General features: G+C 52.1%; 57 protein-coding genes and 2 tRNA genes (2 of these 59 cut by a window edge). 7 read left to right on the forward strand and 52 right to left on the reverse strand.

Annotated elements, in window-relative coordinates:
- The 18 genes from KNP64_RS05065 to KNP64_RS05150 all read right to left on the reverse strand — a co-directional run.
- A protein-coding gene (locus KNP64_RS05065) for a rhomboid family intramembrane serine protease (protein ID WP_138859253.1) crosses the window boundary here: on the reverse strand, positions 1–534 show its 5' portion. It extends 519 nt beyond the left edge of the window; the window shows 534 of its 1,053 coding nt (coding positions 1–534); it begins with the start codon at positions 532–534; its stop codon lies beyond the left edge, outside the window.
- Between the two features lie 152 nt (positions 535–686).
- Entirely contained in the window at positions 687–1,643 is a 957-nt protein-coding gene (locus tag KNP64_RS05070) for an L-lactate dehydrogenase (RefSeq protein WP_034778040.1), read from the reverse strand.
- 169 nt (positions 1,644–1,812) lie between these two features.
- A complete protein-coding gene (locus KNP64_RS05075) occupies positions 1,813–2,583 on the reverse strand; it encodes a DUF92 domain-containing protein (RefSeq protein ID WP_034778042.1) in 771 nt (256 codons plus the stop codon).
- Positions 2,562–3,116, reverse strand: a complete 555-nt coding sequence (locus KNP64_RS05080; RefSeq protein ID WP_167491780.1) for a 5-formyltetrahydrofolate cyclo-ligase — start codon at positions 3,114–3,116, stop codon at positions 2,562–2,564. The genes KNP64_RS05075 and KNP64_RS05080 overlap by 22 nt, the downstream gene beginning before the upstream one ends.
- 54 nt (positions 3,117–3,170) lie before the next feature.
- Positions 3,171–3,335 carry a 50S ribosomal protein L33 gene (rpmG, locus tag KNP64_RS05085; RefSeq protein WP_255313299.1) on the reverse strand — a complete coding sequence of 55 codons (165 nt, stop codon included), beginning with the start codon at positions 3,333–3,335 and terminating at the stop codon, positions 3,171–3,173.
- An 84-nt stretch (positions 3,336–3,419) separates the two neighbouring features.
- Complete coding sequence (locus KNP64_RS05090) at positions 3,420–5,621, reverse strand: 1,4-alpha-glucan branching protein domain-containing protein (protein ID WP_214791884.1); 2,202 nt, start codon at positions 5,619–5,621, stop codon at positions 3,420–3,422.
- Between the two features lie 14 nt (positions 5,622–5,635).
- Positions 5,636–6,403: a DUF4912 domain-containing protein gene (locus KNP64_RS05095; protein WP_214791882.1), complete on the reverse strand. Its 768-nt coding sequence runs from the start codon at positions 6,401–6,403 to the stop codon at positions 5,636–5,638.
- Positions 6,404–6,521: 118 nt separating this feature from the next.
- Positions 6,522–7,184: a phosphate signaling complex protein PhoU gene (phoU, locus tag KNP64_RS05100; protein WP_214791880.1), complete on the reverse strand. Its 663-nt coding sequence runs from the start codon at positions 7,182–7,184 to the stop codon at positions 6,522–6,524.
- A gap of 15 nt (positions 7,185–7,199) precedes the next feature.
- Complete coding sequence (pstB, locus tag KNP64_RS05105; RefSeq protein ID WP_052090224.1) at positions 7,200–7,961, reverse strand: phosphate ABC transporter ATP-binding protein PstB; 762 nt, start codon at positions 7,959–7,961, stop codon at positions 7,200–7,202.
- Between the two features lie 103 nt (positions 7,962–8,064).
- Positions 8,065–8,976, reverse strand: a complete 912-nt coding sequence (pstA, locus tag KNP64_RS05110; RefSeq protein WP_034778052.1) for a phosphate ABC transporter permease PstA — start codon at positions 8,974–8,976, stop codon at positions 8,065–8,067.
- 1 nt (position 8,977) lies between these two features.
- A complete protein-coding gene (pstC, locus tag KNP64_RS05115; RefSeq protein WP_138859246.1) occupies positions 8,978–9,922 on the reverse strand; it encodes a phosphate ABC transporter permease subunit PstC in 945 nt (314 codons plus the stop codon).
- Between the two features lie 83 nt (positions 9,923–10,005).
- Positions 10,006–10,944 (reverse strand): PstS family phosphate ABC transporter substrate-binding protein, encoded by a 939-nt coding sequence (locus tag KNP64_RS05120; RefSeq protein WP_214791878.1) that lies wholly within the window; start codon positions 10,942–10,944, stop codon positions 10,006–10,008.
- A 152-nt stretch (positions 10,945–11,096) separates the two neighbouring features.
- Complete coding sequence (locus KNP64_RS05125) at positions 11,097–13,154, reverse strand: peptidoglycan D,D-transpeptidase FtsI family protein (RefSeq protein WP_205729359.1); 2,058 nt, start codon at positions 13,152–13,154, stop codon at positions 11,097–11,099.
- A gap of 165 nt (positions 13,155–13,319) precedes the next feature.
- Positions 13,320–13,928, reverse strand: coding sequence for a superoxide dismutase (locus KNP64_RS05130; RefSeq protein ID WP_214711426.1), 609 nt, complete (start codon positions 13,926–13,928; stop codon positions 13,320–13,322).
- A gap of 84 nt (positions 13,929–14,012) precedes the next feature.
- Positions 14,013–15,482 carry an alpha-amylase gene (locus KNP64_RS05135; protein ID WP_138859243.1) on the reverse strand — a complete coding sequence of 490 codons (1,470 nt, stop codon included), beginning with the start codon at positions 15,480–15,482 and terminating at the stop codon, positions 14,013–14,015.
- Between the two features lie 125 nt (positions 15,483–15,607).
- Positions 15,608–15,681: transfer RNA gene (locus KNP64_RS05140), tRNA-Ile, on the reverse strand.
- A gap of 4 nt (positions 15,682–15,685) precedes the next feature.
- Positions 15,686–15,762 (reverse strand) — tRNA-Met (locus tag KNP64_RS05145).
- 111 nt (positions 15,763–15,873) lie between these two features.
- Positions 15,874–17,520: a Na/Pi cotransporter family protein gene (locus tag KNP64_RS05150; RefSeq protein WP_214788442.1), complete on the reverse strand. Its 1,647-nt coding sequence runs from the start codon at positions 17,518–17,520 to the stop codon at positions 15,874–15,876.
- 181 nt (positions 17,521–17,701) lie between these two features.
- On the opposite strand from KNP64_RS05150, the gene KNP64_RS05155 reads away from it, so the two are divergent.
- Entirely contained in the window at positions 17,702–18,178 is a 477-nt protein-coding gene (locus tag KNP64_RS05155; protein ID WP_251126299.1) for a hypothetical protein, read from the forward strand.
- A gap of 15 nt (positions 18,179–18,193) precedes the next feature.
- Here the strand turns inward: KNP64_RS05155 and KNP64_RS05160 are convergent, their stop codons facing one another.
- The gene (locus KNP64_RS05160) at positions 18,194–19,513 is read right to left on the reverse strand and encodes a methyl-accepting chemotaxis protein (protein ID WP_214791876.1); all 1,320 of its coding nucleotides are present in this window, start codon (positions 19,511–19,513) and stop codon (positions 18,194–18,196) included.
- Positions 19,514–19,730: 217 nt separating this feature from the next.
- On the opposite strand from KNP64_RS05160, the gene ispG reads away from it, so the two are divergent.
- On the forward strand, positions 19,731–20,852 hold the full coding sequence (ispG, locus tag KNP64_RS05165) for a flavodoxin-dependent (E)-4-hydroxy-3-methylbut-2-enyl-diphosphate synthase (RefSeq protein ID WP_021065716.1): 1,122 nt from the start codon (positions 19,731–19,733) through the stop codon (positions 20,850–20,852).
- A gap of 71 nt (positions 20,853–20,923) precedes the next feature.
- The gene (locus KNP64_RS05170; RefSeq protein WP_233004382.1) at positions 20,924–21,505 is read left to right on the forward strand and encodes a hypothetical protein; all 582 of its coding nucleotides are present in this window, start codon (positions 20,924–20,926) and stop codon (positions 21,503–21,505) included.
- A gap of 36 nt (positions 21,506–21,541) precedes the next feature.
- Here KNP64_RS05170 and KNP64_RS05175 read toward each other — a convergent pair whose 3' ends face one another.
- The 4 genes from KNP64_RS05175 to KNP64_RS05190 are packed head-to-tail and all read right to left on the reverse strand — an operon-like array spanning position 21,542 to position 25,014.
- Positions 21,542–22,939, reverse strand: a complete 1,398-nt coding sequence (locus tag KNP64_RS05175; RefSeq protein WP_214763229.1) for an NAD(P)H-hydrate dehydratase — start codon at positions 22,937–22,939, stop codon at positions 21,542–21,544.
- 59 nt (positions 22,940–22,998) lie between these two features.
- Positions 22,999–23,409, reverse strand: a complete 411-nt coding sequence (locus tag KNP64_RS05180; protein WP_034778069.1) for a Fur family transcriptional regulator — start codon at positions 23,407–23,409, stop codon at positions 22,999–23,001.
- Positions 23,396–24,259: a metal ABC transporter permease gene (locus KNP64_RS05185; protein ID WP_034778071.1), complete on the reverse strand. Its 864-nt coding sequence runs from the start codon at positions 24,257–24,259 to the stop codon at positions 23,396–23,398. The genes KNP64_RS05180 and KNP64_RS05185 overlap by 14 nt, the downstream gene beginning before the upstream one ends.
- Positions 24,256–25,014: a metal ABC transporter ATP-binding protein gene (locus tag KNP64_RS05190; protein ID WP_138859236.1), complete on the reverse strand. Its 759-nt coding sequence runs from the start codon at positions 25,012–25,014 to the stop codon at positions 24,256–24,258. The genes KNP64_RS05185 and KNP64_RS05190 overlap by 4 nt, the downstream gene beginning before the upstream one ends.
- 189 nt (positions 25,015–25,203) lie before the next feature.
- Here KNP64_RS05190 and KNP64_RS05195 point away from each other — a divergent pair, with 189 nt between their 5' ends.
- The 3 genes from KNP64_RS05195 to KNP64_RS05205 all read left to right on the forward strand — a co-directional run bounded on the left by KNP64_RS05195 (position 25,204) and on the right by KNP64_RS05205 (position 29,161).
- Complete coding sequence (locus KNP64_RS05195; RefSeq protein ID WP_214791874.1) at positions 25,204–26,736, forward strand: Ppx/GppA phosphatase family protein; 1,533 nt, start codon at positions 25,204–25,206, stop codon at positions 26,734–26,736.
- Entirely contained in the window at positions 26,733–28,898 is a 2,166-nt protein-coding gene (locus KNP64_RS05200; protein WP_034778078.1) for an RNA degradosome polyphosphate kinase, read from the forward strand. The genes KNP64_RS05195 and KNP64_RS05200 overlap by 4 nt, the downstream gene beginning before the upstream one ends.
- A 92-nt stretch (positions 28,899–28,990) precedes the next feature.
- Positions 28,991–29,161, forward strand: coding sequence for a DUF1427 family protein (locus KNP64_RS05205; protein WP_021065708.1), 171 nt, complete (start codon positions 28,991–28,993; stop codon positions 29,159–29,161).
- A gap of 33 nt (positions 29,162–29,194) precedes the next feature.
- Here KNP64_RS05205 and KNP64_RS05210 read toward each other — a convergent pair whose 3' ends face one another.
- The 5 genes from KNP64_RS05210 to KNP64_RS05230 form a co-directional block, all read right to left on the reverse strand.
- The gene (locus tag KNP64_RS05210; RefSeq protein WP_240731316.1) at positions 29,195–29,800 is read right to left on the reverse strand and encodes a hypothetical protein; all 606 of its coding nucleotides are present in this window, start codon (positions 29,798–29,800) and stop codon (positions 29,195–29,197) included.
- A complete protein-coding gene (locus KNP64_RS05215) occupies positions 29,760–30,662 on the reverse strand; it encodes a deoxyribonuclease IV (RefSeq protein ID WP_034778080.1) in 903 nt (300 codons plus the stop codon). Before KNP64_RS05215 ends, KNP64_RS05210 begins: the two co-directional genes overlap by 41 nt.
- A gap of 81 nt (positions 30,663–30,743) precedes the next feature.
- Positions 30,744–32,096, reverse strand: coding sequence for a DEAD/DEAH box helicase (locus tag KNP64_RS05220; RefSeq protein ID WP_353047329.1), 1,353 nt, complete (start codon positions 32,094–32,096; stop codon positions 30,744–30,746).
- Positions 32,097–32,148: 52 nt separating this feature from the next.
- Positions 32,149–33,087, reverse strand: coding sequence for a sugar ABC transporter substrate-binding protein (locus tag KNP64_RS05225; RefSeq protein WP_214791873.1), 939 nt, complete (start codon positions 33,085–33,087; stop codon positions 32,149–32,151).
- The gene (locus tag KNP64_RS05230) at positions 33,084–34,847 is read right to left on the reverse strand and encodes a sensor histidine kinase (protein WP_138859231.1); all 1,764 of its coding nucleotides are present in this window, start codon (positions 34,845–34,847) and stop codon (positions 33,084–33,086) included. The genes KNP64_RS05225 and KNP64_RS05230 overlap by 4 nt, the downstream gene beginning before the upstream one ends.
- 120 nt (positions 34,848–34,967) lie before the next feature.
- Here KNP64_RS05230 and KNP64_RS05235 point away from each other — a divergent pair, with 120 nt between their 5' ends.
- Positions 34,968–35,921, forward strand: coding sequence for a 4-hydroxy-3-methylbut-2-enyl diphosphate reductase (locus KNP64_RS05235; RefSeq protein ID WP_214711415.1), 954 nt, complete (start codon positions 34,968–34,970; stop codon positions 35,919–35,921).
- A 48-nt stretch (positions 35,922–35,969) separates the two neighbouring features.
- On the opposite strand, the gene KNP64_RS05240 is transcribed toward KNP64_RS05235, so the two are convergent.
- The 24 genes from KNP64_RS05240 to KNP64_RS05355 all read right to left on the reverse strand — a co-directional run.
- Positions 35,970–37,082 carry a Nif3-like dinuclear metal center hexameric protein gene (locus tag KNP64_RS05240; protein ID WP_214791871.1) on the reverse strand — a complete coding sequence of 371 codons (1,113 nt, stop codon included), beginning with the start codon at positions 37,080–37,082 and terminating at the stop codon, positions 35,970–35,972.
- Positions 37,082–37,798 carry a tRNA (adenine(22)-N(1))-methyltransferase gene (locus KNP64_RS05245; RefSeq protein ID WP_034778092.1) on the reverse strand — a complete coding sequence of 239 codons (717 nt, stop codon included), beginning with the start codon at positions 37,796–37,798 and terminating at the stop codon, positions 37,082–37,084. Before KNP64_RS05245 ends, KNP64_RS05240 begins: the two co-directional genes overlap by 1 nt.
- A gap of 96 nt (positions 37,799–37,894) precedes the next feature.
- Positions 37,895–38,233 (reverse strand): cytochrome c550, encoded by a 339-nt coding sequence (gene cccA, locus KNP64_RS05250; RefSeq protein ID WP_021065699.1) that lies wholly within the window; start codon positions 38,231–38,233, stop codon positions 37,895–37,897.
- Positions 38,234–38,365: 132 nt separating this feature from the next.
- The gene (gene rpoD, locus KNP64_RS05255; protein WP_034778096.1) at positions 38,366–39,460 is read right to left on the reverse strand and encodes an RNA polymerase sigma factor RpoD; all 1,095 of its coding nucleotides are present in this window, start codon (positions 39,458–39,460) and stop codon (positions 38,366–38,368) included.
- Between the two features lie 35 nt (positions 39,461–39,495).
- Positions 39,496–41,316, reverse strand: coding sequence for a DNA primase (dnaG, locus tag KNP64_RS05260; protein WP_233004389.1), 1,821 nt, complete (start codon positions 41,314–41,316; stop codon positions 39,496–39,498).
- A gap of 107 nt (positions 41,317–41,423) precedes the next feature.
- On the reverse strand, positions 41,424–42,272 hold the full coding sequence (locus KNP64_RS05265) for a pyruvate, water dikinase regulatory protein (RefSeq protein ID WP_052090136.1): 849 nt from the start codon (positions 42,270–42,272) through the stop codon (positions 41,424–41,426).
- Positions 42,259–42,888: a transcriptional regulator CcpN gene (ccpN, locus tag KNP64_RS05270; RefSeq protein WP_034778102.1), complete on the reverse strand. Its 630-nt coding sequence runs from the start codon at positions 42,886–42,888 to the stop codon at positions 42,259–42,261. Before ccpN ends, KNP64_RS05265 begins: the two co-directional genes overlap by 14 nt.
- Before the next feature lie 21 nt (positions 42,889–42,909).
- A complete protein-coding gene (gene glyS / locus KNP64_RS05275) occupies positions 42,910–44,964 on the reverse strand; it encodes a glycine--tRNA ligase subunit beta (RefSeq protein ID WP_214763232.1) in 2,055 nt (684 codons plus the stop codon).
- The gene (gene glyQ, locus KNP64_RS05280) at positions 44,957–45,850 is read right to left on the reverse strand and encodes a glycine--tRNA ligase subunit alpha (protein WP_371743415.1); all 894 of its coding nucleotides are present in this window, start codon (positions 45,848–45,850) and stop codon (positions 44,957–44,959) included. The genes glyS and glyQ overlap by 8 nt, the downstream gene beginning before the upstream one ends.
- A gap of 287 nt (positions 45,851–46,137) precedes the next feature.
- Entirely contained in the window at positions 46,138–46,887 is a 750-nt protein-coding gene (gene recO, locus KNP64_RS05285; RefSeq protein ID WP_034778111.1) for a DNA repair protein RecO, read from the reverse strand.
- 3 nt (positions 46,888–46,890) lie between these two features.
- Positions 46,891–47,799: a GTPase Era gene (gene era, locus KNP64_RS05290; RefSeq protein WP_029595225.1), complete on the reverse strand. Its 909-nt coding sequence runs from the start codon at positions 47,797–47,799 to the stop codon at positions 46,891–46,893.
- Positions 47,800–47,834: 35 nt separating this feature from the next.
- A complete protein-coding gene (locus tag KNP64_RS05295) occupies positions 47,835–48,185 on the reverse strand; it encodes a diacylglycerol kinase family protein (protein WP_034778113.1) in 351 nt (116 codons plus the stop codon).
- Complete coding sequence (gene ybeY, locus KNP64_RS05300) at positions 48,182–48,658, reverse strand: rRNA maturation RNase YbeY (RefSeq protein WP_034778115.1); 477 nt, start codon at positions 48,656–48,658, stop codon at positions 48,182–48,184. Before ybeY ends, KNP64_RS05295 begins: the two co-directional genes overlap by 4 nt.
- On the reverse strand, positions 48,636–50,717 hold the full coding sequence (locus KNP64_RS05305; protein WP_214791869.1) for an HD family phosphohydrolase: 2,082 nt from the start codon (positions 50,715–50,717) through the stop codon (positions 48,636–48,638). The genes ybeY and KNP64_RS05305 overlap by 23 nt, the downstream gene beginning before the upstream one ends.
- 18 nt (positions 50,718–50,735) lie before the next feature.
- The gene (locus KNP64_RS05310; RefSeq protein ID WP_034779973.1) at positions 50,736–51,692 is read right to left on the reverse strand and encodes a PhoH family protein; all 957 of its coding nucleotides are present in this window, start codon (positions 51,690–51,692) and stop codon (positions 50,736–50,738) included.
- Positions 51,693–51,826: 134 nt separating this feature from the next.
- The gene (locus tag KNP64_RS05315; RefSeq protein ID WP_214791868.1) at positions 51,827–52,267 is read right to left on the reverse strand and encodes a hypothetical protein; all 441 of its coding nucleotides are present in this window, start codon (positions 52,265–52,267) and stop codon (positions 51,827–51,829) included.
- Between the two features lie 5 nt (positions 52,268–52,272).
- Positions 52,273–53,253: a flotillin-like protein FloA gene (floA, locus tag KNP64_RS05320; protein ID WP_214711409.1), complete on the reverse strand. Its 981-nt coding sequence runs from the start codon at positions 53,251–53,253 to the stop codon at positions 52,273–52,275.
- The gene (locus KNP64_RS05325; RefSeq protein ID WP_034778122.1) at positions 53,250–53,762 is read right to left on the reverse strand and encodes an NfeD family protein; all 513 of its coding nucleotides are present in this window, start codon (positions 53,760–53,762) and stop codon (positions 53,250–53,252) included. Before KNP64_RS05325 ends, floA begins: the two co-directional genes overlap by 4 nt.
- A 136-nt stretch (positions 53,763–53,898) precedes the next feature.
- Positions 53,899–54,348: a GatB/YqeY domain-containing protein gene (locus KNP64_RS05330; RefSeq protein ID WP_021065683.1), complete on the reverse strand. Its 450-nt coding sequence runs from the start codon at positions 54,346–54,348 to the stop codon at positions 53,899–53,901.
- Positions 54,349–54,381: 33 nt separating this feature from the next.
- On the reverse strand, positions 54,382–54,576 hold the full coding sequence (gene rpsU / locus KNP64_RS05335; RefSeq protein WP_029334745.1) for a 30S ribosomal protein S21: 195 nt from the start codon (positions 54,574–54,576) through the stop codon (positions 54,382–54,384).
- Between the two features lie 77 nt (positions 54,577–54,653).
- Positions 54,654–55,319 carry a deoxyribose-phosphate aldolase gene (gene deoC, locus KNP64_RS05340; RefSeq protein ID WP_214791866.1) on the reverse strand — a complete coding sequence of 222 codons (666 nt, stop codon included), beginning with the start codon at positions 55,317–55,319 and terminating at the stop codon, positions 54,654–54,656.
- A 91-nt stretch (positions 55,320–55,410) separates the two neighbouring features.
- On the reverse strand, positions 55,411–56,289 hold the full coding sequence (rarD, locus tag KNP64_RS05345; RefSeq protein ID WP_233004393.1) for an EamA family transporter RarD: 879 nt from the start codon (positions 56,287–56,289) through the stop codon (positions 55,411–55,413).
- Between the two features lie 131 nt (positions 56,290–56,420).
- On the reverse strand, positions 56,421–57,578 hold the full coding sequence (locus KNP64_RS05350) for a bifunctional cystathionine gamma-lyase/homocysteine desulfhydrase (RefSeq protein ID WP_214753081.1): 1,158 nt from the start codon (positions 57,576–57,578) through the stop codon (positions 56,421–56,423).
- Positions 57,544–57,671: the end of a PLP-dependent cysteine synthase family protein gene (locus KNP64_RS05355; RefSeq protein ID WP_034778128.1), read on the reverse strand. 811 nt of this gene lie beyond the right edge of the window; the window shows 128 of its 939 coding nt (coding positions 812–939); its start codon lies beyond the right edge, outside the window — the gene reads right to left on this strand; it ends in the stop codon at positions 57,544–57,546. Before KNP64_RS05355 ends, KNP64_RS05350 begins: the two co-directional genes overlap by 35 nt.

Below are 57,671 nucleotides of genomic sequence, written 5' to 3' on the forward strand. Positions count from 1 at the left end.
ATTCACTTTCGCTCCGAAGCGGATGAGCGTATTCGGGTCGAGCGTCGACCCGATCGATTCGGCGAACCACATGACAAGAAACGTCACGAACATGAGTCCATAGACGAATTGTGGTTTCCCGAAGGAGAACCGTTGCTTTAGTTCGTTCTTCCGTTGTTGATCGAGCGCGACGGCCCGTGGTCGGTACGACTCTTCTGTTTGCCCACACGGTCTCATGCCGAGCTTCACTTTCGCCGCGATCGGGAACGTGAGGGACGATAGGCGCTCCTCATCGACAAGCGGATCGCCGTAAATGTGGACGTGTAACTTCTCACGACCGATGCGGGCCAATCGAAACGAGTTCATGACCGCCTCGACGTCCATGCCAACATGGTTCGCCCAGGCTTTGTCCGTCCGTATGTAGAGGTGATAGACGTCCCCCGCTTTCGTGTCGAACAATAAAAGTGCCCGCGACGGCTCTAAGATGCCCTCGATGCGCCCTCCCGATTCGACCGCACGATATACGTCTTCCCAAAAACAAGCTGGCTCTGACATCGATGGTCACCTCCTTCTATACTTTTATTTTAAAGGAAATTATAGCTGGCGACAAAAGAGAGCCTCTATGCAACGTGTCGAGAAGAGCAGATGACAAAAAAAACCGTAGCGGCGTTAGCCGGCTACGGTGATGAGCGAAGGATTGCTCGGTTTTACAAGACAGGTTGCATCGTTTTCAAGAGCACTTCTGCCGAATGATGCATCTTTTGTTTTTCTTCTTCTGATAACTCGATTTCCACGACTTGACGGACACCTTGACGGTTGATGATCGCTGGTACACCGATGTGGATGTCGTTCAAACCGTACTCACCGTCCAAGTGCGCACCGACCGTCAATAACGTGTTCTCGTTGCGAAGCACGGCTTTGACAAGACGAAGGAGACCAAGACCGATGGCGTAGTACGTCGCCCCTTTACGTTCGATGATATGGTAGGCTGCGTCACGAACGTTGACATAGATATCTTCTAGGTCTTCCCATGTGTACTCGTCATTCTCTTCAAGCAACTGTTCGACCGATTTTCCGTAAATACGGGCGTTGCTCCATGCCGCGAACTCTGTGTCGCCATGCTCGCCCATAATGTAAGCGTGGCAGTTACGTGGATCGACGTTGAAGTAATCACCGAGCATGTAGCGAAGACGTGACGTATCGAGTACCGTTCCTGAACCGAACACCCGATGCTTCGGTAATCCTGAATATTTCCAAGCCAAGTGGGTCATGATGTCGACCGGGTTCGAGGCGATGATGATGATGCCATCAAAACCAGATGCCATGATGTCCCCAATCATCGACTTCATGATTTTGGCGTTCTTTTCGACGAGGTCGAGACGTGTTTCACCTGGTTTTTGCGGTGCGCCGGCAGTGATGACGACGATATCTGCTGCACCACAGTCTGTGTAGTCTCCTGCCCAGACGCGCATCGGTGAAGAGGCAAACGAGACACCGTGATTCAAGTCCATTGCTTCCCCTTCAGCTTTCGATTTGTTGATATCGATGATCACAAGTTCCTCACAGAGACTAGCTGTCGTCAATTGGTAAGCAAAGCTGGCACCGACCGCTCCGGCCCCGACGAGCGCGACGCGTGTTACTTTAGCATGATTTAATGTTTCCATATTGATTCTCCACCCTTCGAACAATCTGTTTCATGTTTTTGTTTTGTCTGTTACATAAAGATTGTAACATCATTCACAAACACTCACTACAAGGGAAACCGTTTTCAGTTTGGCAATATTGTGACAATATTCACATTCATTTGAAACATCTTCACTGACTGTACTACCCTCATCGCAGCAAGAGGAAACTAATCGCCGCCGCCGAGGCGATCGCCAAAAAGTTGACGGCGTCATTGCCGAGAAAGCGCCAGCCTGAAACGTAAGTCGTCGGCTCGTGATGATGGACTTTCTTCTCGGTCAGCTTACCGCATACACGACAGCGAAACTTGCGTTGAACCGTCGCCCCAAGGAGAGTGTCGACAACGCTTCCGGTCAACCCGAGAGCAATCAACAAGCCGGCGAACCGTAAGCTGATATCGATAAATGGCAACGAAGCGACGATAATGACCGTGGCCCCCGCGACCGACATGAACGTCCCGAACGGAGACACCCCGCCACTCGTTCCCGGCTCCACTTCGCGGAACGTCAAAATGGAGCGCGGTTTTTGTTTGGCGAGCACCCCGAACTCGGAGCCCCATGTGTCGCTCGTCGCCGCCGCAATCGAAGCGATGTACGCGAATAACCAGGCATCGTTCGGTGTAAGCAACATACCGAGCGCCGTCGCCATCCCGATACCACCATTGGCGAGCACTTGAACGAAGTCACGAGGTCCCGATTTCTCAACGATCTCATCGACAGGCTCTTTGTCGCGGGAACGGTATTTCGAGGCGAGCGATGACGTCGAAAAGAAGACACCGAGCAAATAGAGCCCGAACCAACCGAATCCGTACCCAATGACTGTACCCGTCACGACCGTCAAGACAGCCCCAGAACGGGTCAGTGAGCGCAGACGATAGCCGGCGAAGGCTACCAGACAAGTTACGAGAAAGATGGCGAGCATAGAATCGTTTCCCTTTCCGTCACGATAAATTCGACAGGAATGTCGTGTGGCTCGACCGGGATGTCATCAAGCAGTTGGACGTCATAGGCCAACGAGATGGTGACACCTTCATACGTCGCTAAAAAACGGTCGTAATACCCCCCACCCCAACCAATCCGATACCCGGATCGGTCAAAGACACGTCCCGGCACGATACAGACGTCAATCGTCCGCGTCGTCGCGACCGTCGTCGGCTCTAAAATACCCATGACGCCCGGCTCAAGGTCTTCGAACGAATGAATTTCATGGAACGTAAGTCCCTGTTTTGTAACTTTCGGCACGAACACCGATTTTCCTGCCTGCCAAGCTAAGCGAATGAGTGGCAACGTATCAATCTCTAAATCGAGGGCGAGCGTGACGGCCACCGTATCCGCCTCTCGCCACGCCTTCAGTTCGGTCAATGTATGTATGATGACGCGGTCCCGGTCCGGTCGGTCGTCGAGTTCACGGATTTGACGATGTACATTTTGCCGGAGTAGTTTCTTTTCAATCACTTCAATTCCCCCTTGTTCAAAAAAAGGCCGCCACATGAGTGACGGCCAGTCTCATTATTTCACTTCGCGGTAAAGCGTGTGACGACGGAGACGTGGGTTGTATTTGCGCAATTCGAGGCGCTCTGGGTTGTTACGTTTGTTTTTCTTCGTGATGTACGTGCGATCGCCTGTTTCTGTGCAAGCTAGTGTGATTTTAACGCGCATTTCTTTCACTCCCATCTTACTGATGTTGTATCAAGTGCTTTTGCTTTACAGTCTAAGCATACTCAATTATCCTACCAAGTTTTATTTGAAAAAGCAAGGTTATTTCGTGTTCTTTTTCAAACGTTTCTGCCCGTATGGCGAAGCATCGAGCGGCAGGCAGGTTTTTACGTTATCGCCAATCGGATAGCGCATTCCGAGTTCCTCGGTCGACAGTTGTTCGCAAATAAAGACCGTATCGGCTTCAGCGAGGATGCTGCTCTCGATTCGATGGATTGCGTCGAACAGTCCGCCGTGTCCATGCGGATTGCGAGTCGTTTCAAATGACAACATAGTTGAGTATAACGGAACTTGTAGTGCTTTCGCAAGTGAACGTGCCGCTGTAATCGTCATCCAATCGAATTGATGAATCGCTTTGAAGGTGACTTTCGAGACAAGCTCATGTGCAAGTTTGACGTAGGCCACGTTTTGAGCCGCAACTTGGTTCATCACATGCTCCAAGAACGGGCTCGTCAGGCGAACGCGGTACACGTGAACACGGTTGTGGCGTTCATATTCCGGCAACCCTTCTTTGAACGGTGTCAAGACGTACACTGTCTCCCCGTCCGCTGCTCGTGCCTCGACCTCGTCGATGACGCGACGACCGAGGTCCCCGACGACGTTGCCTGTATATTCAGGCGTCAAGACGAGGATTGCCTCGTCCTCTTGGCCACGCTCCGTAGTCACATAATAGTCGTGTGGCGACAAGAACGTGTCGATGTCGATGTCCACATCGTCAAGGAACGGATACGCGCGATAATGTTCAGCGAGCAACTCGTCCGATAGCTTGTCTTGATAAAGTGCCGTCTCGAGCTCGGCGAACAATCGCGTATGCTCGCGGAACCGTTCTGCCGCATATTGGGCCGTAGTCTGCCCGTCGAGGATAAACGCCCAGTCACTCGACACAGCGAGTACGTAATGGCGAATGAGTTGGATCAGTGTCCGGTCGACGAGTGGCGACTTGTGACGATAGTCGGCCACGTCTTTGACGAGTTGCGTCTCCATCATGTGTAAGTGACGTAGCATCCATTCGTTGCGTTCGTTGATCCAGACGTCGCCGTACCCTTTACGTCCCCACGTGTTCATCGATACGTGGACCGTCTCGAGGTCTTGGAAGTGACGCTCGAGGAACAAGGCTGGCGTGATTGTCTCGATGCCAAACTCTTCGAGCCGCTCGGCGACCTTGCCGAGGAATTCAGGTCCTTCAAACCACCAGTGTCCGAACAGCTCAGCATCGAACGGTGCCGTCACGAGGAACGGCGGGAACATCTGTCCACCGTGGGCCTCGAGATGCCCTTCGAGCGTCTGTGCGAAATCAAGGGCGTGGTTGTCGATTTGATGTTCGGCCCAGGCACGGACATAATAGTCCTTCTCATCCGTGTCGCCCGTGATGCGGTGCATCTTCAAGCCCGTATCGAAACGAATGCCTTCCGGATGCATGAACTTTTCGATATACGCCCAGTCGCGATCATAGGCGAGGTCACGATAAAACTCGCGATAGTCAGGATGGCCCGGATACCCGATCATCGAGCTCCAGATTTTCCCGGAGATGATTTGGTCACGCGGGAACAAGGCGACGCCATGTGGCGAGTAGACCGGAGCGCCAATGCCTTTGTCCGGCGTCGGATCGGCATCGAGCAAGGCGTGCTCATCGACGAACGTATAACGAATCCCTTCTTCGTAAAGGATACGGTCGACCCCTGGTGTGTAGGCGCATTCCGGTAACCAAATTCCTGTCGGACGGAACCCGTAATGACGCTCGAAACAGTTCAAGCCGGTACGGATTTCCGCGCGGGCGGCCTGTTCCGTGAACAAATGCGGGTTGAAGCCGTGTGTCGCCGTACACGTGACCATATCGATGAACCCTTGCTCACGATATGTACGGAACGCATGGTTCAAGTTTTTCTCCCAATGCAGGAACGTTGTTTTCAAATCGTTGTAGCGCCCGCGATAAAAATGGAGCGTCTCAACTTCCTGTTCGCTCCGTCCTTCGGCGAGCTCGATCTCAATCAATTCGAGCATCTCATCCAAGTGCTCCACGTAGCGGTCCTGAACGAGCGGGTCAGCGAGCATCTCGACGACTGGTGGTGAGATGCTGACCGTCCAATGGAGCGGTTTTTGTAGACGGTCGACTTGCCATAAAATCGGGATATAGGTCTCTGAGATGGCTTCATACACCCATCTCTCTTCTAATCGATGTTTCTCTTCATGTCGTACGTACGGAAGGTGGGCATGAAGGACGAGTGAAAAATAACCTGGTTTCATCTAAAAAATCCTCCTCAGCGCACGAATCGGTATGCGGAATATTTTGGTAACGTATCGAGTAATTCAGGAGCCTCGACTTCCCCGTACTGCCAACGGCGCACTGGTTCAGCGAAACGACCGTGCCCGGCCGGCTCAGCTCGTGGCGTGTCAATCGGCGATGTGGCGAGCAGCGGAAGGAATTCCCCTTCCATCGTCCGAATCCCAAACTCAAAGACGTATGTCGTATTCGGGTCGAGCGGACGGACGAACCAACTGTTCGTCATCTCCGGCAATTCGAACGTATACGCCCGGTTCGCATGCCCGCTCGCGTAATCAAGCAATGTGATGTCAAGGATGCGGAACGCTTTCGGCAAGTCTTCCCATGGACGCATAAATTGCATCGAGAGCGTCTCTTTGACGCTGTCCGACACTTCCCAGAAGACGTAAACGGCGTTCGGTGATTGGACGACCGCATGCATCAAATCTTGATCATAGCGGTCTGGGAGCTTCCAGAACCCTTCTGGACCTTTGTCAAGAAGCGGTGATTGGGCAGGCTCCTCGTGTTGCAGTGTCGAAGCGACCTGCTTCACAGACGAGGCGGGTACTTGCTTCGATTTAGATGTCATTGCTTTCTTCCCTTTAGTCTTTCGTTTTGGTGCGGCTACCGGCTTCGCCGGCTCCCCATGTTGGGAACGCCATTTACGCCAAGCGTATTGGACTTTCCCGATTGGCATATCTAATTGTTCTGCAATCTGTTTTAACGTCAGTCCTTGTTGTTTCAAGGAAACGATTTTCTCTTCCATATATGTGTGGCTCCCTTCCTAAAAAAAATCCATGTGTTCTACTATTCGCTCCTTATCCGTGAATTCCTGCACAAAAAAAAGTAAAGAACAACTGGTCTGTTGTTCTTTACCACTCTTGTCACTGATTTAAATCATAATGTTTCCCTTTTTCAAGGAAAATGAGATGTTCTCCGAAATTGGTCACGTGATCACCCATCCGTTCTAAATAACGGGCGATGTTCGAAAACTCATACACGTCGTTCGTTCCAACCGTCATATTCGGAACGGATCCCATGTATTGTTTGATTGTCTGTAAGTTCAAATCATCGATGACTTTATCCATCTCATTCAATTCACGCACCCGGCTGACCTCGCCCTTCCGGTAAGCGCGCGTCGCGAGCTCGAGCATGTCGATCAACTGCTCGGCCATCTGTTTGAGCGGTTTGATGTCGAGGACGTACGGGACGTGCTCGATACGGCCGACGGCTTTGGCGATGTTCGTCGCATAGTCCGCAATCCGCTCAAGGTCCGTCGCCGATTTCATCGTCACGATCAAGCGGCGGAGGTCGGTTGCGACCGGTTGCTGTTTCGCGATCAATAGAATGGCCTCGTCGTTGATTTCGAGCTCGAGGTCGTCAAGCTCATTATCGTTGTCGATGACCGTCTGGGCGAGCTCGAGGTCACGTTTCTCAAGCACCTCGATGGCGGTCGCCGTCTGGCGCATCGTCAAGTTCGCCAAGCGAACGACTTTATCTTCTAATTCGTTTAACTTCATATCAAAGAATGTGCGATTTTGTGCCATGATTGTCTCCCCTTCTTAACCGAACCGGCCAGAAATATAATCTTCAGTCCGTTTATCAGTTGGATTCGAGAAGATTTTGTCGGTCGCATCGAACTCGACAACTTCTCCGTTTAAGAAGAACGCCGTCTTATCCGATACACGAGCCGCTTGTTGCATGTTGTGTGTGACGATGATGATCGAGTACTGCTCTTTCAACTCTTGGACGAGCTCTTCGACTTTAAGCGTCGAAATCGGGTCAAGCGCTGACGTCGGTTCATCCATGAGGATGACGTCCGGTTCGATGGCGAGCGTACGCGCGATACAGAGACGTTGTTGTTGACCACCCGAGAGGCCATAGGCGTTCTCGTTCAAACGATCTTTCACTTCATCCCAAATCGCCGCGCCGCGAAGCGAACGTTCTACGATCTCATCGAGCACTTTCTTGTTTTTAATCCCGTGTGTGCGCGGCCCGTATGCCACGTTATCATACACTGATTTCGGGAACGGGTTCGGCTGTTGGAATACCATACCGACCGACGTCCGAAGATCTTCGACCCGATAATCGCGGTCAAAGATGTTGCGTCCGTGATAAAGAATCTCACCGTTCGTACGCACCGAAGGGACGAGCTCGACCATCCGGTTCAACGTCTTGATGAACGTCGACTTCCCACAACCCGACGGACCGATGATGGCCGTCACTTCGTTTTGCTTGATGTCGAGATTGACGTCAATCAACGCCTGATCGTCACCATACCATAAGTTCAAGTTGTTCACGACATAGGCACTGTCTTTCTGCATCACCGTTTCGTTCGGTTGGGTGGTCGTTGTATTCACTTCATGATCTCCTTTGAGTTCTTTTTGTTTCATCATCTCGAGAGTCCTCCTCGTTTACTGCTACGACTTAATGTCGGTTCGTATATTTGTTACGGATATAGATGGCGGCCGAGTTCATGATGATCAACATCGTCATCAAAACGATGATACCGGCAGCGGCCAAGTTTTGGAATTCCGCTTGCGGACGGCTCGTCCAGTTATAGATTTGAATCGGGAGCGCTGTGAAGTCCGAGAATACGCTGCTCGGCGTCGTCGAAATAAACGTCGCCGCTCCGACCATGATCAATGGAGCCGTCTCGCCAATCGCACGTGATACGGCCAAGATGATCCCTGTGATAATCCCTGGAATCGCCGACGGCAAGACGACGTTGAACGTCGTCTGCCATTTCGAGGCTCCGAGCGCGAGCGATGCGTGACGCAACTCCATTTTGACCGAGCGGAGCGCTTCTTGCGACGCGACGATGACAATCGGTAGACTCATCAGTCCGAGCGTCAAGGCTCCGGCCATAATCGAATTCCCGAGTTCCATGACACGTACAAAAATGGTCAATCCGAGCAAACCGAACACGATTGACGGCACGCCGGCCAAGTTCGAAATGTTCACTTCGATAAACGACGTGATGCGGTTCTTCGGTGCGTACTCTTCAAGATAAATCGCGGCACCGACACCGATGACAAACACCATCGGGACGATGAGAAGCATCAACCAAAACGTCCCAATCAAGGCAGGATACAGCCCGGCCTGTTCAGGACGACGGGATGGGAAGTTGCGGAGAAAATCCAAATTCACCCAGCCGCCACCTTTAGAAACGACATCATAAATCAACGTCGACAAGACGAGCAGGGCGAAAACGAGCCCCGCTAAGAAGATATATTTAAAAATCTCATTCAATTGAAGACGGCGTTTGATTCGTTGTGAAACCGAATCACGATCCATCAAGTTCTTCGTATTCTTGAACTCACTGTTCGGCAATGCCATATTAGTACTCCTCTCTGAAGCGGCGCGTCACCCAGTTCGCGAATAGGTTCATCACAAGGGTGAAGACGAACAATAGCGCACCAACCGCATAGATACTGTAGTATTCGATTGTCCCGTATCCTGCATCACCTTTGGCGATTTGGACAATATACGCCGTCATCGTTTGAATCGCGTTGAGCGGGTTGAACTCGAAGTTCGGCTGCGACCCACCAGCGATCGTTACGATCATCGTCTCACCGATGGCACGGCTCATCCCGAGGACGATCGAGGCGATAATCCCTGAGAGCGCGGCTGGCATGACGACTTTGATGGCGACTTCGAGACGTGTCGCGCCAAGACCGAGGGCTCCATCCCGAATCTTTTTCGGTACGGCGCTCATCGAGTCTTCCGAAATAGAAGCGATCATCGGAATAATCATGATTCCGACAACGATCCCCGGGCTGAGTGCGTTATAGATTTGAAGCCCCGGAATCAACGCTTGCAAAATCGGTGTAACGAACGACAAAGCGAAGAATCCGAAGACAATCGTTGGAACGCCAGCGAGCACTTCAAGAATCGGCTTCAAAATGGTGCGGGCACGCTCAGATGCGTACTCGCTCAAATAAATCGCCGATGCCAAACCGAGTGGGACAGCGACAATCATGGCAATGACGGTGATCTGGAGTGTTCCCATGACGAGGGCCCAGACGCCGAACCGTTGATCGGCACTAAGCGGATACCATTCGGTCGAGCCTAAAAACTCGGCGACCGGTACGCGCTCGAAAAACTTGAACAGTTCAAAACCAAGTGTGAACGCGATGCCGACCGTCGTGACGACCGAAACGAATGCGCTCAAGAATAATAAGAACGGCATGACTTTATCAAACACGTTCGTCGTACTATATTTCTTTTTCTTATTGGCTTCAATCATCTCTCGAATTGACAGCCCTTTGTTTGGTTGATTCATCTCGTGTATCGCTCCCTACCTCTTCATACTAGAAAGCACGGCGAGAAGGCGAGAGCGACTCTCACCTTCTGCCTTCTGCGCTATTACTCGCCAGCGATCTCGTCGATCACTTCAGCGTTCTCATCGTATCGTGCTTGTTCCATTCCGACATATCCGACTTCTTCTGAAAGGGCTGCTGCATTTTCATTCAAGAAGCGCGTGTAGTCAGCGACTTGCGGCTTATCTTTCAACGACGCGTTGTTCACGTATGTGTAGATTTCACGTGAGAGCGGGTATGAAAGATCATTGATTGTGTCAGTCGTCGGTTCAATACCTTCGACGTTCAATGCGCGAAGCGTATCTTTGTTTTCAATGTAGTACGCATATCCGAAGAATCCGATCGCACCTTTCGTACCGGCAACACCTGTTACGAGAACGTTATCGTCTTCTGACAATTGTACGTCTTCGCGGATGTCTGTATCTTCAAGGACTGCTTCGTTGAAGAAGTCATACGTTCCTGAATCTTTACCAGGTGAGAAGAATGAGATTTCTTCATCCGGCCAGTCTGAACGGACGTCCTTCCATGTCTTCACGTTCGGATCAGTCCACATTTTGTTCAATTCATCAATCGTGATATCTTGGGCCCAATCATTCTCTGGGTTGACGACGAGCGAGAGGCCATCAAGCGCTACAGCGAGTTGTGTGTACTCAACGCCATTCTTCTCGGCTTCAGCCGCTTCTTCTTCTTTGATTTCACGTGATGCGTTCGAGAAGTCTGTCTCACCAGTGACGAAACGTTTGAATCCGCCACCTGTACCTGAAACCCCGACCGTCACTTCAACGTCTGGCTGTTCAGCTGAGTATTCTTCCGCTACAGCTTCCATGATTGGGAATACGGTAGACGAACCATCCATGACGACTTTACCTGAAAGTCCTTCACCTTCGGCTGCGCCGTTTCCTTCTTCATTGTTTCCACACGCGGCACCGATAATGGCCACCGAAGTGATTGAAGCGACTATAGCTGATTTTTTCATCCAAGACATTTCTGACGTCCTCCTTGAGTTTGCTTTGATTTGTGTTGTAGCTTCCTTGCTCTGTCCTACAATTAACATCCTAATAAACTACTATTAACGAGAAATAAACGGAACGTAAAAGAATTGTAAAGACAAAAAAAGAAGCCACCGAAGTGACTTCTTTACTGGAGCTGTGCTTGGACGTCTTCTAAATCAAAGTACGCCTTCATGATGTCGTGCGCGACACGGGTGTTGATCCCTTCTGCCTCGAGCCCTGGCATGATGATGGCCCAGGCGATTTCCGGGTCATCATACGGCGCCCAGCCGACGTGGTTCGAGTTGAGCGTCTTGATCGGTTCCCCGTTCGCGTTGCGCTTCGCTTGACCATCCGGCCCTTCTGCGATCGCTTGAGCGGTACCGGTCTTACCGGCCGCCGTGATTCCTGTCTGTTGCAGGATACGAGACGTTCCGCTCTCGACCCCTTGTCGGAAGCCTTGGCGCGCCCGTTGAATGAATTCATCACGGATGTCGACTTTATTGAGCGCATTCGGTTGGAACGTGCTGACGACTTGCTTGTTCGACTCGTCGAGCGAACCCGGTTCGATGATTTCTTTCAATAGATGCGGTTGAATCCGGTATCCACCGTTCGCGAGCGTCGACGTATACTGCGCCAATTGAATCGGCGTATACGAGATGAACTGACCGATCGACATGTCCATGAGGAGCGTGACACGGTCCGGTACACTACGGAATCCGATTGATTCATACGGGAGGTCGATCCCTGTCTCGATTCCGAGGCCAAACTGTTTGTAGTAATGTTCCATCGTATTGAACGCCTCGGTCACGTTGTCGCCGACGATTTGGCCGGTCGAGTAATAATCGGCGAGCCGCAGGGCAATTTGGAACATATAAATGTTCGATGATAACGCGAGGGCATCCAGGTCGTTGATGCTCCCCATGTTTCGGTACGACGACTTGAGCGACGAGCCGATGCGAATCGGCGTGTCATAAATGTATTCACCCGGTTGGATGACTTCTTCTTCAAGGCCGAACGCGACCGTCGCTCCCTTGATCGTCGAGCCGATTTGACTCGCTCGCAGGACCGTCCCGGCCGAGACATCTTTGAATTCGTTCGTTTCATAGTCGAGCTCTTGTCCCGATAGGGCGAGCAATTCACCCGTCTGTGGGTTCATGACGACGGCGAAAGCACGGTCAAAGTGCGGGCTTCCCGAACGGCCGGCTCGAATCGCTTTCTTCAAAATCTCATCGATTTCTTTTTGGAACTCGATGTCCGTCGACAAGATGATATCTTTCCCTGGGTTCCCACTGACACGAGTCGGTTCTCCGACCGGCTCTCCTTTATACGTCGTGAAGACGTCATAGGCCGGGGTTCCGCGTAGCACGTCCTCATACTGTTGTTCGAGATAAGATGTGCCGACGCGGTCGTTCAAGCCATAGCCTTTCGCTTGATATGAGGCGCGTTGCTCGGCCGGGATTTGACGATAACTTCCGAGGAAACTTTGGAAAGTCTCACCGAACGGATAATCCCGCTGATAATACGGTTCGACGCTGACGCCAGGGAGCAGTTCTAAGTTTTCTTCAATCAGTGCCATCTCTTTCGGAGATGCCCCGATTTTGATGACTTGCGGGTCGAGGGCGTAACCTGACTCCATGTTATGTTTGATGGCGATGATTTCCTCGGTCGCATCATCGAACGTGATTTCCGCTTCTGTGATGGAATCGAGCAGCAGTTGGTCGACGTCTTGGTTCGACAAGGCGGCCCGCTCTTCTTCCGGGAGATCGGCCAATAGCTTTTGGACGCGTTCTTGCGAGCGCTCAGGATCGATGGCGATCCAATAATCCTTGCGGTCCCGCTCCGTCACTTTGCGGTCTTTCTCTGGGACGTCGACGATCTCAGCGAGCTTGATGGCGACATCGAGCCGTTCTTCCGTCTTTGTCACTTGCGAACGACGGTACATGACCGAATAGTTTGAGATAGTATCGGCGAGCACTTGCCCGTTCCGGTCGTAAATCTTGCCACGCGGCACCTCGTATTTGATTTTACTCGATTCCGTCTTTTGCACTTCACGGGCGATCAACTCGCCGTTGACGATTTGAACGACGCCTAAACGAAAAATGAGCGTCGCGAACAAGATGAACACGATGAAAAACAATAAGTTCAATCGCAAGGGCAGGTGGTTGCGCCGTTTCTTTGGCACTTTCACACGGTGTCTGGCCAATTCAGTTGTCTCCTTCCTGGCTCGTTCTTTCTATAAGTATAGGTGACATATATGTCGATGATATTTCTATTTTTAGACTCGATTTTCACTATATCATAATTTGTTTACAAAATAATGAAATGTAGAAAAAATCCCGAGATTCAATAGAATCCCGGGACAGTGTCATTATTTTGCGTCTGCATAGAGCTTCGCGACGTAATCCCAGTCGATGACATGGAAGAACGCTTGGATGTAATCCGGACGACGGTTTTGGTAGTTCAAGTAGTACGCATGCTCCCAAACGTCAAGACCGAGGATTGGCTGAACGCCTTCCATGATCGGTGAATCTTGGTTTGGTGTCGATGTGACTTCGAGTTTACCATTTTTCACGACGAGCCATGCCCAACCAGAGCCGAAGCGAGTTGTTGCTGCTTTCGTGAACTCCTCTTTGAAGGCATCAAAGCTACCGAACGCCTCATCGATGGCAGAAGCGAGTTCGCCTGTCGGTGCGCCGTTCTCGTTTTTCTTCAACAATTTCCAGAAGAATGAGTGGTTCCAGTGACCGCCACCGTTGTTGCGAACAGCTGTCTGAATGTCAGCAGGAAGCGAATCGATTTTTTGGAGCAAGTCTTCGAGCGAAGAGTATTCCACATCTTTTCCTTCGAGTGCATTGTTCACGTTCGTGACGTAAGTGTTGTGGTGTTTCGTGTGGTGGATTTCCATCGTGCGTGCGTCAATGTGTGGTTCAAGTGCATCGTATGCGTAATCAAGTTGTGGTAATTCAAATTTAGCCATAACTAAAATCCCCCTTAAAATTGGTTTGAACAACGTTCGCTTTAAATGTAACAGATTTGTGACGGCTGACTCAATTGTAATGCCTCACTCGACGTCTTGTTCCGGCAACGCCCATACGGAAATCGACCCTGCCGCCACTTTAAATACCCCTTTTCCGTCTTTGTCAATCTCGACGACCTCATCGACGGTCTGCGTCAAATCGACCCATTTCTCACCGGCTCGTTGTTCGCCGACGAACATCTGCTTCTCAGCTGCTTCGCTGTTCGAAATCACAACAGCACATCCTGAGCGCTCGATCTCTTCACTGCCGTGACGGACCCAGCCGATGACGTGCTCGTCATCGAAGTAGTCATCTTGCTGGCCGTATGCCTTTTCACGACGGGCATAAAGAAGCGGATCAATCGCCGGTTTTTTCCCTTCGGCCGGATGCGGACCGTTGATCCCGTAATAGTCACCGTAGAACACACACGGATAACCGTCTTGGCGAAGCAAGATCAACCCGTAAGCAATCTGTTTGAACCAATCTTCGACCCATGACTCGAGCGCCTCTTCTGGCTGTGAATCGTGGTTGTCGACGAACGTCACCGAATGGAGCGGGTGGGACTGGACGAGCGTATCGTCAAAGATGGTCCGCATATCGAACGATTCTCCTTCGGTCGAGGCGCGTTGCAAGTTGTAATGGAGCGGCACGTCGAACAAGTCGACATGATAGTCAATGTTGTCGAGGAACTCACGGCATGCCTCGAGCTCTGACTTCCAAAACTCACCGACCAAATAGAAGTTCTCACCTTTTTCAGCTTTCATCGTCTGACTGAACTCTTTGATGAAATCATAGTTGATGTGTTTAATCGCGTCGAGTCTGAACCCGTCACACTTCGTCTCTTCGATAAACCATTTGCCCCAGCTGAGTACCTCTTCCTTCACTTCTGGGTGATGATAGTCAATATTGGCGAACATCAAATAGTCATAGACGCCGAACTCGTCGTCGACGTTATCGTTCCACTTCTTATTCTCACCCATGATGAAGAAGATGCCGCTCTTGTCGTTCGCAGCGTCATAATCCGTCCCGTTGAAATGATGGAAGTTCCATTTAAATGAAGAGTATTTATCTTTGCGGCCTTCAAAATCGAATTTCGTCCATCCTTCGATCTCGAACGGCTCTTCTGAAAGTACGTTCGTACGGTCCTCCGGGTCGACCTCGAGCACATCGAACTTCTCGGTCGCATCGGCACCGGCTTTATGGTTCAAGACGACATCCATATAAATCTGCATGCCGAGCTCTTGCGCGTGTTTTGTCGCCTCGAGCAGTTCTTGTTTCGTCCCGTATTTAGTCGCGACGGTTCCTTTTTGGTCAAACTCTCCTAAATCATACAAATCGTACACGCCATATCCCGTATCCTCGTCGCTCTGGCCTTTCGTGACCGGCGGCAACCATAATGCGGTGATTCCAGCTTCATTCAACTCGGAAGCCCGTTCTTTCAATCGCTTCCAATGCTTCTGGTCAGCCGGGACGTGCCATTCAAAAAATTGCATCATCGTATGATTTCGTTCCATCTCGCTTCGCCTCATTTCATATTTTTCAAAAAACAAAATGCTAACGGATATTTACCCAGGACTTCGGATTTGAAAACTAAAAATGAAAACAAAAAAACAGCTTTCATCTGAAAGCTGTTCACAAATGGACCCTGTAGGACTTGAACCTACGACCGGACGGTTATGAGCCGTCTGCTCTAACCAGCTGAGCTAAGGGTCCTAATTGGTAGCGGCGGAGGGAGTCGAACCCACGACCTCACGGGTATGAACCGTACGCTCTAGCCAGCTGAGCTACACCGCCACGTTGTTATACAGTAATAATATACTGAATGAAGTCCTCACTGTCAATCAAAAGTCACATCTAACCAAAAAGTCCCTCTCGTTCAGATGAGCGAGAGGAACCAATCATGTGTTAGACCGTTACTTCATTGGCAGCATCTTCAAGCGTGATTTCTGTGATGTTCATCGCGTGGTCACCGATGCGCTCCAAGTTCGAGAGCATATCGACGAAGAACATCCCGGCTTGACCGTCACACTCGCCTGTGTTCAAGCGGACGACGTGATTTTTACGGAATTGACGTTCAAGCATGTCGAGTTTCGCTTCCATCTCGATGACTTGACGGGCTTCGACCATGTCGCCGCTCGCAAGCGTTTGAAGCGACTTCTCAAGCGTGGAACGAGTCAAATCGTACATCTCCGTCAACTCTTTTTGAGCGTCGGCCGAGAGATTGACGCGCGTTGCCGTCTTATAGTCGATCAACTCGATGATGTTCTCGACGTGATCACCGATTCGTTCAATATCATTGATCGCATGCATGAGTGTCTTGTGTTCTTGTGATTCTTGTTCTGTCAAATCGACAGCGGCAAGCTTCACGAGGTAATCCGTGATTTTTGAGTTGAGTGAGTTGAGCGCGTCTTCGATGTGCGCCGACTTCTCAGCATGTTTCTTATCACCAGTTGCCATATATTTGCGTGCTTCATCGAGACCAAGTTTCGCGAAATCGCCCATGCGGATGACTTCATATTTAGCTTGCTCGACAGCAATCGATGGCGACTGTTGGATGAAAATTGGATCCAAATGCTGTGCTTTTGTATCGACGATTGAATCTTCACCAGGAACCATTTTCGTCACGATCCATGCAATCGTTCCGATGAACCAGAACTGGATGAACGTGTTGACGACGTTGAACGTCCCGTGAGCGAAGGCAATTTGCATCTTGTCTTCGATTGCTAAGAGATCTGTGATCCAGTAAATATATTGCGTGAACGGAATCAACAAGATCATGAAGATTGTTGTTCCGATCAAGTTAAAGATAACGTGGGCAGCGGCTGCACGACGGGCCGCGACCGAAGCACCAATCGAAGCAAGAATTGCCGTGATCGTCGTCCCGATGTTATCCCCGAATAAGACCGGGAGTGCGGCGTCGAGTTGAATCGAGCCACCGGCATACAACTCTTGCAAAATCCCGATCGTTGCTGATGACGATTGAACGATGACCGTGAAGACCGTACCGACGACGACGCCGAGGAACGGGTTGTCACTCATCGATTGCGTCAAATCGATGAAGTATTCGCTCGAGCGAAGCGGCTTCATTCCGCTTCCCATGAGTTCAAGACCGTAGAACAGCATCCCGAAACCGAAGAAAATTTGACCTAAATGTTGCAACTTCTCTTTTTTGAAGAAGAAAAGGAGAACCGCACCGATAGCGATAATCGGCAACGCGTAGGCGCCGACATCGAAACCGATGATGAACGCCGTCACCGTCGTTCCGATGTTCGCCCCCATGATGACCCCGATTGCTTGACGGAGTGTCATAAAGCCGGCACTGACAAGGCCGACCGTGATGACCGTCGTACCTGATGATGATTGAATTAAGACCGTTACAATGATCCCGGCTAGTACTCCGAGGAACGGATTCGATGTATACTTATCAAGGATGTCGCGCAGGCGGTTACCTGCTGACTTTTGGAGGCCGTCTCCCATCGATTTGATACCGAAGAGGAAGATTCCTAATCCTCCAAAAAACATGAATAACATTTCTTGCAAATTGTATTCCACGATTTTTGTACTCCTTTTGATTGTGTATTAGTTGTGTTTGCTTGGTTTTTATTGCCCTACTCATTATGCCCGCATCACCCATTCGATGTAAACAGGTTTAATGTTAAGGTTTTATTAAACCACTGTATGAATTATATGTGTTTTATGCGAATTGTACTATAACAGATTGGAGTTTGATTTTATGCTCAAAACGACGTCACAGTTTCTCCGCCACAGCATCTTCCCGTCCAAGCAGGCGTTACGGTTGCGCCTCGCCCCACTCCACGCCTATATGTTGGCGAGTCTCGTCTTGACGGTTGTGGTCACGTTGCTCGATTACATCGTATTACAGCCTGACTTCTTTTGGCCGATGTGGATATTTTTACATGGCTTCGCCATCTTCTTCTTCTATATGGGGTTCGTCGCGCTCAGTGCCCTTCTCGTCCAACTCGCCACGAGATGGCGCACGAAGAAGACGTGGCCGTATCGCCAAGCTTGGCCGTACGCAGTCGCGATGACGATGCTTCCAGTCCTCCTCCTGGTTATCTTGTACCATGTCGCTCCTCCATTGACTTGGCTCGGAGTTCTCTTATCCCTCGTCTATTTGATTGTTCCGTTGCGTCATATCCCCGTCAAATCGAAGTCATCAAACAAGCCGGACAACGCACGTTTGCGTTGAACCGGCTTTCTATCGTTATAACGTCGGTGCCAAATCAGATAATACGGTTTGAAGCCGTTGACTTTGTTTGCCTAAGTCGACCCCTGCGCCTTGTAACGTCTGTTGTACGTCCGACCAACCCTCAACGCCTTCATATAATTCGTCTAATTTGCGTTCGAGCGCCACTCCGACTTCTTTTAATTGTTCATTCGCTTCCGCCATATGTAGTAATTGATGTCCCGTGGCGGTCGTTTGCTCGGTGATGGATTGGAATTGCGTCATTTGTCTTCTCATTTCCTGGTCGATTGTTTCAATGCCGCCTTCAACCCGGCGCAACGTCTCGCCTAAATAAAAGATATCTTCTTCAAAGCGTTTCATCTCATTGAAAATCTCGGCCCGCTCCAAGCGAATGGCTTCGATGGCAGCCACGGCCGACAGCGTCGATTCGTTCGTGAACGACTGATAAGATTGACTCGTCGACGCGACGGTCGCAGCAACTTGCTTGAACCCCGTCACTTGTTGTTGATTCGCTTCAAGTTGTCGCATAAAGACCGGTAGACTCGATTCAAAAGCGGTCGACGTCTCGAGCATCGTCAACAACGAACGTTTCCATAGTCCGATAAACGTGTTGTACTCTCGTTCCAAACTTCGCATTTCAAACGATTTTGCGTGAAGTTCAACCTCTGAGAACGAACGCGTGGCGACTGATTCGCGAAGCCGGACCGCAAATGCCGTCAACGGCTTGATTTCACGCCGAATCATGAACGAGAATAAGCCAATCATCATAACGAGCATGACCGTGATTGCGACGAAAACAAGTTCTCTTAAATTCCACATCGTGCCGAGCACCGACTGTTTCATGACGACAATCGCATAATGGGCTTTCAACTCGGGAATCGGTGCCGTAACGATAAACACGTCTTTTTGTTCGCTAACACTCACATCGTTCGCCATGATGTCATCCATACGGTTCATAAACCGATCCTCCACTTGTCGACCGCTCAATTGCTCGACTTGTGTGTCGCGCAATAAATATTGACTCGCTTCTAAACCATCCGCCGATAAAATGGAAGCTTGTTGCATATACATCGACTTCAACGCCCGGTTCAGCACTTTCTCATTCGCGACGTACGCCCCATACGTCGCCTTGACCGTTTCGCGGACGACGGTCGCTTCACGATGTAGCCGTTTCTCAACCTCGCTCGTCAACAACTGCTCCGCTTTCAAAGCGAACCAGCCGAACACGGTTAAAAACAGGACGAGCATGACCGGCATCAACGTCCATAGCATGCGATGGCTCATCGTCTTCTCCGCCTGTCGCTTCCTACCCCATATTTGTTTCAATCGTTCCAACATGATACATTCCACCTTTTCAGACGTCATTTCTTTGAATATATCGGTCCTGAGACGGTGGAAAATTATGAAGCATCTGTTAAGATAACGTTAGCGTTTTGTAAGAGCACACCGATCAAGCGCTTGCCGGGTGCTTTTTCACAAACATTTCGTTATGATAATAAGGAAACCACTCATCTTAAATCGATTGGAACCTTTCCAAAAGAAGGAGATTACGTATATGTCAGAAATTTTACATCGTTCATTAACCCGTCCGATCCGTGTCGGCAACCTCATCATCGGTGGATCCAATGAAGTCGTCATCCAGTCGATGACGACAACAAAAACTCATGACGTCGAAGCAACCGTCGCTGAGATTTTACGTCTCGAAGAAGCGGGTTGCCAAGTCGTACGCGTCGCTTGTCCTGACGAGCGTGCGGCTGACGCCCTCGCTGAAATCAAGAGCCGCATCAACATCCCGCTCGTCGTCGATATTCACTTTGACTACAAATTGGCGCTCAAAGCCATCGAGAGCGGTGTCGATAAAATCCGCATCAACCCGGGTAACATCGGCCGCCGCGAGAAAGTCGAAGCGGTCGTCAACGCTGCTAAAGCAAAAGGTATCCCGATTCGAATCGGTGTCAACGCCGGCTCACTCGAAAAGCAGTTCCTTGAAAAGTACGGTTATCCGACGGCTCAAGGAATGGTCGAGAGTGCCATGCACCACGTCAAGATTTTGGAAGATCTCGGTTTCTATAACACGATCATCTCGCTCAAGGCATCTGACGTAAACCTCGCCCTCGAAGCATATACGCTCGCAGCCAAAACGTTCGATTACCCGCTCCACGTCGGAATCACGGAATCAGGCCCGCTCTTCTCAGGATCACTCAAGTCTGCTGCCGGTCTCGGGGCAATTCTTTCGCTCGGTATCGGTTCGACGGTCCGTGTCTCACTATCTGACGACCCGGTCGAAGAAATCAAAGTCGCCAAAGAAGTGCTCAAATCGTTCGGCCTCGCGGCTAACGCAGCGACACTCATCTCATGCCCAACATGTGGACGCATTGAGATCGACTTGATTTCGATCGCCAAAGAAGTCGAGGAGTATATCCAAAACATCAACGTCAACATTAAAGTTGCCGTTCTCGGCTGTGCAGTAAACGGACCAGGGGAAGCCCGTGAAGCTGATATCGGGATCGCCGGCGCCCGCAACGAAGGCCTTCTCTTCCGTCACGGGAAAATCATCCGGAAAGTACCCGAAGCCACGATGGTCGAAGAATTGAAAAAAGAAATCGACGCCATCGTCGCTGAAAAATTGGCCGCACGTGAACTCGAAGAGCAAGAGCTCGCCAACCAATCTAACTAATCCTTTGCCCGCTCGGTTGCAACCGAGCGGGCTTTTGGTACAATAAGGGTTATGAGCAAGGAGGGACGAATATGCACATTGGAATTGACCTCGACGGAACCGTCACGGATCCGCAAAGTTGTTTTCATTATATGAACGATGCGCTCGGATACGCCATCGATTATCATCAGGCGACCGAATACGAGCTGCATACTTATACAGATATGACACAAGAAGCGTTTTGGCGCTTCATGATTGAACAAGGTCATGAGGAAGCGATTTATCGTCGCTCACTTCCGCATTCCGAAGTGAACGCCGTCTTATGGAATATGCGCAAGTCGCACCGCCTCCATTACGTCACGGCTCGGAGCGAGGCCGTGCGCGCCGTCACCGAGGAGTGGATTCGACAGCACGAACTCCCACTCGACTCCCTCATCATGACGGGGAGTCATGACAAGGTCGGTGTCGTCAAACAGCTCGACCTCGACTTGTTTATGGAAGACCGCTATGAGAACGCGATCTCCATCCATGAACAGACGTCGATTCCGGTGCTGTTGTTCGACGCCCCGTATAATCGTAAGCCGTTGCCGACCGGCGTGAAACGGATCTCCACGTGGAGCGAGGCCCAACACATCGTGCGTCACATCGAGACGACGAATTCGATCACCATCTAAACTAAAAAAGAGGAATCCCGAGTGGGTTCCTCTTTTTTAGATGCGTCCGATCGCTTCGATGACATCGGTCGCGAGCACGCTCGCCGGATGAACCTGTTCGCTCGCCTTTCTCGCCGCGAGCGCATGCCAGAGAACCGCTTGCTCATTCGGGGACTTGTCGGTTTGTAAGCGGTCCGTTCTCGCCCATAACGCGAGCAACATCCCCGTCAACACGTCCCCACTACCACCTTTCGCGAGCGCTGAAGCCTCGACCGTATTGACCGCCCCGGTACCATCCGGATTGACGATGAGGGTAAACGTCCCTTTCAAGATGAGATGGACCCCGTGCGTCATCGCAAATTCTGAGGCAACCTGAAATCGATTCGCTTCGATCTCGTCGACTGATTTATCGATCAAGCGCGCCAGTTCACCCGGATGCGGAGTCAGCGTGAGCGGGCCAGATGCCTCGAGACGCTCTTTCGTCAGCGCTCCGGCATCGACGATGAGCGGCGCGCTCACATTGCTGATGAGTGGCCACAATCGCTCTAGACGCTCGTCATCGATGAGGCCAGGACCGATCGCCGTGGCAGCGTAGTCCTTGTCCGGCAACTCGTCGATGTCGTAATACATTGCCTCCGGCAAACTCGAGGCGAGCGCGAGCGCCTCATGCGGGATGGCCAAATCGAGCAGACCGACTCCCGTCCGGAGCGCCGACCGTGCCGCCAAGAACGGGGCGCCGATCAAATGACGACTTCCGCCAATTAAGCGACCGTGGCCATACGTATTTTTATGACTATAGGAATCCCGTTCGAGTAGGTTGCGGTCAAAGTCTAATCCGGTCAGCACGCGCCATCTTGACGTATGCGGCAGTCCGATCTCAACGACCTCGACCTTGCCGTAATACAGCGCGGTCCGTTTTAAAAACGCGCTTCGCTTATAGCCGTGGAGCGAAAACGTCATCTCCGCCTCAACGGCGTGACCGTCAAAGTTGATTGCGTCGTCACTCGGGACTCCGGACGGGACATCGATTGCCACGACGGGTGCTTGTTGCTTGCGTATCCATGTGATCACGTCACGGGCCTTACCCGTGACCGGACCATGGAAACCGACTCCGAACAATGCATCGATGACGTGATCGGCGTCTTGCGGCTCATCGCTGACCGTGACAAACTGTCGCGCGTACTGTGCATGCCTACTGCCTTCTGTCGATTTCGGTTCACCGAACGGGGCATAGACAGTGACGGCATGACCTCGTTGCGCCAATTCGCGCGCCACAACCCAACCGTCTCCCCCATTGTTGCCCGCTCCACAGACGACGAGGACGGACGTTCTCGACTTGAAGGTAAGACGTGCCGCCAAGGCCGAGGCCGCCCGTTCCATCAAGACGTCAGCCGGCATGCCATGTCGGAGCGCCGTCTCATCGGCCTGCTTGATTTCAGCTGCCGTGTAAATCATTCCGACTCCCCCTCTCGTGATTCGACCAAAAAGGGATTGCATGAACAATCCCTTTTTGGTCACTTACATTGTTTACAATACCCATAAATCTCGAATTTATGATCGACGACTTCAAAATCAGGGTCGAGCGTCTCGACGTAGCGCATCGGACAGAGTTCGAGCAACTTCGTCTTACCACAACCTCGACAAATGAGATGGTGATGGTGATGATTCGATCCGCAGGTGACACGGAACGCTTTTTCCCCGTTCAACTCGGTCGCCTCGAGCAGACCTTCTTCGGCGAACGATTTCAAGTTGCGGTACACCGTGTCAAAACTCATCGTCGGATGCTTTGAGCGCATATAATCGAGGACGTCTTTCGCACTGACATAGCGTTCTTCCGCTGCGAGAAAGGCAAACATCTCGATCCGTTTCGGCGTCACTTTGAGCGACGAGGACTGCAAGCGGGCCAACTGTTCAGTTTCCTTCATAGCGAACCTCCTTTTTCCGGGCGATCCCGAATCGCTCGGCCAACATGACGACGGCCAAAATCAAGACGGCGAGCAAAACGATGACACCGCCTGGGGCGACATCAAGTTCATAGGCGAGCACGAGCCCACCGATTGTCGCAACCTCACCGAAGACGATCGACCAAAGAATCGTCTGTTTAAAGCTGTTTGTGAACCGGAGTGCAGCCGCGACCGGCAGCGTAATGAGACTCGATACGAGAAGCGTACCGACGATGCGCATGCTGACTGCGATGACGAGTGCGACGACGAACATGAACAACACATGCAACATCGTGCTCGGTAAACCGGACACTTTGGCTTGTTCCTCATCGAACGACAAGAACAACAGCTGTTTATAAAACATGACGATGACGAGCAAGGTGATACCGGCCACCGCCAAAATCAACCAAATATCCGACAGACTGACCGCAGAAATCGATCCGAACAACAGCGTCGATAAATCAATTGAAAATCCACGCGATAGCGAGATGAAGATGGCACTAAGCCCCATCCCTGCCGACATCATGATGGGAATCGACAACTCTTGGAAGTGCACATATTTCCCGCGAAGCCAGTTCAGCCCGAGTGCTGCGAGGACGGATACGAGCGTCCCGAGGTAAAGGGGATTCAACTCGTTGAACAGTAAAACGTACTGTCCGAGAAATAGACTGAACGATATTCCGGCAAGCGTCATGTGGGATAGCGCGTCGGCAATCAGGCTCATCCGTCTGACGACGACAAATGAGCCGATGAGCGGTGCGGTGAACCCGATGACGACGGCTGCGATGAACGCATAACGTAAAAAGCTGTACGTAAACAGATCCGCAATCATGACGTACCTTCATGGACGAGCACTTTGACCGGATATGGCTTGATCGCGGTCAATTCGCCGAGTTCACTATATTCTTTCAATCCACAGTTGCACGCCATCCGTCCATGGTCGAGATGGACGACTTTCGTGACGAGGTCGGTGACGATGTTCAAGTCATGGGTGACCAGAATGAACGTACATGTCGTATGTTCACGCAACAGATGAAGCACTTCGTAGAAGTCGCGCAAATGCTTCTGGTCGACGCCGACCGTCGGCTCATCCAAGATCAGCAGGTCCGGCTGATTGACGATGGCCCGGGCGATAAAGACGCGCTGTTGTTGCCCACCAGACAAGCTACCGATCTTCCGATGCCGGAACTGCCACATGTTGACTGTCTCAAGGGCGTTTTGAATGGCCGCCTTATCCTCGATGTTCAAACGCTTGAACAAACCGAGCCGTCCATAGCGGCCCATGGCAACGACTTCCTCGACCGTCACCGGAAAACCCGAGTTAAACGATGCCGCTTTTTGGGAAACGTAACTGATACGGGACTTGTCTTTGAACTGGCCTTGAGGGCGTCCAAATAGTTCCACTGTCCCGGTTTGTGGGGATAACAGTCCGAGAATCGTTCGAATCAATGTCGATTTCCCGGATCCGTTCTCCCCGACGACAGCAACGAAGTCGCCTTGTTTAATATCGATGGACACGTCCTGTAGCGCGGCGGTCCCATCGTAGTGATAGGAAACATGATTTAATTTTACGACGGATGTCGTCATAAGCTACCCTTCTCTCGTGTTATAAATCGTAATCATTTCTACTTGCTTGGCGACTGTATTATACAGAATATCAGGCGAGGCTTCAAGTATGAGGCGATGAGAGAGGATGGTCGGTCCGTCCGTATGAAATGCATATGTCTTTTCAGGATCTTCGTTGTACACTAGAGATAACGCAGAGGGGGTTTTTCCGTGGAGAAAAAGCTAGCAGTCATCGATATCGGATCGAACTCGATTCGAAACGTCATCTTTGAAGTGAACGGGCACGGCCAATATTTCGAACGACTGAACGTAAAAGAAGTGGCCCGGTTATCGAGTCATATTACCGACGACAATGAACTGTCCGATTCCGGCATCGAGGCGCTCATCGAGACGCTCAACCATTTCCGCTGGTTGAACGATCATCATGGAGTGAAAGAAGTACTGCCGGTCGCGACAGCCGCCATCCGTAACGCCAGCAATTCTGAAGCCATCTTAGAGGAAGTGCGACAGGCGACAGGGATGGAGATTCGACTGTTGAGCGATTATGAAGAAGCCTTTTACGGCTATTCAGCCATCGTCAATTCGACGTATATCGAGGATGGCTATTCGGTCGACATCGGCGGCGGTTCGATGGAAGTGACGTACTTCAAAGACCGTGAACTCGTCTTCTATCACAGTTTTCCATTCGGCGCCGTCACGTTGACCGAAGACTTCATGAAAGGTGACACGCTCTCAAAAGACGAGCGCAAGCAACTGACGTCGTTTTTGAAGAAGTCGTTCAAAGACATCGACTGGCTCGTGCCGCATGGCATTCCGCTCGTCGGAGTCGGAGGGACCGCTCGAAACCTCGTCCGGGTCGAACAGTCGCTATCGTTGTTCCCGCTCGAAGGCATCCATCAATACACGATCGGAGCCGACCGCTTGCATGAAGTCGTCGATGAGCTCATCGATATGTCGAGTAAACAGTTGGGCCGGCTTGACGGGTTGTCGAAAGACCGAATCGATATCATCGCCCCGGCTGTGACCGCCATCGATGAACTGGCGAAATATTTGAAAGTGCCTGAGTTCATGATGAGCAATAACGGACTACGCGAGGGCTTGTTCTATGAGTACTACTTAAAGGAAAACAATCGGGTCCGTTTCAATGACGTCAAAGAAGAAAGTTTCCGCCATTTCGAGAAACAGTACGCCGTCGACCCGGTCCGGCATCAACACTTGATTCATCTGGCCCGTCAAATTTATACCGGCCTGATTGAAACGAAGACGATCAAACCGAAACCGTTCGAACCCGGCCTGTTAGAAGGGGCCTGCCGCCTCGCCTACGTCGGGGAATATATCGACCATAACAACAAGAGCGACCACACGTTCCACTTGATTACGACGAACGATTTTAAAGGGATGAACAACGAGGACCGGCTCGCACTCGCCTTGGTGACGTCATATAAATCGCGCCGCCTGCTCGAACAACACATCGAGGGCTTCCCGGAATGGTTCGACTCGAAGATGTTGAAGAGCTTAGAGTTGCTCGGCTCGATCGTCAAACTCGTCGATGCGCTCGACTTGACCGAACGTCAAGTCGTCGAGGACATCGACGTCTCTTCGACGGACGAGGGACTCGTCTTCACGCTTCATACGCACAGCTCGCCGCGTTTTGAAGTCCAGCGCGGCATCCGTCATAAAAAACATTTGGAACGTGCCATCGACCAAACCATCGAGTTACGTGTAGAGGAGAGAGAGTCATGACCATCTACTTACCCGAACATTTCAATAACCGCGAGCTCAGTTGGCTGAGCTTCAACGAACGCGTCCTCCAAGAAGCGATGGACGAACGCAACCCGCTCATGGAACGGTTGAAGTTTCTCGGCATCTTCAGTTCGAACCTCGACGAGTTTTACATGGTCCGTTTCGGCGGATTGAAAGATGAAGTGCTCGCCGGCTTCAACCGTCCGGAAGACAAGGCCGGGTTGACACCGAAACAGCAAATCAAAGCCATCTCCATCAAAGCTCAGGAACTCGTGGAGGTCCAGTACGCGACATATAAGAAAATCGTCAAACAGCTCGCCTCGGAGAACGTCCGCTTCCTACGGCCGAAACATTTGAACAAAGAACAGCTCGACTTCGTCAAGTTATACTTCCGGACCCACGTCTTCCCGGTGTTGACGCCGATTGCCGTCGACGCTTATCGACCGTTCCCGATGCTGTTGTCCAAATCACTCAATATCGCCGTCGAGATCGCCTCGACCGATGAAGGCAAAAAACGGCTCGCCCTCGTCCAGGTACCTGCCGTGTTGCCGCGTTATCTCGAATTGCCGACAGAGGACGAGGACCATACCGATTTGATGTTGCTCGAGGACGTCATCATCCAGTTCATCGACTCGCTGTTCAAAGGTTTTGAAGTCGAGTCGACGATGCCGTTCCGGATCACACGGAACGCGGATATGCCGTTCCATGAGGAAGGAAGCCGCGACGTCCTTAAACAGATTGAAAAAGAGTTGAAGAAACGGCGTTATGGTGTCGCGATACGCCTTGAGGTTCAGCAACGGTCGCTCAGTAAAGAGCTATTGTTCATGCTTCAAGACGTGCTCGACTTGCATGACCGCGACATCTTCCTCGTCGACGGCCCAATCGATTTGACGTTCCTGTTTGGGGTGTATAACAAGATTGGTATCGAATACGATGACATGATCAATGAGACGCTCATCCCGTTCGTCCCAGAAGGACTCGAGCCGGGGAAAGACTTGTTCCAAGCGTTACTCAAACGCGACTATTTGCTCCACCACCCGTACCATTCGTTCGACCCGATCGTCCGCTTCATCGCCCAAGCCGCCAAAGACCCGAACGTGCTCGCCATCAAGCAGACGCTCTATCGTGTCTCTGGTGACTCACCGATTATCAAGGCGTTGACCGACGCCGCCGAGAGCGGGAAACAAGTGACCGTTCTCGTCGAATTGAAGGCCCGGTTCGACGAGGAGAAGAACATCCAATGGGCGAAGCAGCTCGAGAAGGCCGGCGCCCACGTCATTTATGGCTATAAGGAGTTGAAGACACACTCGAAGATCACGCTCGTCGTCCGCATCTTAGAAGGCGGGGTGCTGCAGCGGTTCGTTCATCTCGGTACCGGCAACTATAACGACTCGACCGCCAAACTGTACACAGACATCGGTTTGTTGACAACAAATGAAGAACTCGCCGAAGATGCGACCAACTTCTTCAACTGGCTCTCCGGTTACGGCGAACGCCCGTCATGGCACAAGTTCGAGACGTCACCGGACGACATGCACGACTTCTTCCTTCAAAAGATTGACGAAGAGATTAAACTGCATGAGAAATACGGGAACGGTCGCATCGTCGCCAAGATGAACTCGATCACCGACAAACCAATCATCACAAAACTGTATGACGCCTCACAGGCCGGGGTCAAAATCGATTTGATCATCCGTGGCATCTGTTGTTTACGTCCCGGGATTAAAGGCATCTCGGATAATATCCGCGTCGTGTCCATCATCGACCGGTATTTGGAGCACTCGCGCATCTTCTACTTCTATCAAAACGGGAAAGAAGACTTGTATTGCTCATCGGCCGACTGGATGACGCGCAACATGCGCAAACGGATCGAGATCCTCTTCCCGATTCTTGACGCGGGACACAAGTCATACATCAAAGATATGCTCGCGCTGCAACTCGTCGATAACGTGAAAGCGAGAATCCAGCGTGCTGACGGCAGTTACGTCTATTTGAAACAAGAGGCCGGACAAGAGCGCATCCAATCACAAATCATCATCCATCAATACACGGGCGGACGTTGGAACAACATCCCGAGCGTGTTTGAGCGCGAACCGTCGAACTGGGCCGAACGGGAAGTCCTCCGCTTGCGAGCCGAAAACGAGAAAATGACAGATGACTGATGTTAGACTTCTCAAACGAGAATGAACATTGTATAATGAACTCGGTTACCTGTTAGTTAAGCGTTTTCATTTCGATTATGGAGGAATCATTCATGCAAGAAATCCTATTGTCATTGCTCGCTGGTCTCATTTGTGGCATGATTTTCACGGCCTTGAAGTTGCCGCTCCCTGCCCCGCCGGTCTTACCGGGCGTCATCGGCATCTTCGGTGTGTTTCTTGGGATGAAAGTATATCAATTCGCACTCGCGAACTGGCCATTTTAATTCAAAAAACGAAGCCCGCGGGCTTCGTTTTTTTTATAGATCATAATGTCTCGCTTTGTGACACGTCGGGCAGAGCCACGTGCCACTCCCTGCTTCGAGATGATACTCCATCAAACGAATCCCGGTCGGCCCGAAACGGTTCATGTCATCCCCGCACGCTTCACAGATGGCCGTCGGGGCGAGCTGTGACACTGCCTGCTCTTCGGTCAAGTGAGCAGTGAACGTCTCCCGGGTCCACTTGGCAGACGGGACGCGGTACCCTTGCTCCCATTTGGTGCGGATGACAGCGTCCGTGTCTTCCTCGTACATACCTGATTGAAGCAACGGATGATGGAAATCAAGACCGACCACGTCGACGAGGCTATACGCCTTCGTCTCTGGTCCCGCCTCCGTCCGCCAATAGCGGTCGGCCGGGCGCTTGGTCATCTCGACGAGCATGACTTCGACTTCAGCCACGATACCGTATCCGAGAATCTCAATCCAAGCTGTCCCCTCTTCGAGCCGGCCTTCCACATAGAACGGGCTCGCTTCCTGAAAGTAGATCGGGAGCGCGGACCAGACATCATACTCGTTCGGATCGATTCGGATGATGTTCATCTTACTGGTGCGCGAGCGTGAACTGTTCGCGCCATTCGGCATCGAATCGGTTCGCCCGGAACATCTCGATCTCTTGTTTGTATGGTGCCACTTTCGTTTTCTCACTGATCGGGATATACGGCGTCTCCAAAATTTTTGGCAAGTGGGTGAACGCCTCGTGGTGGATGATCCGGTTCAACGTGTCGAAGCCGATTTCGCCATAGCCGATATTCTCGTGACGGTCTTTTTTCGCGCCGCGCACGTTCTTCGAATCGTTGACGTGGATGACGCCGAGACGGTCCAGTCCGACGATTTGGTCGAACTGTTCAATGACACCGTCCAAATCGCCGACGAGGTCATAACCCGCGTCATGAACGTGACATGTGTCGAAACAGACCGAGAGCCGGTCGTTGTGCGTCACCCCGTCGATGATCGTTGCCAGTTCTTCGAACGTCTTGCCGAGTTCGCTGCCTTTTCCAGCCATCGTCTCAAGTGCGATTTTCACGGTCTCGTCACCGGTGAGCACCTCGTTCAAGCCTTCGATGATGCGGGCCAAGCCGACGTCTTCCCCTGCACCGACATGCGCGCCCGGGTGAAGGACGACGTGACGTGCGACTTGGAGCGCTTCGGCCCGTTTGATTTCGGCGGCCAAAAACGAGACGGCGAGTTCGAACGTCTCCGGTTTCGTCGTGTTGCCCAAGTTGATGATATACGGGGCATGGACGACGATCTCGTCGATGTCGTGCGCCGCCATATGGGCGAGCGCCGCCTCGATATTCAAATCCTCGATTGGCTTGCGCCGTGTGTTTTGGGGCGCACCCGTATATACCATCATCGTGTTAGCGCCGTATGAGACGGCTTCTTCACTGCCAGCGAGCAACATTTTCTTACCGGATACAGAAACGTGGGAACCAATTTTTAACATAGTCATTTCTCCTTCATTCTCATCTGTCCTTAGTGTACACAAAAAGAAGAATCGACTCCACGAAGTCGATTCTTCTTTTGCTTAGCGTCGGTTCTTTTTACGAACTTCGCGACGTTCCTTACGTTGGCTCTGCATATGCTCACGTGAGGCCGTCTCTTTCAATTTATACTTGAACTTCTTCTTGTAACCAGGTTTGACCTTTTTCTTCGCCTTCTTGATTTCGCCCGCCATCCGGCTGTGCGCCGTTTGCGAGACTTTCATCTTCCGGTCGGTCGTGCGGCGTTTGCGTGTCTTGATCTCTTGAAGCGATCCGTTCTTCAAATCGACGTGCTTGAACGTGAATCCACGCTCTTCGAGTCGATTGATTGGGCCGTTCTCGTGATCTTCATACAGCGTGTACGCTTCGCCAGTCTCACCAGCGCGGCCCGTCCGGCCGACACGGTGCGTATAGAAGTCGAGGTCTTTCGGAATGCCGAAGTTGATGATGTGCGACACACCTTTAATATCGATGCCGCGCGCCGCCAAGTCGGTAGCAATCACGAACTGATATTTCGCGTCGTTGATGTCTTTGATCGCTTGCTTCCGGCGACGGGCTTGCATGTCCCCATGAAGCGTGCCGACGTTGAGTCCCGCCTCGCGGAACGACGTCTCCAACTCATCCGCATCTTGTTTCGTGTTCGTGAACACGAGACAGACGAACGGGTTGATCGCTTTTGCGATGTCGACCGTCAATGCCTTGCGGTCACGGTGACGGACCGGGATGACGTGATGCTTGATTTTCGGAACGACGCGGTGCTCTTCACTCGCTTCCGCGTAACGCGGGTCATGCAAATATTTCTTCAAGAACGGTTGTAGCTTCTCAGGAATCGTCGCTGAGAAGACCATCGTTTGAAGTTTCTCTGGCAACGACTGCGCGATGCGGTCGACTTCAGGCAAGAAGCCCATGTCGAGCATTTGGTCGGCTTCATCGACGACGAAATGCGTGACTTTGTGCGGGAATAACGCTTGGACTTTCATCAAGTCGAGTAGACGACCTGGTGTCCCGATGATCAGTTGTGGTGGGTTTTTCATCTTGTCGATTTGTCGTTCCCGGTCAGTTCCTCCGACAATCAGACTTGTTTTAATGTAGTCCGGCTGTTTGACGAGGAGCGTTTTCAACTCTTCGTGAATCTGCCATGCGAGTTCGCGCGTCGGTGCGACGACGATGGCTTGGACCGATTCTTCTTTCGGATCGATCGCTTCTAAAATAGGTAAGAGGAACGCAAGCGTCTTCCCCGTCCCGGTTTGTGATTTCCCAATGATATCGCGGCCATTCATCGCAGCCGGAATAATCCGGGCTTGAATGTCCGTCGGTACTGTGATGCGCTTTTCTGTCAAGGCATCGACGATAAACGGTAACAATTTGAACTGTTGGAAGCTGTTCAATCGATACACCTCCTGTTTCTTTCCACTTTTCCTAGCATAGCGGAATCTAATCATTTGTCAATTAATCTTTTGCGAGCCCTTCGTACAAATAGCTCGACGAATAGTAGTGTGACGCAATTTTCTTGCCGTTCAAATGATGTTCGAGCGCCTTGAATCCGACCTCGATCATTTCGTTCGGTGATTGGACGACGGTCGCATCGACTTTCCCGCTATGAATCAGCGGATAAATGCCGGTCACACCGTCGACCGATACGAGCGTTTTGTCACTGAGGCCATGGCTTTCGAGGGCCCGGACGACACCGAACGTATTGTCATCATTGTGAGAAAAGACGGCATCGAACGGAATACCGGCATCGAGCCACCGAGACATCTCGATCTCGGCTTGGAACGTGTCGTAATTACCCGTGATCGAGGCGACGACTTGCAGGTTGTCGTTGGCCTTGTCATATTCCGTCAACCCGAGGCTCCGATCGATCGTCGAACGGACTTTGGCGGTCCCTCTCACTTCGACGACACGAATCGGACGGTCGAGCCCAGCGTGTTGGGCGGCGATATAGTTCGCTGCCATCCGGCCGATCTCGACGTTATCGGACATGACCGACGTCAAGACGCTGTCATGGTCGATCATCCGATCGATGGCGATAATCGGAATACCCTCCCGTTCGGCCCGTTCGAGCGATGGCCGGATGAATGCTTCATCGAGCGTCGTCACGAAAATCGCTTCGACCCCGCGGTCGATCAGCGCGTCCAATTTTTCTTTCTCCAGGACACGGGAATCCTCACTCGTCGTCGGGACAGGGATAAAACCTTTTTGATTCGCCGTCCGGACGAACGCGGCCAACAGTTTATTGGCATGCTCATGCTTTTCACTGACGAATACGAAACCGACTTCATTATTTTCTCGCGCCCGTTCCGGTAATTGGATTGACGTAATCAATAGAATCGATAGCGCCCAGACGATCGGCAGCCAAAGCCAGTAATGTTTGAACCCTTTCGTCATGGGTGCGACCGCCTTGGGATTTTAATCATCATGGCCGTACCTTCTCCTTCAACACTTTCAATTTCCATGTGACCGTTCACGGCTTTCAAGTATTCCCGAATCATGTAGAGCCCTAAGCCGTTGCCGTTCTCTTTCGTTGTATAAAACGCGGACCCGACCGACTTGACTTGAGATTCGGTCATCCCGATCCCATTGTCTTCGATCAAGAAGCGGTAGTCCCGTTCCGTGAATTGAATCGTGACCGTCACGACGCCGTCGGCACCTTTCGTATCGACGGCCTCGACCGCGTTTTTGAACAAGTTATAGATGATTTGGACGAGCATGTCGTTCGAGCAGTAAAACGGCGGCATATCGTTCGGGACGTTCAACTCCCAGTTCGTGACCCGCTTATAGCATTCGGCGTCGAGCAAGAATTCGAGGCGTTTCGCAAACTCGGTCATGTCGAGCCACTCTTCTTGTAGCTTCGCCTGGTCGGGCTTCGCGAGCGTGAGCATCGTCGTGATCAAATGGTTGGCCCGATCAAGTTCTGAAAGCGCGAGATCGAGCATGTCGCTGCTACTGTGCCCTTCTTTCACCATCTGCAACGTGATTTGGACCGGCGTGAGCGGATTGCGAATCTCGTGGGCAATCCCTGCCGCGAGCTGTCCGAGCGAGGCGAGCTTCTCTTGCTGCAACAATAGTTGCTGTTGACTGAGCTGTTCGCGTCGGGCCGTCTCCATGCGGCGGGAATAATCGTTGTACGTATCGAGCAGCGTCTCGACTTCTTTGGAGCCGGTCCGTTCGAGTTGGATCGGTTCGAGCGACTGTTGTTTCTTGATGTTTTGCACAAGTTCGAGCAGCGGACTTGTCAACGTCTTCGACAACAGTAGACCGACCATGATACTCAAGAAGAATGTCACGAGCGTAATCATCAAGTATTGCCATCGCGTCGCGTACACCGCTTCGTAGACCGAATCGGTACTATGCTTTGCGAGGACGCTCCATCCGTTGACACGCGCATCGGGCTCAAACATGAGGACATCGTCTTTCGTGCTGAACACCGAACGGACGTCGTAGGCGTCCGTCGCTTCGATGATGGACCGGGACAAACGCCGTTCTGCGTCCGTGACGAGATTGAACGAGGTCGACAATACTTCGCCCCGTTCATTCAACAAGTAAAGAATCATGTCATCATTCGCCGATTCAAGCATCCGACGATATAAATCGGAATTGAGCACGCTGATACTACCGCCGAACATCCCGATCATCCGGTTGTCTTCAAGCACCGGCACGTATAAATACGTCCCGACGTCACCCGAAATCGAAATCGGGTCACTCATAAACAAGTCGTTCCTGCCGCCGGTGAGCACCTCTTTAAATTTCGGATCACTCTTGAGCGTCAGCGCCGGTACTTGGCGTTGCGAGTACCACGTGAACGCATCGCCTTCTAAATCGTAATAAAAAATCGAGGTGAAGCTCGTCCGCTGATTCAAATAACCGGTGCGGATCCGCTCTTCGATATACGTCTCATTCCCGACGTAAGCACCGAGATAGACCAAGTCTTCGTATAGTTTACCGAGTCGCGTCTCCAGGTTTTCGATACTCCCGTCAATCGCGTAGTCGAATTGTTCTTTCGCCAGTTCTTCCGCGCGGGACACCGTCACGCGGTCGGCAGAGAAGGCTAATGAAGAGATGACAAGTCCTAGTATAATGAAGATAATAAATGTAATCTGAAAGAAGTACGATTTTCGAACTTCAAGCAATGTTCTTAGGCGTTCCACGGTGTCCCTCCTTTCTAACCTTAAGATTATAGCATGAATACACGGAAATCTTTTCGTATTTTCGAAACAATGTTAGACTAATACGTATGAAAGCATCGCGAAAGGAGCGTTCCTTACAAAATGAAAGTAAAAAAAATTAGTCCACGCGGATATTGCTACGGCGTCGTCGATGCCATGAAGCTCGCCAACGAAGCTGTGGCCAACCCAGATTTACCGCGTCCTATCCATATACTTGGCATGATTGTCCATAACCGTCATGTCACCCAAGCATTCGAGGAACTCGGCGTCAAGACGGTCGACGGTGAGGATCGAATGAAAGCACTCGAGACAATTGATCGTGGAACGGTCGTCTTTACCGCCCACGGCATCTCGCCGCTCGTGCGTAAGCGTGCCATTGAGAAAGGCTTGACGATTGTCGATGCCTCGTGCCCGGATGTACTGGTCACCCACGATTTGATTCGCGAAAAGACGGCTGTCGGTTATGAAGTCATCTACATCGGCAAGCATGGCCACCCGGAACCGGAAGGCGCGATGGGCGTCGCTCCAGGAAAAGTTCACCTCGTCCAATACGAGAGTGACTTCGAGGCGCTCCCGGCTCACCTGTATGATGCAAAAATTCTCGTCACGAACCAGACGACGATGAGCCAATGGGACGTCTCGGCCTTGATTGAGATGATTCAAGAACGGTATCCTCATGTCGAGGTCCACAACGAGATCTGTAACGCGACCCAAGTCCGGCAAGAAGCTGTCGCTGAACAAGCCGGTGACTGTGAACTATTGATCGTCGTCGGTGACCCGAAGTCGAACAACTCGAACCGTTTAGCCCAGGTCTCGAAAGAGATTGCAGGCACGAACGCCTACCGCATCGGCGACTTGAGCGAACTCGACCTGACTTGGCTCGAAGGTGTCGAAACGGTCGCCGTCACGTCAGGCGCGTCGACACCGACACCAATCACAAAAAAAGTCATCGACTTCTTGACCCAATATGACCCGCTCGATTTGAGCACGCACGATAAGACGCCATATCTTGAACTGCGCAGCATTCTTCCGAAAGTGAAGGCGCTCCGTAAATGACATGAACCCCCGTCCTCTCATGAGGTCCGGGGGTTTTTCGTTTAATCATCAGTAGAAGCGGAACGGGTTTGTATCGGCTTCCGAAACAACCAATTCGACATCGAGTTTCGCACGTTCACACTTCTCGCGCATCACGTCGACGACGCCTTGCTTCATCACGCTCTCCACGTGATGACCCGGGTCGACGACAGAAAGTCCGAGCGCCATTGCATCGTGGGCCACATGGAAGTACAGGTCGCCCGTCACATACGCATCCGCACCTTTGAAATGGGCTGCCGATACGTATTTATTCCCGTCCCCGCCGAGCACCGCCACTTTCTCGATGATCCGGTTCGGATCGCCGACGACACGGACGGCTTCGACGTCAAAGCTCGTCTTGACGTGTTCGGCGAACGACTCAAGTGTGAGAGGCACCTCGAGACGTCCGATACGACCGAGGCCGAACACGGGCCCGTCAATGTCGTCACGAATCAAATCGTAGGCCACCTCTTCGTATGGATGCGCGTCCGTCATCGCCTTAAGCACTCTTTTCTTTTGGCTCTCCGTGACAATCGTCTCGATTTTCACTTCCTCGACACGCTCCGTCTTGCCGTGTTGGCCTAGATACGGGTCCGACCCTTCGAGTGGTGTGAACTGACCTTCTCCCGAGACGGTGAACTGACAGTCCCCGTAATCTCCGAGACGACCGGCTCCGGCCCGGCCGAGCGCCTCCGACACGGCTTGCCGATGCGTCGTCGGGACGAAGACGGACAGCTTATACACCGGTTCTTCATAAGTTGGAATGAGTACCATCGGGTCGACGAGTCCAAGTGCCTGACTCATCCAATCGTTGACCCCGCCCTGACAGACGTCCAAGTTCGTATGGGCGACATAGACGGCAATGTCATGCCGAATGCATTTCATAACAATCCGGCCAGCGGCACTGCGATCGTTCACTTGCGCAAGCGCGCTGAAAATGGGTGGGTGATGGGCGATAATCAAATCGACGTCTCGCTCGATTGCTTCATCAACGACCGACTCGAGCACGTCTAGCGTCACCATGACTCGTCGTACCGGTTTATTCAACGTACCGATTTGAAGACCAATTTTATCGCCCTCGACCGCGAGATGTTTCGGGGCGAACTCCTCAAACAATTGAATGACATGATTTCCGTTCGCCATCAGTTGCTCACCTCTCTCATTTTGTCACGTAGCGTCTTGAACTCCTCCTGTTTGCGGATGAGCGCTTCGGTTTGGGCACCTGCTGCCATCTGACCGAGCACATAATCGAGCTTGTCCGCCTCGCGGCCCCATTTCATTTTGAACGCCTCTGGGCGTGTCGTGAGCAAGTACGGTCCGAACATGAGCTGCCACGCGCGTTCTGTGTCATCTAGGCTATAGCATGTCTCCGTGCCACGTTCGCCGACAAGAATCTCGTATACTTTGTCATTCTCTTCAACGATTGATTCCGCGACTAGGACGAATCCTGCGTCGAGCAACCATTCGCGGACATGTTGTCCATCCACGTTCGGTTGCAGGACGAGCCGTTCGACGGCACCTAACTTGTCACGGCCGCTCTCTAAAATCGACCGAATCAAACTTCCGCCCATCCCGCAAATCGAGATGCATGTCGCCTCATCTGCTTCGAGGACGGCGAGCCCGTCACCGAGACGGACGTCGATGTTTTCGGTCGCTCCGATGAGCTCGACTTGAGCTTTGGCCGCTTCCATCGGTCCGCGGTTCACTTCGCCTGCGATGGCGCGGTCGACGATGCCTTGCTGAACGAGATAGCATGGCACGTAGGCGTGGTCAGAGCCGATGTCCGCCACTACACTGCCTTTCGGAATGAAATCGACGACTTGCTTCAGTCGGCGGTCTAACGTCACTTGTTCTTGCATAGGGACAACTCCTTTTTCTACTTCTTCACTATAGGGTAACGAATATTTATATCCAGGACAATAAAAAACGTACCCCAGAAGGAGTACGTTTCACCCTTATTGTTCGAGCAACCAAGTCGCGAGTACGTCTGCTTCTTCGGCAGTCGCGAGACCGGCTGGCATTGCACCTTTACCGTTGACGATGATGTTTGTGATCTCTTCCGCCGATAAACGTTCGCCGACGCCTGTCAACGCAGGACCGACGCCACCTTCGAGATTTCCACCGTGGCAACCTGTGCAGCCTTTCGCCGCGTACAAGTCTTCCGGGTTCATCTCAGTGACCGATGGACCTTCAGCAGCCTGCTGAGCTTGGTTCACGCCAAAATACGATAATGAGACCATGGCAATGATTGCGACGATCGCGATCGCTGCAAACGGTAACAATGGATTACGCATTGTATTTCCCCCTCATGTTCATTCCAAATTTCTACCCATCACTATTTTACTCAAAAAATAATAAAGAAGGAAGGAAAATCACTCATTTTCCTTCCTTTCTTCTAAAACTTCACATTTTATTCAAAAACACAATTAATCAAGGAAGTCTTTCAAGCGTTTCGAACGGCTCGGGTGACGGAGCTTCCGGAGCGCCTTCGCCTCGATTTGACGAATCCGCTCGCGGGTGACGCCGAACACTTTCCCGACTTCTTCGAGCGTGCGCGTACGGCCATCATCGAGACCGAAACGGAGACGGAGCACGTTTTCTTCGCGGTCCGTGAGCGTGTCGAGCACGTCTTCGAGTTGTTCTTTGAGTAGCTCATAGGCAGCGGCGTCTTGGGGTGCCATCGCATCTTGGTCTTCGATGAAGTCGCCGAGGTGCGAATCATCCTCTTCCCCAATCGGTGTCTCGAGCGAGACAGGCTCTTGGGCGATTTTCAAGATCTCACGCACTTTTTCAGGTGTGAGTTCCATCTCTTTGGCGATTTCTTCAGGTGCCGGTTCGCGCCCGAGGTCTTGCAACAGTTGACGTTGAACACGAATCAACTTGTTGATCGTCTCGACCATGTGGACCGGGATCCGGATTGTCCGAGCTTGGTCGGCGATGGCGCGGGTGATTGCTTGACGAATCCACCACGTCGCGTACGTCGAGAACTTGAACCCTTTCATGTAGTCGAACTTCTCGACGGCTTTAATGAGGCCCATGTTTCCTTCTTGAATCAAGTCAAGGAAGAGCATACCGCGCCCGACATAACGTTTCGCGATTGAGACGACGAGACGGAGGTTGGCTTCGGCAAGACGTTTCTTCGCCTCTTCGTCCCCTTGTTCAATCCGTTTCGCGAGTTCGGTCTCATCTTTCGCACTGAGGAGATCGACGCGGCCGATCTCTTTCAAATACATGCGGACCGGGTCGTTGATCTTAATACCTGGCGGGACGGACAAGTCGTTCAAATCGACCTCTTCGTCCTCTTTTTTGGTTGGTGTTTCTTCGGCATCGGCCGCATCTTCTGTGACGCGGATATCTTTACCTTCTAAGTCTTCAATGAAGTTATCGATAAAGTCCGAATCCACCTCGAAATGGCTGAGGCGATCTTGGATTGCTTGCATGGATACGACGCCTTTTTTCTTACCTAATTTCTCGAGTTCGTCTATGGCGTTAAATAAATCCTCTTTTTTCTTCTCTGCCATCTAGCAGTTCAACTCCTTCCAAACTTCCTTCACGTTCATCGTTCACGAAGACGACGACTCCGGGTAATCAATTCTTGTAACTTGGATGCCTGGTCTACTATACTTTCGGCATCTTGTCCGATTTCCCTTTTCGCTCGTTCGATTTGACGCTGTTCCTCATAACTGTTTATGACCTTAATGTATTCATCTAAAACCTCTTCGGTCAGTTCGTCCGGTGCGGACATGAGCCGAATCTCGGCATACCGATTCGCATAGTCCGGACGTTGGTCACAATAGCGCTCCATGAACGGGGGCGCCACTTGTTCGAATTCTTCATGCGTCATGTCCTCCGAGACGATCTCATAGAGGGCCGTCGCCAGCATGCGATGCACTTCGTCCTGATAGGCTAGCCCGAGGCGGTCCCTGACGAAGCGGACCCGCTCCGGACCACTCAGCATGGCCCGAAGTAACAGCTTTTCGGCTTTGACATAACGCGGTTCATTCGTCTTAGATGAACGCCGGCGAACCGGTTCAGCTTCCGGCACTCGTTGGGGTGCGATTTCTTTCGGTCTTGTCGAGGGCATCCGTGACAACAATGTCTCGACTGGAATCTCAAATTCGTCTGCCAGCTTTCTCACATATAAATCACGGCGAATCGAATTGTCCGTTTTACTGATTTCCACAAGCATAGATTCAATAAAACGAATCCTTTCTCCTTCTCGATTCATATTTTTCCCACGCCGTAGCGTCCGGTTCATGAAATCGAGGACGGATAAACGCTCCGATTCGACAAGTCTGTGCCACTGCTCCGCCCCATTCGTCCGAATATAATCATCCGGGTCGGTCTTCTCAGGTAACATCAGCACCTGGACATCGAGCGGGTAGCCCTCGAGCAAGCGGACGACTTTCATCGTCGCTTCTTGTCCGGCCGTATCACCGTCATAACAGATGATCACTTCTTCGACCATGCGTGCTAACGCACGGGCATGCTGTGTCGAAAACGCCGTCCCGAGCGACGCGACGACTTCCTTCGTCCCGGCTTGCGCGACTTGCAAGACGTCGACGTTCCCTTCCACGAGCACGACCCGTTTTTGCTTTCGCATCGTGGCCCGTGCCTGTGAAAAGCCGAAGAGGAGTTCGCTCTTGTTGAACAGGGGCGTATCCGCCGTGTTGACGTACTTTGGCTGTCGCTCATCGATCGCCCGTCCGCTAAATCCGACGATGGTGCCGTCTCGATCCGCAATCGGAAAGACGACTCTGCCTTCGAACCGGTCAAAATATTCACCGGACCTCGACTTAGAAATCAACCCGGCCTCCACCATGACCTCGAGGTCGAAACCTCTTCGTTCCAGTGAATCAACGGTAAAACGGCGATGATCAGGCGCATAACCGATCTTATACTGTCCGATCGTCGTCTCCTGTAGACCGCGCGCTTGCAAATACGTCAATCCGACTTCGCCCGCTTCGGTCTTCATCAACACTTCATGATACAAATCCGCCACGACACGATGGGCATCGCGCATCTGTTTACGAATGACTTGGTCTCGTGACAACTCCTCATCGCCAGACACCCCGCCCTCGATGGCGATGTTCGCCCGCGTCGCGAGACGTTCAATCGTCTCAGGGAACGACAAACCTTCTGTCTCCATGACGAACGTAAATACGTTCCCGCCGGCTCCACATCCAAAACAATGGTACATCCCTTTTTCCGGGGACACGGAGAACGATGGACTGTTCTCCGAGTGGAACGGACAGAGACCGACGAGGCGATGGCCTTGCTTCTTCAATTCAACGCGTTCACTGATTAAATCAACGATATCTGTGGCTTGTTTCACTTCCGCAATGACTTCATCCGGTATTCGCGGCAACTCGACCACTCCCTATCCAAACTCGCAACGAAACGGAACGCTCACCACGTTCCGTTTCACTGTAATGTCAGTACTCTATTATACCGTTAACACCAGTCGATTACTAATCCGAGTACTCAATCGTCTTTCGATTGGTCGAGCATCCGTAAAATGATGCCTGCCGTCTCTTCGACGGCTTTGTTCGTCACGTCGATGACCTCGCAACCGATTCGTTCGTAAATCCCTCGGGCATACTCGAGTTCACGATTGATGCGTTCGAGTTGGGCGTAGTCGGCCTCCGGTTTCAAACCGAGCGACTTCAACCGTTCCATCCGAATCGAAATCAACTTATCCGGCGAGATGATCAACCCGACGCACTTGTCAGGCGGCAAATCGAACAGTTCTTCCGGCGGGCGTGATTCCGGCACGAGCGGTACGTTGGCGACCTTATACCGCTTCAACGCCAAATATTGTGAGAGCGGCGTCTTGGATGTGCGTGATACGCCGACGAGGACGATATCAGCTTTTTTCAAGCCTCTTGGGTCACGTCCGTCGTCGTACTTGACCGCGAACTCCATCGCTTCGATTTTCCGGAAGTAATCCTCATCGAGACGATAGATGAGTCCCGGTTTCTCGCGTGGACTCTCTCCGAGTTGACCGGCGAGCACGTCGAGTAAGTCGCCGAGCAAGTCGACCGTCTTCACGTCATGCGCTCGTCCGAGTTGAACGAGGAGGGCCCGATGCTCCTCGTTGACCAACGTGAAGGCGATGACCGCTCCTTGGGCACGCGCTTGTGTCACGACATCGTGAATCGTCTGTTCATCTTCCACGAACGGAATTCTAAGCGTCTCAATCGCATTCTCGTGGAACTGGATGCTCGCGGCGCGGACGACGAGTTCACACGTCTCCCCGACCGAATCGCTCACGACAAATACGAGTTGTTTTTGTGTCAGTGTCAAACCAGATTCCTCCTCAGAACGACTCATCGTTGGCGAGTGCGATCAATACTTTCGTCATGTTCGTCTTCGTCATGCGACCGAGCACGATCAGCTTGCCGTCTTTCTCTTCGACGACTGGCATGGCATCGATTTGTTTCTCGATCAGCTTCATCCCGGCCCGAATCAACGTCTCACTCTTCTCGCACACCGTGATGTTCGGCATGCGGGTCATGATGACGTTGACCGGCAATTGATCCAAGTCTTGATTGCCGATGGCGGCCCGAAGTAAGTCTTTACGTGACAAGACACCGACGAGCTCGTTGTCCTTGCCGACGACGAACAGCGAACCGACGTCTTCTAAAAACAAGGTCACGACGGCGTCATACACCGTCATCTCGTCACTGACGACTTTCGCGGACGACATGAAGTCGCCGACCGTCAATGAATCCAATTTTTCCCGAAGCAGGGATGAGTTTCGTTTGCCGACGAACGTGTAGCCGACACGTGGCCGGGCTTCTAGTATTCCAGTCATCGTCAAGATGGCCAGATCCGGACGGAGCGTGGCGCGAGTGAGCGACAGCTCTTGCGCGATCTGCTCACCCGTGATCGGTCCGTTGACCCTGACGATCTCAACGATCTTCTGTTGGCGTTCATTCAGCTGCATAGCCAACCCCCTCAAGTTTGGTCAGAGTACGAGCGCGCTAAAGTCGGCGACGCTCTCGATTGTCATGGCGAGTCGTTTCATCTCGCGCAGACGGTTCTCGCGAATCGCTTCAACGTCGCTCATGACCATTGTATTTTCGAAATAAGCGCTAATCGGTTGTTCCAATACGCGCAATGACGCGATCGCTTGATGATAATCCCCATCCTCGACGGCTCGCTCCGTTTCCGGTAGCGTCGCTTCGATGGCGACATGGAGTTCGTTCTCTTCTTTGTTTTCGAACAATGCCGGATCGACCTCTCCAGCCTCACCTTTCTTGGCGATATTGACGACACGCGTCAATTGCTCAATGAGTAGTTTCGCATCGTTTGCGAGCATGGCTTGAACCGCGTCCGCTCGGGCATCGAGCCGGTTGATGGCGAGCTCTGTCGTCAATACGGCGTCGATGACGTCATAACGTACTTGCCGTTCTTGGAGACGATACTTCAAGCGAAGCATGAAGAAGTCTTTTAGTTGCGCCTTGACTTGTTCTTTATCGGCATCATAAAGTCCTGCCTGAAGTTGCGAATCGACAACTTGTGAAAGTAATTTGTCAAGTGGGAGCGCAATCTTCCAATCCGCTAGAATTTGGACGACCCCTTGGGCTTGACGACGAAGCGCGAACGGGTCTTGCGAACCGCTCGGAATCATGCCGATTCCGAAGAATGCAGCGATCGAATCCAATTTATCGGCGAGTGCGAGAACCGCACCCGTTGGCGTCGATGGTGACGCGTCGCCCGCAAAGCGTGGCATATAGTGTTCACGGATGGCTGCGGCCACTTCTTTGTCCTCACCTTGTTGGAGCGCATACTTCTCACCCATCACCCCTTGGAGTTCTGTGAACTCATACACCATTTGGCTGACGAGGTCGAACTTATGGATGGCTCCAGCCCGGGCGACTTTGGTTGCATCCGCATTGAACAATGGCGCCAGCGTTCCGGCGAGTTGTTCCACCCGACGGACCTTGTCTCCCGTCGTCCCCAACTTCTCATGGAAGACGATGCGGTCGAGACGGACGAGTTGATCGTCAATCTTCGTCTTTTGGTCTTCCTCATAGAAGAAGACGGCATCTGCCAAGCGGGCCCGGATGACCTTCTCGTTCCCTTTGGCAACGTTTTGAAGATGGTCCGCGTTCCCGTTACGGACGGTCACGAAATAGTTTTTAAGCGTTTCACCGATATAGACCGGGAAATAGCGTTGATGCTCTTTCATCGTCGTGATCAATACTTCTTCCGGAAGTTCGAGATAGCTTGCATCGAATTCACCGAACAGCGCGGTCGGCCATTCGACGAGGTTTGTCACTTCCTCGAGCAACGACGCGTCGAGCGGAACCGTCCACCCTTGCTCAGAAGCCAACTCGTCGATTTGACGTTCGATGCGGGCCTTACGGTCTTCATATGACGCGACGACGAATTCGCGTTCGAGCGTCTCGGCGTAGGCGGCCGGCTCGGCGATCGTGACGTCACCTTTACTCAAGAAGCGGTGACCACGTGTCACGTTTCCTGTCTTTACGCCTTCGATTTCAAAATCGATTTGCTCGGCACCGAACAACGCGACGAGCCAACGAATCGGACGCATGTAGCGGAGACTGCTCGTGCCCCACTTCATGTTTTTCGGGAACGTCATACCACGGACGACGTCTTCGAGTGCCGGAAGCAGCGTGCTCGTCGCCTGACCTGACTCGTGACGGTCTGCGAACACGTACTCGACACCTTTCTCTTCAGCGAAGTACAAGTCGTCGACCGAGAGACCGCGGCCACGGGCAAACCCAGCGGCTGCTTTCGACCAGTTTCCTTCAGCGTCTTGAGCGATCTTTTTCGCCGGTCCGCGAAGCGTCTCCGTCAAGTCTTGTTGCTTCTCTTCGACGTCTTTGACAAGAACGGCGAGACGGCGCGGTGTTGAATAGACGGTCAATGTCCCGAACTGGACACGGGCGTCCGTCAAGAAGGCGGTCACACGCTCTGCCAATTGTTTCTCCGAACGGAGGACGTATTGCGCTGGTAATTCTTCAAGTCCGATTTCTAATAAAAGGTCACGCATCAAGGGCACCTGCTTTCTCTTGGTTCAAAAGTGGGAAACCGAGACGTTCCCGCTCTTCGATAAATTTGGCAGCACACGCACGGGACATGTTGCGGACACGTTGGATGAAACCGGTCCGTTCCGTCACCGAGATGGCGCCTTTCGCATCGAGTAGGTTGAACGTATGCGAACATTTGAGGATATAGTCGTAAGCCGGGAAGACGAGGTTCTCGTCAAGGGCACGCTTCGCTTCTTTTTCGTACGTATCGAACAACGTGAACAACATGTCGACGTCTGAAAGTTCGAACGTATATTTTGAGTGTTCATACTCGGGCTGGTAGAAGATGTCCCCATACTTGAATCCGTCCGTCCAGACGAGGTCAAACACGCTCTCGACTTCTTGGATGTACGACGCGAGACGTTCGAGACCGTATGTGATCTCGACGGCGATCGGGTCACACTCGATGCCACCGACTTGTTGGAAATACGTGAACTGGGTGATCTCCATCCCGTTCAACCAAACTTCCCAACCTAGACCGGCCGCGCCGAACGTCGGGTTTTCCCAGTTGTCTTCGACGAAACGGATATCGTGCTCGAGCGGATTGATTCCGATCAACTCTAAACTTTCTAAGTAAAGCTCTTGGATGTTGCTCGGTGACGGCTTCATGATGACTTGGAACTGATGATGCTGATACAAACGGTTCGGGTTTTCACCGTACCGTCCATCCGCCGGACGACGTGATGGCTCCGTGTAACAGACGTTCCACGGCTCTGGTCCGAGACTCCGTAAGAACGTCATCGGGTTCATCGTACCGGCCCCTTTCTCAACGTCATACGCTTGCATTGTCAAGCAGCCTTTCGACGCCCAGAAATTTTGTAACGTCAAAATAATTTCTTGCACGGTCATGTGCTTCATATGTGACACCTCCAAAAGTATTGAAACGACAAAAAACGCCCCTATGTGCCATGCACATAGGGACGGGATTACCCGCGGTTCCACCCTACTTGCCTCGAGATGAGGCCACTCTTTGGACTGTGGGCGCTCCGGAATTGCCATTCACTTCCCCCTGGCGTTCGGCTCCCACCTCCCCGAACTCGCTGTACCCATGGCGTAAAAGCTACTCGTTTCCTTCATTGCGCACGCTATTTCATTTGTCTAATCGTAGATTATGGTATCGAATCTTGTCGAAAAAGTCAATCATCGTTCAAGTAAAGGCGCTGCATTTGATCGAGGACACGTTTCGTCTTCAGCCGCAAGCCGCTGTATGATTCCATATAGGCGTCGAACAGCTGCCTGAGCAGAATCCGCGTCTCTTTTGTGAGCGGGACATTACTGAACTCGGACAGCTCGTGTCGGCTCATCAAATAGAGGAGCTTCGCTAGACGTTCGCTCATCCGGGCCGACCCTTCTTCTTGGTGACGCGAGCAAAGAAAACCACCGGCCGCCACTGAAAAATACATCGGGTCGGTCACATCGTTGCAACGGATGCACCCGGTCAAAACGGGTGCGACCCCGAGCAAGTGCAAAATGCGCAGTTCAAAGTGGTGCGTGATCACATCCGGGTCCATCCCTGCATTGAGCGCCTGCAGGGCGTCGTTCAAGATGCGATAGAGCGGGCGGTTCGGCACCCGGTCCTCGACGGTGCGGTCGACGAGCTCGAGCCAGTACATGGCGTACGCCATGCGCTCGACGTCTTTCCGGATTTCTGGATAGGACGTGATCACATCCGACGACTTCAGTTGACCGAGGCCACGGCTCGCCGGGAAAATATACACCGCCTCGACGAAAGGCTGGCTCGATGCATGCAGGCGACTGCCCGGCTTTTTCGCACCGCGCGCCATGACGGCGACTTTCCCGAGTTCTTCGGTGAACAACGTGACGACTTTGTTCGACTCCCCGTAATTGACCGTCCGAATGACGATTCCCGTGACCTTTTGCAACATGGCTTAATACTCGTCGTCGCGGAAACCGAGGTCGCGGAGTTGGCCCATCTTGTTACGCCAATCTTTTTGCACTTTCACCCATAGGTTCAAATACACTTTTGTCCCGAGGAGCGCCTCGATGTCGTGGCGTGCTTCTGTCCCGATTTCGCGGAGCATCGCACCTTTTTTGCCGATGACGATTCCTTTTTGCGAATCACGCTCGACCATGATTACGGCCTCGACATCAATCATTTCCGAGTTTTCCCGTTTCTTGATCGATTCGATGGCGACCGCGATTGAGTGCGGCACTTCATCACGCGTCTTATGGAGCACTTTCTCGCGAATCAATTCAGAGATGATGAACCGTTCCGGGTGGTCTGTCACTTGGTCGGCCGGGTAATACATCGGTCCTTCCGGGAGCAACTTTTTGATTTCTTTAAGGAGCGGTTCGACGTTATTGCCTTGAAGTGCCGAGATCGGGACGTACGCCGCGAAATCGAGTTGGTTCGTATACTGCTCGATGACAGCCGGAATCTCGTCCGGATGAATCAAATCGATTTTGTTCATGACGAGGATGATTGGCGTATCGAGCCCTTTTAACTTCTCGATGATGAACTCATCGCCGGCGCCGCGCGGTTCCGTGACGTTGACCATGAAGAGGATCGCGTCGACTTCACGGAGTGCGTTCGTCGCGACTTTCATCATGAAATCGCCGAGGCGGTGTTTCGGCTTATGAATCCCTGGCGTGTCGATAAAGATGATTTGCGAATCATCCGTTGTATATACACCTTGGACCTTGTTGCGCGTCGTCTGCGGCTTGTCTGACATGATGGCAATCTTTTGTCCGATGACCCGATTCAAGAACGTCGATTTCCCGACGTTTGGACGACCGATGATGGACACAAACCCTGATTTAAAATCTTCTTGATACATAATGCACCTGCTTTCTAAATTTCCAATACGTTCAATCATATAACGAATTTGTCGATTACATAAGGGCCAAAAATGAAAAGTGCCGTGATGGCGGCCCCGATGGCGGCAACGAGCACTGATCCGGCTGCGACGTCTTTCGCTTGCTTCGCTAACGGTTTGATGTCTTTCGTGACGAGGTCGACCGTGCGCTCAACTGCCGTGTTCATCAGCTCGAGCGCGATGACGAGTACGACCCAACCGAACAGAATCAAGTTCTCGAGTTTCGTCGTTGGGAGCCACCAGGCAAATACGACGACGAGCAGGCTCGATGCGAGATGAATCAGCATGTTGCGTTCGGTCCGCACTGCGTGCACGATGCCGTGCACGGCGAACCAGAACGGTTTCACACTTCGCCTCGTTTCAGCTCGAAGTGAGCGAGCACTTGTTCTTGGCGCGCCGTCATCTCCGCTTCTTCCTCAGGCGTCATGTGATCATAGCCGAGGAGATGTAAGAAGCCATGAATGGCCAAAAATCCGAGTTCTCGTTCGAACGAGTGGCCATAGTCGGCCGCCTGTTCGCGGCAACGCTCGACCGAGATGAGTAAATCGCCAAGGAGACGAGGCTCGTCTTCATCGAGCATGAAATCCATCTCTTCTTCGCCCATCTCGTCAAAAGCAAAACTGATCACGTCGGTCGGCGCATCTTTCCCGCGCCATTCCCGATTGATTGCTTGAATCTCGTCGTTCGTCAAAAAGGTGACCGACAGTTCGCTCGGTTCTTCAATGTCCTCTTCGAGCGCTGCGTGCATCAAAATAGATTCGACGAGCTCGACTTGAGCATCGGTCAACAACCCGTGCTCATCGTTCGAAATGATTTGCATGTAATTCGCCTTCTTTCTTCAGTTCTGGGTACTCGATCCGTTCATGGAACAAGCCGGTCAACGTCTCACACGCGCTCTCCCCGACCCGCCATACTTCTTTCGTCGTCAACTCGCAGTCTTCGAACTGTCCGTCTTGCAACTTGTCACGGATGATCGCGCTGACGAGCTGCCGGATCCGTTCTGGTGTCGGCTGCTTCTGTGACCTTACCGCCGCCTCAATCGAATCGACGATCATGACGACCGCCGCCTCGCGTGTCTGCGGTTTCGGTCCCGGGTAACGGAAGCGCGACTCAGTGACATCTCGTGTCTCTTTCGCTTTCACATAAAAGAACTTCAACAATGACGTGCCGTGATGTTGCTCGGCGATATCGATGATTTCTTTCGGTAGCTTGTAGCGGCGCAACAGATCAGCACCGTCATACGGATGGGCCATGATGATGTCGGCCGATTCTTCCGGCGTGAGCCGGTCGTGCGGGTTGACGCCGCTCTGTTGGTTCTCGATGAAGTGGAGCGGCCGCTCGGTCTTCCCAAGATCATGGTAATAACTAGCGACCCGTGCGAGCAGTCCGTCGGCGCCGATCGCCTCGCAAGCCGATTCAGCCAGGTTGGCGACCATCATGCTGTGATGATACGTACCCGGTGCCTCCATCAACAATTTCCGCAACAGCGGGTGCGTCGGGCTCATCAATTCGATTAAGCGACCCGATGACAAGACGCCGAACCACGGCTCGAGGAACGGCAGGAAGCCGAACGTGAGCACGATTGATAACAGGGCACTCGTGATCGCGAAGCCTGACAGATACGCGACCATCTCCCATGTCATTACCGTGTTACGCAGGAACAAGAGCGCGAGCACCATAATGATGTTGATGATGCCGAGCAAGACACCTGACAAGAATAAGCGTTTCCGCTGAATCTTTGGTTCGACGAGGAAGACAGCCAGGAAACTACCGGTCGCAAAATAGACGACCGCCATGAAGCTCGTGTTTTGCCCGAAACTCGCCACGATCGATCCGGCGATCATCGTAATGAGTGCCGAGGCGAGCGCGACCCGCTCATCGACAAGGATACGGAGCAAAAGGACAACGAACGCCGTCGGTGCGAGCACGTATGCGTACGTCGTAAACTCGATGCCGATATAGCCGACCCCGAAAAAGATGCCGAGTTGAAGCAGTAACAACCCGTAAACGGTAATCAAAATTTTAGGACGAAGCAACAACTGTTGAATCTTCGACCGGATCAACATGAACAGAAATCCGGTCGTCAACAGTCCGCTCAGTAAGTAAGCCCCGAACAGCGGTGCGAACGAACGGTTCGGGTCGATCGCACCGGTCAATTCGAGCTTCCGATAAATCTCACGTGTCACGACCTCGCCTTGATTGACGAGCAATTGTCCTTCTTGGATGATGACCGGCTCGACCGCGTCGAGCGCCTGCTGTTCTTTCTCGCGCGTCGCCTCAGAGTCGAACACGTAGTTCGGGACGATCAATTGATCGCTCAGGCTGTTGGCGATGGCCCGGAACTCGAGTGAGAGCGGGGATTGGTCGACGAGCGTCTCGGCCCGGTCTCTCGCTTCTGAAATCGACTGTGAGCTCGTCTCGATGCGGTTGCCCATTACTTCTTGGAGCGCCGTCACGGTGACGTCTTCGACCGTTCGACGCGTGTTCTCAGTCGCCTCGAGCAATAGATTCAACTCGTCGTCACCGAGAAAGCCATTCACTTCGGTCGAGTTTAACCGGTTCTTAATATCCGAGAGTTCGGTCTCTTCTTCCGTCTCCTCGAACGCCGCGAACAATTGCTCGACTTTGGCGATTTGTTGATCGGCAAACTCGCGTCGGAGCGAAAATTGACTACCGACGCCATTGACGGCTTCTTGTTGCAACCGTTCCGTCGCCGTTCGGTCCTCGACCGTGATGGGCGAGCGGATATCCTGTTCGGCAATCCCGAGCGGTTCGACGCTAATAATAGATGGGCGCACCGTAAAATAGAGAATCGCGCCTAGAATGAGAAAAAAGAGGACGGAGATTGTCGCGACCGTCCAATGACGTGCTTGCTGCATCAGTGCCCCCCCTTTTTGTTATGTGAGTTCGGTACTATAAGCGTTAATAATTTTCTTGACGAGCGGATGTCGAACGACATCGGACGACGTGAAGTGTTCGAAATGAATCCCTTCGACTCGCTCGAGCAGGTGTAACGCCTCTTGAAGACCTGACGCCTTCCCTTTAGGTAAATCCACTTGCGTCAAGTCGCCGGTGACGACCATTTTCGACCCGAAACCGAGTCGCGTCAAGAACATTTTCATCTGCTCTTTCGTCGTGTTCTGCGCCTCATCTAAAATGACGAACGCATCTTCAAGCGTGCGTCCTCGCATATAGGCGAGCGGGGCGACTTCGATTGTGCCACGTTCGAGCAACCGATTCGTCTGCTCGACGCCATAGACGTCAAACAAGGCGTCATAGAGCGGACGTAAGTATGGATCGACTTTCTCTTTCAAGTCGCCTGGCAAGAAACCCAAGTTTTCCCCTGCTTCGACGGCTGGACGCGTCAAAATAATACGTTTGACTTGTCCTTCTTTCAATGCCCGTGCTGCCAAAACGACGGCCAGATAGGTCTTTCCGGTCCCGGCCGGCCCGATTCCGAAGACAAGATCGCGTTTTTCAATGGCACGAACGTAGCGGCTTTGTCCGACTGTTTTCGCCCGGATCGGTTTGCCTTTGTTCGTCGTGAAGACGACCCGCTCATAATGCTCGAGCAGTTCATCGCCTTTGCCGACCTTAATATGTTGAATCACGCTGATGGCATCACTCTCGTTCAAGCGAGCCCCTTTTTTGACAAGCTGTTGTAGCGTCTTGATGACGGTTTTCGTCAATTCAAGTGTGTCAGCAGTATCGGCCTGAATGATCAATTCTTCTCCACGAGGAGTGAGTGCGACCGCGAGTTCTGCCTCGATAGCGTGAAAGACCTCGTCTTTCGGCCCGAGGAGTGCCTGTGCTTCGTTCGCATGTTCCATGACGAACGGTATCTTATCAGTCATAATCAATGGTTGTTTCTCCTCCCCATCAGTAGATTGTTCCTTCTTTACTTTAGCACTATCAAGCCGTTCGTGAAAGAAAGACCGTCCGTTTTGGCCACAAAAAGAAGCAGTGACTCAATGTCACTGCTTCAGACTTAGCGACGGCGTTTCGACACCGGCGGCTGCAAAATTTCACTCCAAACGACAGCTTGCCGAACTTGCTTCATCGACATGCGCGGTTGGGGTTGCGGCCGCGACTCGGTTGCCTCCGAAATCGGCGGAATCTTGACCGTCTGTTCGAACTGCGCACTCACTTGCGGTAATTCTTCCCGCCGGCGCGGCGGCTGAGACTCTCTTGATTCAGCTGGGGCAGCGACACGACGACGCAGTTTTTGCGGCGTCGGTTTTTCCTTGCCATCGCGTGGCTCGTCAAATGTCGCCTCGACTTCTTTCATCATGTCACCGACCGTATCGAGATAGCGTTTCAAATCCGTACTCGGCGGCCGTTCTCCAGTAGAAGATGATTTCTCCATCCGCTTCATGACCGCCGAAGCGATCCCGAATGCGGCGAGGAGTAGTACCAAAAGTCCATCCATCCCGATCACTCGTTGTCAGATTCGACTGGGTGACCGATCGCTTTACGCATTTCTGTATCGGCTTGGACGTTCAAGTAGTTGACGTAGTCCATGACACCGAGCTTGCCGTGGCGAAGCGCATCTGCCATCGCGAGTGGGACTTCAGCCTCGGCCGCGACAACTTTCGCGCGCATCTCTTCGACTGATGACTTCATCTCTTGCTCGCGGGCGATCGCCATCGCGCGGCGTTCTTCCGCTTTCGCTTGCGCGATTTTCTTATCAGCCTCGGCTTGGTCGGTCTGAAGAACCGCTCCGATGTTTTTACCGATATCAATGTCGGCGATATCGATGGACAAGATTTCAAACGCGGTCCCTGAATCAAGACCTTTCGTCAATACGGTACGTGAAATCATATCCGGATTTTCCAAAACGTGTTTATGGTTATGTTGCGAACCGATCGTCGAGACGACCCCTTCACCGACACGGGCGATAATCGTTTCTTCTCCGGCACCCCCGACAAGACGGTCGATGTTGGCACGAACCGTGATCCGGGCTTTCGCTTTCACTTCAATCCCGTCCATGGCCACACCGGCGATGAACGGCGTTTCGATGACTTTCGGGTTGACGGACATTTGAACAGCCTCTAACACGTTTCGGCCGGCAAGGTCGATTGCTGCGGCACGTTCAAACGACAATTCGATATCGGCACGGTGGGCCGCAATCAAGGCGTTGACGACACGGTCAACGTTACCCCCAGCCAAGAAGTGACTCTCGAGCTGGTTCGTATTTAAGCCAATACCGGCTTTGACCGCTTTGATGAGCGGGTTGACGATTTTCGATGGGACGACGCGACGGAGTCGCATCCCGATCAATGTGAAAATCGAGACGTGGACGCCAGCGGCGAACGAGCTGATCCACAGCCCGACCGGGACGAACGTGAAGAATACGGCGAGCGCAATCAATCCTCCACCTGAGATGAGTAACGTGGTCAATAGTTCTGGTGTCATTCTGTTACATCCTCCTTCGGCTCTATAAAGCTACGGACGACAACGCGCCCTGAATCGACTTTATACACCTGAATTTTCGTTTGCGAATCGAGATAGCTACCTTCTGTCACGACATCAATCCGTTCTCCGTCAATCTCAGCGGTACCCGCCGGGCGCAGCGGCGTCAATGTGACCCCGACTTTCCCGAGTAACCGTTTGCGGTCATCGTGAGACAGATACCCTTTGTCTGATGACGTCGAATCGGTCAAAATCAACCCTTTATACATGAGCGAACGATTGGACTGCAGGCGACGATATGCCCAAAATCCGAGTCCAGCGACGATGGCCGTGGCTAAACCGAGCGACAACCATAGTTGCCCGATCGTGGCGCCCGCCATAATCAAACTGGCGACGACCGCCCCGATCCCTAGCACGCCGAACAATCCAAAACCGGCAACGAACACTTCAATTCCTAGAAGGACGATCCCGACAAAAAACACCGTCAGAATCACTCCGAGACCAAATGTCATCGTATTGCAACCCCCTTCCGAGTTCACAAGCTACCTCTTATCTCTAGTGTATACGAAACAAGTTTGCTTGTGGTTTCAGAATACGCAAAAAAAGACAGAAACTTTTGGTTTGACCCAAAAGCTCCTGTCTCTTTCATTAATTCGTCAATTGTTGTTTGACAATGCGGTTCACAAGACCACCGTCTGCCTTGCCTTTAACTTGAGGCATGACGACGCCCATCACCTTACCCATATCTGACGGGCCTGTGGCATTCGTTTGAGCAATAGCTGCTTTCACGATCGCCGTGACTTCATCTTCAGAAAGTTGTTCAGGCATATAGGCCTCTAGTACGACAATCTCGTCAGCTACTTTAGATGCAAGGTCTTCACGACCAGCGCTTTCGAATTCTCGGAGGGAGTCTCTGCGCTGTTTCATCTCTCGGTTGAGCACCGTGAGTTCCTCTTCCTCAGTAAGATCTTGTCGACCAAATTTGATGGCCTCATTTTGGAGCGACGCTTTGACCATTCGGATCGTCGTGAGACGATCTTTCTGTTTTGCGCGCATGGCTTGCTTCATGTCGTCCGTCAAGCGTTCTTGAAGACTCATGAGCTAACACCCTCTCTACAAATGAAACTGAAATTAGAATTTCTTACGCTTACGCGCAGCTTCTGATTTCAATTTGCGTTTTACGCTTGGCTTTTCGTAGTGACGACGTTTGCGAACTTCGGCAAGAGTGCCATCTTTCGAAACACCGCGTTTGAAACGACGAAGAGCGTCTTCAAGCGATTCGTTTTTACGGACACGAGTTTCCACTAGTTTTCCCTCCCTCCGAATTACACGACTAAGGAAACGTGTTTCACACGTCATAACATATTATAGTGAAAGTAAGTCGTGCGGTCAACCACTAGTTATTAATAGTCGCTATCTGAACGTCGGCCTGTGACGATGGCGATTCCAGCTGATGCGCCGATGCGCGTCGCGCCGGCATCGATCATCGCTTGTGCGCCTTCGAAATCACGTACGCCGCCTGAAGCTTTGACGCCGAGATCTGGTCCGACCGTCTCACGCATGAGGCGGATATCTTCTACCGTCGCGCCGCCTGTTGAGAAGCCAGTCGACGTTTTCACGAAGTCTGCACCTGCTTTGACTGAAAGTTCAGCCGCTTTTTTGATTTCTTCTTTTGTAAGGAGGCACGTCTCAAAGATGACTTTGACGAGCGTCCCGTTTGCCGCTTCGACGACAGCGCGGATGTCGCGTTCGACGAGATCGAAGTCGCCGTCTTTCATGGCGCCGATGTTGATGACCATGTCAATTTCATCTGCACCGTTGGCAATCGCGTCTTTTGTTTCGAACGCTTTCACTTCTGGCGTGTTGGCTCCGAGTGGGAAACCGATGACCGTACATACTTTGACGTCGTCATCTGATTTGAGTTGTTCCGCCGCGTACTTCACCCATGTCGGGTTGACACAGACGCTTGCGAATTTGTATTCGAGCGCCTCGGCACAAAGTTTCGTGACTTGATCTTTCGTTGTTTCTGCCTTCAAGGCTGTGTGGTCGATATAACGTGCTAATTCCATCGTAAAATTCCTCCTCTGATGTATCGGTCTGACATATAGGTCTGACATCTAACATATTATCATGTTTTCTTGAAATGTAACAGCTTTCAATTCAGACGAGTTGACGACGTTTTCGTGTCTGAATCCAGCTGTTCCAACTAAAGAAGAAAATCGCAATCCAGATGCACGTGAACGCAAAAATGTGATAACCCGTGAACGGCTCATTATAGAGGATGACCCCGATTGCGAGACTGAGCGTCGGTGCGATGAATTGAAGAAACCCGACAAGCGTGAACGGGATGTGTTGCGCCCCGTACCCGAACAAAAGAAGCGGCAACGCCGTCATCACGCCTGTCCCGATCAAGGCGACCCAAATGACCGGTTCGGTCGTCATCGTCAATCCGCCCTGTGACGTCTGCCAACCTAAGAAAATGATAGCGACCGGCACGACCGCGAGCGTCTCAATCCCGAGACTGACCGTCGAGGCAAGCGGTCGGCGTTTCTTCACCATGCCGTAAAATCCGAACGTACTGGCCAGAATGAAGGCGATCCACGGGAACGACCCATACCCGAACGTCAAAACGAGCACACCAATCGCCGCCACCGTCACCGCGAGCCATTGGACTCGGTTTAATGATTCCCGAAAAACAAGCACACCTAACACCATGCTGACGAGCGGATTGATGTAATAGCCAAGTGACGCCTCTATGATATAGCCGTGATTGACCGCCCATATGTACACGAACCAGTTGGCGCTGACGATGAAGCCGTTCAACATGAAGGCGTTCCGCGTCGCCCGGTGCCGGAGCGCGTAGTTGAACTCGGTCCACTGCTTCGTCCATTTCAAGACGAGTAAGATGAAGAGAAACGACCAGACGATTCGATGGGCCAAGATTTGTCCGCTCGGTATCTCCTGTAAAAACTTCCAATAAATCGGTAGGACGCCCCACATGACGTAGGCTCCGACCGTCGGCATGACGCCTTTGTTCACTCCGTTCACCCGCTCTCGTAATCAATTATCGTCAGTGTAGTCGATGCGATTAGGACATTCAAGCGAATTCTTTCGCCATGCCCACGACAAAAGAGGTGCGCTCGCAAGCGCACCTCGCATCACTATGAATGTTAGTTCGGAATCGTTGCCACGGTCGCGAGCGCTTGCTCCAAATCTTCAATCAAATCTTGTACATCTTCGAGACCGACGGAGATGCGGACGAGTCCGTCTGTAATTCCGAGCTCAAGACGACGTTCTGCCGGGATTGACGCATGGGTCATTCGAGCTGGGACACTAATCAAGCTCTCCACCGCACCGAGACTTTCGGCGAGCGTGAAGAACTTCGTCTTCGCGACGACGAGTTCGGCCGCCTCTGCTGAACCGACATCAAAGGCGATCATTCCGCCGAAACCGCGCGCCTGCGACAAGTGGACCCGCTTCGCTTCTTCGCTGCCGACACTCGGATGCAGGACACGGCTGACGGCTTCGTGCTTCGTCAAGTAGTCGACGAGCGCGAGCGCATTTGACTCGATCTCTTCCATACGGACCGCGAGCGTCTTGATCCCACGGACGACAAGGAAACTGTCTTGTGGTCCAAGGACCGCGCCGACAGAGTTTTGAAGGAACGCCAAACGCTCCCCAAGCTCTTCCGTGCGCGCGACGACGAGACCGGCGACGACGTCGCTATGGCCACCCAAATATTTCGTGGCGCTATGAAGCACATAATCGGCCCCGAATTCAATCGGATTTTGGAAGTACGGGGTCATGAACGTGTTGTCGACGACGAACAGGACGTCCGCCTCGTCAGCGATGGCGCGAATCAGGCGCATGTCGGTCACGTTCAACAGCGGGTTCGTCGGTGTCTCAACGTAAATCATTTTTGTGTTCGGTTGGAGCGCTTCACGGACCGCTTGCGCATCGGCCGTATCGACAAAAGATGCCTCCAAGCCAAGTGATTGAAATACTCGATTGAATACACGGTACGTTCCTCCATATACATCAGAACCGACGATGACGTGGTCCCCTGATTTCATTAACATCAAGATCGTTGAGATGGCTGCCATTCCAGAGCCGAACGCAAATCCGCGAGCACCGCCCTCGATATCGGCAATCAGTGTTTCGAGTGCCGTCCGCGTCGGGTTGGCCGTCCGCGAATATTCATACCCTTCCCGGAGATTACCGATTCCGTCTTGCTTGTACGTGCTCGTCTGATAAATCGGTGGCGTGACGGCTCCCGTTAACGGATCCGTCGTTTTACCGCCATGAATGAGTGCTGTTTTTGTACGCATATTCTGCCTCCTTGACTATTCCTTGACTTAAATACCGTTCGACGCTGTCCGGTAAAATCGTGACGATGACACCTTCCGTCATCTTCGCCGCTT

The sequence above is a fragment of the Exiguobacterium sp. s64 genome (assembly GCF_018618035.1).
GTDB lineage: Bacteria > Bacillota > Bacilli > Exiguobacteriales > Exiguobacteriaceae > Exiguobacterium > Exiguobacterium mexicanum_A.

Bases quoted from the DNA above. Each gene is read 5' to 3' on its own strand.
- KNP64_RS05160 (WP_214791876.1), bottom strand. From the start codon at position 19,513: ATGTTGGAACGATTGAAACAAATATGGGGTAGGAAGCGACAGGCGGAG.
- KNP64_RS05225 (WP_214791873.1), bottom strand. From the start codon at position 33,087: ATGACGAAAGGGTTCAAACATTACTGGCTTTGGCTGCCGATCGTCTGG.
- recO (WP_034778111.1), bottom strand. From the start codon at position 46,887: ATGTTGCAAAAGGTCACGGGAATCGTCATTCGGACGGTCAATTACGGG.
- pstA (WP_034778052.1), bottom strand. From the start codon at position 8,976: ATGGCATTGCCGAACAGTGAGTTCAAGAATACGAAGAACTTGATGGAT.
- glyQ (WP_371743415.1), bottom strand. From the start codon at position 45,850: ATGACCGTGCAAGAAATTATTTTGACGTTACAAAATTTCTGGGCGTCG.
- KNP64_RS05305 (WP_214791869.1), bottom strand. From the start codon at position 50,717: ATGCAGCAAGCACGTCATTGGACGGTCGCGACAATCTCCGTCCTCTTT.
- KNP64_RS05190 (WP_138859236.1), bottom strand. From the start codon at position 25,014: ATGACGACATCCGTCGTAAAATTAAATCATGTTTCCTATCACTACGAT.
- KNP64_RS05245 (WP_034778092.1), bottom strand. From the start codon at position 37,798: ATGCAAGAACAAGTGACGTTAGACCGCCGACTGAAGCAAGTCGTCGAT.
- KNP64_RS05330 (WP_021065683.1), bottom strand. From the start codon at position 54,348: ATGAGTCTTCAAGAACGCTTGACGGACGACATGAAGCAAGCCATGCGC.
- KNP64_RS05185 (WP_034778071.1), bottom strand. From the start codon at position 24,259: ATGATTGCGGATCTGTTTACGTACAGCTTTTTACGTTATGCGTTCATC.
- rpoD (WP_034778096.1), bottom strand. From the start codon at position 39,460: ATGGCAGAGAAGAAAAAAGAGGATTTATTTAACGCCATAGACGAACTC.
- pstB (WP_052090224.1), bottom strand. From the start codon at position 7,961: ATGCAGAAAGACAGTGCCTATGTCGTGAACAACTTGAACTTATGGTAT.
- KNP64_RS05205 (WP_021065708.1), top strand. From the start codon at position 28,991: ATGCAAGAAATCCTATTGTCATTGCTCGCTGGTCTCATTTGTGGCATG.
- KNP64_RS05315 (WP_214791868.1), bottom strand. From the start codon at position 52,267: ATGGATGGACTTTTGGTACTACTCCTCGCCGCATTCGGGATCGCTTCG.
- KNP64_RS05120 (WP_214791878.1), bottom strand. From the start codon at position 10,944: ATGTCTTGGATGAAAAAATCAGCTATAGTCGCTTCAATCACTTCGGTG.
- deoC (WP_214791866.1), bottom strand. From the start codon at position 55,319: ATGGAATTAGCACGTTATATCGACCACACAGCCTTGAAGGCAGAAACA.
- rpmG (WP_255313299.1), bottom strand. From the start codon at position 3,335: ATGGGAGTGAAAGAAATGCGCGTTAAAATCACACTAGCTTGCACAGAA.
- KNP64_RS05135 (WP_138859243.1), bottom strand. From the start codon at position 15,482: ATGGAACGAAATCATACGATGATGCAATTTTTTGAATGGCACGTCCCG.
- era (WP_029595225.1), bottom strand. From the start codon at position 47,799: ATGTATCAAGAAGATTTTAAATCAGGGTTTGTGTCCATCATCGGTCGT.
- KNP64_RS05090 (WP_214791884.1), bottom strand. From the start codon at position 5,621: ATGAAACCAGGTTATTTTTCACTCGTCCTTCATGCCCACCTTCCGTAC.
- KNP64_RS05350 (WP_214753081.1), bottom strand. From the start codon at position 57,578: ATGCGTACAAAAACAGCACTCATTCATGGCGGTAAAACGACGGATCCG.
- KNP64_RS05095 (WP_214791882.1), bottom strand. From the start codon at position 6,403: ATGGAAGAGAAAATCGTTTCCTTGAAACAACAAGGACTGACGTTAAAA.
- KNP64_RS05235 (WP_214711415.1), top strand. From the start codon at position 34,968: ATGAAAGTAAAAAAAATTAGTCCACGCGGATATTGCTACGGCGTCGTC.
- ccpN (WP_034778102.1), bottom strand. From the start codon at position 42,888: ATGCAGCTGAATGAACGCCAACAGAAGATCGTTGAGATCGTCAGGGTC.
- KNP64_RS05200 (WP_034778078.1), top strand. From the start codon at position 26,733: ATGACCATCTACTTACCCGAACATTTCAATAACCGCGAGCTCAGTTGG.
- KNP64_RS05310 (WP_034779973.1), bottom strand. From the start codon at position 51,692: ATGACTGATAAGATACCGTTCGTCATGGAACATGCGAACGAAGCACAG.
- KNP64_RS05325 (WP_034778122.1), bottom strand. From the start codon at position 53,762: ATGACATTTGGTCTCGGAGTGATTCTGACGGTGTTTTTTGTCGGGATC.
- phoU (WP_214791880.1), bottom strand. From the start codon at position 7,184: ATGGCACAAAATCGCACATTCTTTGATATGAAGTTAAACGAATTAGAA.
- glyS (WP_214763232.1), bottom strand. From the start codon at position 44,964: ATGCGTGACCTTTTATTAGAAATCGGACTTGAAGAATTACCAGCGCAA.
- KNP64_RS05210 (WP_240731316.1), bottom strand. From the start codon at position 29,800: ATGCCGAATGGCGCGAACAGTTCACGCTCGCGCACCAGTAAGATGAAC.
- cccA (WP_021065699.1), bottom strand. From the start codon at position 38,233: ATGCGTAATCCATTGTTACCGTTTGCAGCGATCGCGATCGTCGCAATC.
- KNP64_RS05170 (WP_233004382.1), top strand. From the start codon at position 20,924: ATGCACATTGGAATTGACCTCGACGGAACCGTCACGGATCCGCAAAGT.
- pstC (WP_138859246.1), bottom strand. From the start codon at position 9,922: ATGAATCAACCAAACAAAGGGCTGTCAATTCGAGAGATGATTGAAGCC.
- KNP64_RS05265 (WP_052090136.1), bottom strand. From the start codon at position 42,272: ATGAGTCGTTCTGAGGAGGAATCTGGTTTGACACTGACACAAAAACAA.
- KNP64_RS05240 (WP_214791871.1), bottom strand. From the start codon at position 37,082: ATGGCGAACGGAAATCATGTCATTCAATTGTTTGAGGAGTTCGCCCCG.
- KNP64_RS05155 (WP_251126299.1), top strand. From the start codon at position 17,702: ATGCTCAAAACGACGTCACAGTTTCTCCGCCACAGCATCTTCCCGTCC.
- KNP64_RS05070 (WP_034778040.1), bottom strand. From the start codon at position 1,643: ATGGAAACATTAAATCATGCTAAAGTAACACGCGTCGCGCTCGTCGGG.
- KNP64_RS05180 (WP_034778069.1), bottom strand. From the start codon at position 23,409: ATGAAGGAAACTGAACAGTTGGCCCGCTTGCAGTCCTCGTCGCTCAAA.
- KNP64_RS05130 (WP_214711426.1), bottom strand. From the start codon at position 13,928: ATGGCTAAATTTGAATTACCACAACTTGATTACGCATACGATGCACTT.
- ispG (WP_021065716.1), top strand. From the start codon at position 19,731: ATGTCAGAAATTTTACATCGTTCATTAACCCGTCCGATCCGTGTCGGC.
- KNP64_RS05175 (WP_214763229.1), bottom strand. From the start codon at position 22,939: ATGATTTACACGGCAGCTGAAATCAAGCAGGCCGATGAGACGGCGCTC.
- KNP64_RS05215 (WP_034778080.1), bottom strand. From the start codon at position 30,662: ATGTTAAAAATTGGTTCCCACGTTTCTGTATCCGGTAAGAAAATGTTG.
- ybeY (WP_034778115.1), bottom strand. From the start codon at position 48,658: ATGCAAATCATTTCGAACGATGAGCACGGGTTGTTGACCGATGCTCAA.
- floA (WP_214711409.1), bottom strand. From the start codon at position 53,253: ATGACACCAGAACTATTGACCACGTTACTCATCTCAGGTGGAGGATTG.
- KNP64_RS05075 (WP_034778042.1), bottom strand. From the start codon at position 2,583: ATGCTCGCCATCTTTCTCGTAACTTGTCTGGTAGCCTTCGCCGGCTAT.